We start from the raw sequence: 53,235 nt of genomic DNA, 5'->3' as shown, positions 1-53,235 counted from the left end.
TTTTCATATTGCTGTTGGCGTCTGTTGACACCTTGCATCGGTACTTCTTTCGCCAAAAAGCGTACACGCTCCATAATACGTTGAGCTTTTAATGGTTCATCTTCTCCACGTTGAGAAAATGTCAGATGTTCTTCCAATTGTTTCAAATCTAAGTTAGACGAAAAGAACGTTGGCAATTGTTCTTGCATACGATATTGTAAAATAACACCTAGCACGTCATCTCGAATCCAACTGGACATCGAGTCTGCTCCGATATCATCTAACATTAAAATAGGAGCACGCTTGACGGCTTCAATTTTTTCACCCGTAGTGTTTTCACTGATAGATTGCTTCATTTCAACTGCAAATGAAGGGAAATGCATCAGGGTAGAGGGGAATCCACTCTCTGCCAAGTCATGTGCTATCGCTCCCAGCAAATACGTTTTTCCCACACCAAACGAACCTTGCAAATACAATCCACGATGGAATTTTTTAGGAGCTGTCAAGTAGGCTTCAATAAAATCCAAAGCTTCCATTTTTGCTTGTAATCTTTCAGACGTATTCTGAAATTCATCTAACGTTGCTTCACGTATCCCTTTTGGCATATCCATTGAGTGAATCAGATTCTTGATACTTTTCTCGCGTTGTTTTGCCACCAACTCAGCAGTAGGTACGTACGTTACGTCAATGTAGTGATGGTTCATGATCAACTTTGGCTGGTACCCTGGAGCGAGCTGATTCTCATTATTCTCTTGATGCTTTTTCTTTTCATTAACAAATTCATATAGCTTAGCAGCACTTTTTTCTATCGCGCTGTTATCTAACATCTCTGAATGTTCTTGTATAAATCTGACTACATCCGGATCTTTCATGACTTCTTTCATCAAATGATTGAACTCTTCATTCCATTTTCGTTCTTTGATGATTTTTGTCAGACTTTTTCCCACATCATCCATTCTTACTCACCTTCTTTTTGCATATTCCGAATACGTGCTAATCTTTCCTGGAGTTGTTTTTCAACCTCTGGACTTATTGCAGTCTCTTCGGGTGCTTTATATCCTTCTTTAGCCCAATCAGGCAGTTTTTCTTTTCGAACAGTATTTTTATTTCGCGAATAATTGCTGTTTGAACGAGAGGCGTTTGTTTGTTTCCGCTCTTGATTTTTCTTATACTTATCTGCATTTTCTTGATACATTTCACGCACTTTTTTCAAAGCCGCTTCAGGTGTTGTAACTTTGTTTTGAGCCCAGTCATTTGAAATTTTATAAGCCAATCCCTTTTCAAAGACCACGTTTCCTTGGATGACCAAAATATAATGGATCAAAATATTGATTACAGCATTTGGCAAGCGTGATTTTTTTACGACATCTTCCAATGTCCATTCTTCAGGTTTAGAGATGTATCCATTTTTTTGCTCTTTGATACTTCTCATAAATTCAGCTGGGGAATATTGATGGCTGGATTCAATGATCGCGATATCATAATCAGAAAATCCCTGACCCTTCAAATTTTGTTTGTGTTGTACTTGCGTCGTTGACATTTCTTCCAACTCTTGTTGAACCACATCATTCAACTGTACTTTTTCATTCGTATGACGATGGAAGTCATCCACCACGTTTTTCTTTAACAAACGAGCATCGATCGTTCCTGTGTTTATATCGGATGCCTCTAATATATATTGCTGCATCGTCAACTCATCTACCCCATACATATGATGCAGCGTCAAGATCGTTTCTCGAATATCTGCGGTTACTGACGAACGATTGACATAATGTTGATTCAGACCATTAAAGAAAAAGTTCCAATCAAATGAATCTGAATCTAAAGAAATCGTTGATCTTGCCGAGTCGCCAATCAATGTGCCAGAAGACTTAAACAGTTCCTCATGCTGTTTCAATTGATTGGTATTTAAATGATAAACATCCAAAAATGATTTTGTGATTTCTACAAATTGATCTTGATCAACAGGTTCTACCGAAAATCGATTTCTGAGGTTTTTGAATTTTCGTTCGCCCACTCTCTCCAACAGCAGCAAGCTAAATAGATCTTCTTCAAAAAAAGCTTTACTGGATTGAGGTTTTTGAAGTTCATAGACATACAATTTTTCTGGATCAGTTTGTACGAATGTCTTCAATAAACCAATAGCTTCTAACCGGATTCTAGCCTGATACACTTCGGGCATTCCGATATTCAGCAACGCCAATAATTCTGCATGAAGTATCCCTTCACTCCAATAGGTGTCTTTTTCTGTTTCCGTCCATAATGTCATGTATAAACTATAAGCAGTCGAACCAATCAAAGGTTGATACAAAAAGGTGAGTATCTGTTGGTCGATATCCGAAAGCAGACTGCTTTGTCTTACCATAAAACCATCTTTTGGACTAAGATTTTTCCAAGGATATGACATTTTTGATTACTCCCTTCGTACCAATTATTTCTTCTCGGTTTTTTTTCGTTCTAACTCTTTCATTTCTTCCATAAATACATCAATGTCTTTGAATTGGCGATAAACACTAGCAAAACGGATATACGCTACATCATCAACTTCTGCTAGTTTTTCCATCACATGTTCTCCGATAACGGTAGAAGAGACTTCATTTTCTCCTAAGTTGCGCAGTTCATTTTCAATTTCATTGACCATCTTTTCCATTTGGTCCATAGGCACAGGTCTTTTTTCACAAGACCGGATAATACCCTTGAGGATCTTTTCGCGATTAAATTCTTCACGGTCTCCATTTTTCTTCACGATTAATAATGGAACACGTTCGATTCTTTCAAAAGTTGTAAACCGATATCGACACGATTCGCATTCTCTACGACGTCGTATAGCTCGTCCTTCGTCTGCAGGACGACTGTCAACGACTCTAGTTCCATTGTTTTGACAGCGAGGGCATTGCACTGTTCATCATCCTTTTTTTTAGCTGTATTTTTATTAAAAAAATCGCATTTCGCCTTATTATATGAATTATTATACCATACATTTAGTTGCTTAAAAACACTCTAAATGCTGAATATATGGGGATAGCCATTTCATTTTCTAGCGATTCAACCTGGATTCTATACAAAAAGACTAGCAGCAAGTTTATTGACCCTGCTGCTAGTCTGCTGTTTTACTGCAAAAATTGCTGTTTCTTTAACCAATTCATCACTTGGTTTCGAGTATTTTCTTTTGTTCCATTGTTGTCGATCACAAAGTCAGCTTTTAAAACTTTATCCATAATAGGTGCTTGTGCAGCTATTTTTTTCCGGGCTGTCTGCTCATCGATTTGATCGCGTTCCATTAACCGATTTAACTGGACTTCAGGAGTAGTTGCTACAACCATTACTTGGTCAACAACTTCCTGATAACCACTCTCGAATAATAATGGAATATCTAAAACGACTAATGGATGTTTCTCTTTGATGTACCGCTCTTTTTTATCGTGGATCCATTCTGCGATCAAATCTCCCAAAATTCGGTTCAATTTCTCTAATTCCTGTGGATTTTCGAAGACAATTTTGCCTAATACTTTTCGGTTTAAGTGTCCATTTTCAATAACTTGGTTTCCAAAGACCACTTCGATGCGTTTTAATCCTTCTGTTCCTGCTTTTACGACTTCTCGAGCTCCAACATCAGCGTCAACTACTGGAATTCCATTTTCTTTGAAGAATTTACTAACCGTTGATTTTCCAGTAGCAATTCCGCCGGTCAATCCTAAAATAAGAGACATTGCTGATCCTCCATCCTTACCGTTTACTAGCATCATAAGAGTTCATTGCAGGTAAAACATTTTCTTCTGTCAACTTTTGGCATTGGACACAGTAGTGCGTGCCACGCTGAGCGACTTTTATTTTTTGAACAGGATTCCCGCAACGAACACACGGCTCACCTGTTTGACCATAAACTTTCAAGTCTTGCTGGAAACTTCCTGATTCTCCTAATGCATTTAAATAAGTTCGTATAGTTGTTCCTCCAGCTTGAATCGCTTTCCCTAACACTTCGATGATAGATTGATGCAATACAGCTGCTTCTTTGGGTGTCAAAGAATTTCCAGGTCTTAAAGGGTGGATACCAGCTTGAAACAAAGCTTCATCTACATAAATATTTCCTAGACCCGTCACGAGGCTTTGATCCAATAAAGCAGGCTTGACAGCTTTTTTGATCCTACTCAATTTAGCTTGAAAAGGTTCTAACAAAAATACATCTGCAAAAGGCTCGGGCCCTAAACGCTTGATTCCTGCAACAGTTCCTTCTTGTCCCAACAACACCAATTCCATACGACCGAACTTTCGCACATCTAAATAACGGATATCTCTTCCGTCTTTCAAATGAAAGACGACGTGTGTGTGCAATTTGAGCGGTTCTTCAGTTGGCACCACTTCATACTTTCCTTCCATTCTTAAATGAGAAATGAGAGTATGCTGATCAAAATCCAACAGCAAAAACTTTCCTCTGCGTCTGATTTTCTGCAGCTGTTCACCCACTAATGCATTTTTAAACGATTCGCCGACTAGGGAGCCTGTTATGATTCTTTCCCAAAAAACATCTACTTTTTGAATGACTGCTTTTTCCACAAGATTTTCTAACCCTTTGCGGACCGTTTCTACTTCTGGTAATTCTGGCAACCTGTATTTCCTCCATTCGTGCAAACAAACTTATTTGGCATCATACCAACTTTGGCCGAAGTCGCTTTCTACTTTCAAAGGAACACTTAATTCGACCGCATGTTCCATCACATCTTCAACCAATTTCTGTAATGCTGGAATCTCTTCTTCTGGCGCTTCAAAAATCAACTCATCATGCACTTGCAACAGCATAGTAGCTTTTAGATCAGATTCTTTTAAAGACTGAGCAATTTTGATCATCGCTACTTTCAAAATATCAGCTGCACTCCCTTGAATCGGCGTATTGATCGCTGTTCTTTCCGCAAAAGAGCGTAAGTTGAAGTTGCGTGAATTGATTTCCGGCAAATAGCGGCGACGGTTGAACAACGTTTCTACAAAGCCTTTTTCTTTTGCTTCGCGAACTACTTCATGCATATACGTTTCGATACCTGGATATTTTTTGAAGTACGTATCAATGAACTGTTGCGCTTCTTTTCTTGTGATCCCAAGATTTTGAGATAAACCGTAATCACTGATTCCATACACGATCCCGAAGTTGACAGCTTTAGCTCGGCGACGAATATTAGAAGTCACGTCTTCCGGCTTCTCAATGCCAAATACACGCATTGCTGTACTGGTATGAATATCTTGTTCTTCAATAAACGCCTCTTTCATGTGCTCGTCATTAGAAATATGAGCCAACACTCGTAATTCGATTTGGGAGTAGTCGGAAGCAAAAATTTTCCATCCTTCTTCGCGAGGAACAAAGGCTTGTCTAATTTTCCGCCCTTCTTCTAAGCGAATAGGGATATTCTGCAAGTTGGGATCCACTGAACTTAAACGACCAGTACGTGCGATAGTTTGCATGTAGCGCGTATGGACTCTGCCTGTATCTTCACGAACCACTTTTAATAAACCTTCTACGTAAGTGGATTGAATTTTAGCAATTTGACGATAATCTAAAATGTATTCTACGATTGGAGCTTGATCTTGCAATTTCTCCAATACGTCGACTGCAGTAGAGTATCCCGTTTTCGTTTTTTTAATGACCGGGTAGCCCATTTTTTCAAATAAGATCACGCCTAATTGTTTAGGAGAATTGATGTTGAATTCTTCTCCTGCTTCAACATAGATTTTTTGTTCGATCTCTTTCAACCGAGCAGAAAACTCTTCTCTCATTTCTTTCAAACGATGACCATTCACTGTGATGCCTTGTATTTCCATATCTGCAAGAATTTTAGCCAGCGGCAATTCCATATCTGCAAAAAGTTCTTTTTGGTGATTATTCTCTAATTGTTCCATCAAATCAGGACCTAAAACAGCGATTGCTTTCACTTTACGTGCCAAATGTGTGTACATTTCAGTGATGTCCTCAGGAACTTTTATTTTTGCTCCTTTTCCATAAACAGTCTCATCATTTGCTACATCATGATAATTGTATTCTTCTGCAATCGCAGCTAAATCGTTAGAGTTGTCTTTAACGTCGAGCAAGTAAGCTTCTAGTAAGACATCATATTTTACTGCAGCTAATTTGATACCATAGCGATTCAACGCTACATACGTTTGTTTTGCATCAAATGTCCCTTTAGAAAGCGAATCATTTTCTGCCCATTCTTTAAACAAAGGAGACGTCAAAACATCTTCAGCAGCACCTACATAGATGTGGTCCTCATTTCCCCAGCTTACGCCAACTACTTCTGCCGTGTGATAGTTATCGCTCAACAACTGCAGGTAAACAGCCATATTATCTGTGAACATGTCGCTGGTAACTTCTGTCACCACTTCAAAATTGATTTCTGTTCGCTTAGCTTCTTTCTCTTCATCCAATTCTGAAGTGTCTAATTTGCTCAAATGAGATTTGAAGTCCATTTCTTTATAAAATTCGGCTAATTTTTTTAAATCAGCACCTTTATACTCTACATCTTCAATAGCGATTTCAAGCGGTGAATTCGTATCGATCGTTGCTAGACGTTTGCTCAAAAATGCTGTTTCTTTATCATTGATCAGATTTTCTTTTCGTTTACTTGGTTTCATGCTGTCGATATTTTCATAAACGCCTTCAACTGAACCAAATTCTTCTAATAATTTTAAAGCCGTTTTTTCTCCGATTTTTGTGACACCAGGAATATTATCCGAACTATCTCCTGCCAGACCTTTCATATCAATGATTTGTAAAGGAGTGATCCCCATCTCTTCTTTGATTGATTCCACTGTATAAGGTTTCAGATCGGAAACGCCTTTTTTCGTAATATCTACACGAACATTTTCTTTTGCTAATTGAGTTAGATCTCGGTCCCCAGATATGACAACGACATCAAATTTTTCTGGATCAGCCTGGACAGATAAAGTCCCAATGATATCATCGGCTTCATAGTTAGCCAATTCGTAATGTGCTATCCCGAACCCTTTCAACAAATCTCTTAAGTACGGCATTTGCTCCGTAAATTCGCGAGGTGTTTTAGACCTGCCAGCTTTGTATTCTGGGAAATATTCTGTCCGGAATGTTGTGTTTCCAGCATCAAATGCTACCAGAATATGAGTCGGTTTTTCTGTATTCAATACGCTTTGGATCATGTTATGGAAACCATAAAGTGCATTTGTATGCAGTCCATAATGATTTTTGAATTTCTCTAATTGACCATGCAACCCGAAAAATGCGCGGAAAGCCACACTGCTGCCGTCTATCAGTACTAATTTATTTTTTTTAGCCATTTTATATCTCCTCATAACTGTTATTTAGCTGCTTTTTACTGAGCCCATATAGTTTTTCTCTTTATTATTCTATCAAAAAAGACAATACATAGCGAGAATTGAACCATACACTCCTTCTACACGAGGACAAAAAACAAAGAGACCAGTTCCCTAGTCTCTCTTTCATTAATTCTTTTCCCAATTTAAATTTTTGTACTTTTTAAAATAATTGATTTGACGTAAAGTCATGAAAGCTTTACGCTTCCAACCTTTGTCATGTCTGTAAAATAAAGGGTTTTTGTATTTTCCTTCTTTGATCAATTTTCGAACTTCAGCCGCTACTTCCGGGTTCGAAACATGACGTTTCAAAACGCCTTTTGGGATCACAGCAAATAAATGGTCGCTTTGTACATATTGCAATTCTTTTTCTTGATGGTAGATCACATCATCGACGATCATTTTGGCAATGTTATGCCCGCTTTGAGTCAAATAGTAACTTGAACGCCCTTGGCGAATATTGACTTCAAATACTTTAAACGTATTGTCGCGCTCATCATATTTGATATCAAAATTAGCAAATCCAGTATAATTGATAGCTTGCATAAACTTGACCAACTTATCCATCATCTGTTTGTTTTCTCGTACGATCAAAGAGGTATAATTCCCTACACCTGATTTAGTCGGTTCTTGAAGGACCACTTGCGCAAATGAGATCAATTGTGGACTCGCTTTACGATCTGCATAATATACAGCATCCCACATGTAAGTATCATCTCCAGGAATGTAATCTTGGATGATCAACTCATCTGTATAACCACTATTTTTGATTTTATTTATTACACGATGCAACTCGTATTCATTATTTACTTTGAATACTTTTTGCATTCCTTCAAATGGATGTTTGTAGTACTCAATACCATTACTTGGCTTAACAATTAATGGGAAAGGCACTTTTTTATTAAAAGGGGTTTCGTCTTTACAAGAGTAAAAGAAAGTCAATGGAGCATCTAGACCATGCTCTGCACATAACTGGTAAAAATTCTTTTTCAAGAATAATTTAGGAACCCACTCTTTATCAATGTAGCTAAAAACGAAATCTTCAGATAAGGTCTCTTTATTATTAATGATAAAAGTGACATAAGTATCGTTTGTTCCAATCAATATCAGCTCTTCATAATATTGATGGTATTCTTTAGCCAAATTCTTCAAGTAGTCGATAAAAAAAGCTGTATCATTGATTTTATCTGTATAATAAAATTTTTCGATAATCGTACTGCCTGTTGTGTAAGGAATAGGTGCTTTCCCTACAACAATTGGTTTTATTCCATATTCTTCGTGAAAAGAAATCGACATGGTATAACAATTCAAGTCGGTACCTATAATAATAGGAAGGAATTTTTTTTTGCCAGTTTCTTTCATTCTGTCTTCTCCTCTTATTAGCATATTTAAACGGTGATTTGCGTAAGTTCTCCGTCAATGAAACTGTTGCTTATCTAAATTCAATTTATTCGTTAACCTTACTAATTATAAATTAGGCTAGTAAAACAGTCAAGATAAGCAACTTCTGACTACATAGGTAATGTTATCTTGATGATAGAAAAAAAGAGATAGATAATTCTATCCCTTTTTATTTGATTTTACTGATTGCTTAAAGAAGTTTGACTTAAAATGGTTTCATAAGCTGTTTCGAATTTTTGGACATCACCAGCCCCCATAAAAATAACGACTGCATCATGATGGACCAATAACGGAGACATATCGTCCTCTGTAAGAATCGGTGCTCCACTTTCGATTTTCGCAGCTAAGTCTTCGATCTTAACTTCGCCTTTTTCTTCTCTTGCAGAACCGAAAATATCACATAAATAAACGCTATCGGCTAAGCTTAAAGCTTCTCCAAATTCACTCATCAGTGCTACTGTACGTGTAAATGTATGAGGTTGGAAGACTGCAATGATTTCTTTATCGGGATACTTTTGACGAGCAGCATCAATTGTAGCACGAATTTCAGAAGGGTGATGAGCGTAATCATCAATAATCGTCATATCTTCCATCTTCTTCTCCGTAAAGCGGCGTTTCACACCTTTAAAGGTCATCAAATTCTCTTTTACCTGTTCCATATCAATGTTCTCGTAATGGCAAATCGCAATCACTGCTAAAGCATTCAAGACATTATGTTTTCCAAAAGTAGGAATCTCAAAATGACCAAAATATTCATTGTCATTATACACATCAAACTCAGAACCAGTTGTAGAACGAGTCAGATTTTTTGCTTGAAATTGATTATTGTCTTCGAATCCATAATAAACAACTGGAACACTTGCTTCTAGTTTTTGCAGCTGCTTATCATCCCCGCATGCAATAATGCTTTTTTTCACTTGATTAGCCATCGTTTGGAAAGCATCCACTACATCTTCTAAACTTGTGAAGTAATCCGGGTGATCATAGTCAATATTAGTAATGATTGCATAATCTGGTTTATAAGCTAAGAAATGGCGACGGTACTCACAAGCCTCAAGTACAAAGAAATCAGCATCAGGTACTCCATGACCTGTTCCATCTCCGATTAAGTAGCTGGTTTCTTCTATATTTCCCATAACATGGGACAATAGACCAGTTGTACTGGTTTTACCATGAGAACCCGTAATGGCAATACTTGTATAGTTGTTGATCAATTCAGCTAAAAATTTATGGTAACGCACAATCTCTAACCCAAGTTCTTCAGCAGCTACGATTTCTTCGTGAGTGTCTGGAAAAGCATTTCCTGCAATAATAATTTGTCCTTTTTGGATGTTTTGTTTGTCGAAAGGCATAATAGGAATGTGAGATTCTTCAAGATTCTTTTGAGTAAAGAAGTATTTTTCAATATCGGAACCTTGGACTTTAAAGCCTTTGTCATGCATTATCAAAGCTAAAGCACTCATTCCTGACCCCTTTATTCCTACAAAATGATACGTCATTTCTTCATTCATCTTTTCATATCCTCCATACTGTGAATCAACTAATAAAAACTGGTCAGATCCAACACTTTGATTTTGTTCATCTCATTTTTTTACATAGAAAATAAATCAACGTTTAAGAAAATTTACCTTGTATTGTTTCTCTATTCTTAAGATGATTTTTATAGGTTCATTTTTTATTAATAAGCCTTACTTATCTTTTGTATAGGCTCAGAACGGATACAGTATACCATGATTTAAATCAGACTGAAACTCAAAAATACCAAAAAACTTATTGTTGTAAAGTCTTAACAACATTAAACCGCCTTCATTGCAAATATGTATCGGAATTAAGACTATTCTATGAAAAATTAAGCCATTTAAAGCTTTTTCTCTGCTGACTAGTTGTTACAGGGGATTTTTTATTCCATAAGTCTAAACTAAGTTTACTTGATTTGTATCAGGTAAAATACTAGCGAAAACCATTACATTGGAGTAAAGTAGAGATGTTAACGAACATATTAAAAGGAGGATTTTACGCATGGCTCAAAAGAACACTTTTGTTTTTCACAATGATATAGAGATTCCACATATTGGTTTCGGAACTTGGCAGATCCCTAATGATGAGGTGTATGAACCAGTTACTGTTGCTTTAAAAACTGGATACCGCCACATTGATACAGCTGCTGCTTACCAAAATGAAGAGAACGTTGGAAAAGCGATCAAAGATTTTGGCTTAAAACGGGAAGAAGTATTCATTACTAGTAAATTGCGTGCAAGTATTAAAGGTTACGAGTCTACTTTGGAAGAATTCGAAAAAACAATTTCTAAATTAGGCGTAGATTACTTGGATCTATATCTGATTCATGCTCCTTGGCCTTGGGAAGAAAAAGGAAAAGACTGTACTGAAGGCAACGTACAATCTTGGAAAGCAATGGAAAAATTGTACAACGACGGCAAGATAAAAGCTATCGGGGTATCCAACTTCGAGATTTCAGATCTGCAACCGATTATTGATCAATGTGATATCGTGCCGATGGCTAATCAAATTCCTTTTTACATTGGTCGTTACCAAGCTCAAAAAGAATTAGTCGATTTCTGTCATGAGCACAATATTGTTGTAGAAGCTTACTCTCCTCTTGCTACAGGTGAATTATTAAATGGTAAAGAAATCACTGAATTGGCAGAAAAATATGACGTAACACCTGCTCAAATCTGTTTACGCTACTGTTTAGAAAAAAACACTTTGCCATTACCTAAATCAACACATGAAGAACGTATTGTTGAAAACATGCAGCTGGACTTTACGTTATCAAAAGAAGACGTAGCTCTGCTAGATGCTGTTAAAGACGTACGTCAATCATAGATAAAAACAAAATACATTACTTGCAGAAGTTGAAAGAACTCACTGGCTCTGTTCCAGTGAGTTCTTTTCTTATTTAAATGAGAAACATCACCTTTTTGAGTTCTTTCGTCAACTTGCGGTTGTCAGATCAAAAACAGAGTGCTAAAGTGTTAATGAAATGGTTTTCAAGCCATTTAGTGTGTATTTCGAAAGGAGTTTTTTGAAAGTGAATCAAGTGTGTACTATACCTGAAAAAGAATTGTCTCTATTAACAGACATCATTTCCGATCCGAATCGTATGTTGGTAGGAGAATTTATCCCGGAGGATTATTTATCTGACGAGTACGTTAAAGCAACAGGCAAAGTGTACGCTGTTGCTTTGCCTGTAAATAAAGAAGAAATCATTCAATTGGTCAAATTTGCACAATCAGTAGAATTACCGATCATCGTTCGCGGAGCTGGAACGGGATTATCCGGCGCTACCGCCCCGATGAAGGGTGAATTGGTCATTGACGTTCATTTGATGAATAACATCATCGGACTGGATGAAGAAACCTTGACTCTAACAGTTGAACCGGGAGTATTATTGGGCGAAATTCAAGAATTCATTGAAAAGAAAGGCTATTTTTATCCGCCTGACCCAGGATCTAAACACTCTTCTATTGGTGGAAATGTCGCTACCAATGCTGGTGGGATGAGAGCCGTTAAATATGGTGTTACACGAGATTACGTGAGAGAAATGGATGTTGTTTTAGCTAATGGCGAAGAAATGACATTGGGCTCTTTGAACATTAAAAGCAGTTCTGGATACGATTTGAAAGATTTGTTTATTGGTTCTGAAGGAACTCTTGGCATCACAACGCTGATTAAATTAAAAGTTATTCCTCTCCCAAAAGCAAGTCTTTCGGCTATAGCTGCTTTTTCTACATTGCAAGACGCAACTAACGCTGTATTGGATATTTTAAAACATGGCGTGGATCCAACTGCCTTGGAGTTCTTCGAAAAAGAGGGTATTGCCATCAGCGAAAGAGAAAACAACATGCTCTTTCCTGTTCAAAACGGACAAGCGTTTCTATTGATGACACTTGACGGCGACAGCAGTGAGTCTATTGCACGCCGTATGACTTTATTGGAAGAAACGGTCAAACAACACAACTTAGTTGAATTACTACCTTTAACTGACCCTGCCGATGAAAAAACAGCTTGGTTTTTACGCGATACATTATTGACAGCTGTTGTCAATTACACCGAGCAAGTAACGATGGATGAAGTAGTGCCTATTAATCAACTAGCTGCTTTATATCAATACACAAAAGAATTAGAAGCCGAAAGCGGATTAAGTATGATCAGTTTTGGACACGCAGGAGATGGCAACTTACATACGTGTGTAGCCCGAGGAAAAGTCACTGATCAAACAGAATGGGAAACGAAACGCGACGATGTTTTACACAAACTGTATGCTAAAATAAACGAGTTAGGCGGTCTGCCTTCAGCAGAACATGGTATTGGCGTGATCAAAAAACCTTACTTCAAAGAAATGACTGCTGATATCAACATTGAGATGATGCGCAAAATCAAGTCAGCATTTGATCCAGGCAACCGATTGAATCCTACCAAGTTATTTTAATCTAGATTACAAACAAAAAAAACGAAGGTGATTATAAATTTGGTCTCCTTCGTTTTTTTGTTTTATTTTTGCTGTTTCATTTTTTTATACAGTTGGTAGTTCTTATTGCCTCCAGAAAGATTGTAGACTTCTTTAAACCCTTTATTCAATAAAAGATTCTGAGCAGCATTTCCCGTAACACCTTTATTGCAATAAACGACTGTAGGAAGTTGAGGATCTAGTTCTTTTGAACGTTCTCTTAATTCAGCTAACGGGATATGGATTGCGCCTTCTACATGTAATGTCTCATAATCTTTTTTTCCGCGTGTATCAATAATCTGCATGGTCACATCGTGTTGTTTCTCCATCAATTCTTTAGGTGTGAGCAAGGGGTTGCGATGCAAAGCATTTTCTAGGGCCATTCCAGTGTACATTACAGGATCTTTTGTGGTAGCAAATGGTGGAGCGTAAGCCAAATCCAAATGGAATAAATCTTCTGCTTTAGCTCCAAAACAGATAGCCGTAGCTATTACATCGATTCGTTTGTCTACTCCATTCGCACCAATTGCTTGAGCACCTAACAGACGTCCAGTTTTTTTATCTGCAATAGCCTTTATTGTCAGTTCTTTTCCCCCCAAGTATTCTGCGTGGTCCGGTTTGATATTGACAAGCACTTCAGTCTCGTAACCTGCCTTGTTTGCTTCTTTTTCGGTCAATCCGGTTTGTCCCATTTGCATATCAAATAATCGGAATATTCCTGTTCCCAGCACTCCTCTATGTTCTAATTTCCCACCGGTTATCACATCACCGGCGATACGGCCCATTTTATTGGCTGTAGAACCCAGCGGACGATAAAGGGGTTTTCCAGTAATCACTGAAAAACTTTCTGCTGCATCACCTACTGCGTATATATCAGAAATATTGGTCTGCATTTTTTGATTCACGGCAATAGCCTTAGATTCTCCTAAAGCCACTCCGATTTCTTTGGCTAATTGAGTATTTGGTCTCACTCCAGCAGCTAAAATCACTAAGTCCGTGTCAATAGCTGCTCCATTTGCAGTGATGACTTTTTCTACCGCTCCCTCGCCTAAAACTTCTTTGACAGTATCGTTTAAGTAAAGAACAACTCCTTTATTGCGCAAATATTCTTCTGCTCTAAAAGTCATATCTGCGTCCATAGAGGGCATGATTTGGTCTTCTAATTGAACGATCGTCACATCAAGACCTTTACGAGTCAATTGTTCTGTCAGTTCCAGGCCAATAAAACCAGCACCTATAATCAGAGCTTTTTTTGGTTGTTGGCCGGACAAAAATTGTCCGATATTACGATTGTTCTCAATAGTACGTACTTGAAATACATTATCATAGCTCGCTTGATCAAATGGGGGCGGAGTGAACGGAGATGCTCCTGTAGCAAAAACCAACACATCATAATGATCTTGTTTTACTTCTCCCGTTTTTAAATTAGTGACCATAATGGTTTTTTCTTCTCGATTCACTTTTGTGACTTGGTGCTCTGTAAAAATGTCTACAGCGTATCTCTTTTTGAACCACTCTGCATTACGAGGAACCAAAGTATCGATTGATTCAACCTCTCCTCCGATTTGATACGGAATCCCGCAAACTGAATACGAAATATCTTTTCCTTGATCGTAGACAACGATTTCTGCTTCTTCTGTATTTCTTCTTGCTTTAGCCGCAACAGATGTACCTGCAGCTACCGATCCAACAATTACTATTTTCATTTTAGCACCTCGTTTTTCTATCCTTCTCATATCTTATATCCAAATATAAATTAGTCTCCATACGTTGTCAAAGGACTTCGATGCAAAAAGAAAACGAGAACTCCCATTTAAGTAGGGAATCCTCGTTTACTCATCTATAAAAACTTTTCTTCATAATCAGACCTTGTTAAAAATACATCTCTTGGTCTGGATCCTTTATTTTCTGAAATCAAATTTTTGCTTTCTAATGCATCGATCAAGTTTGAAGCCCGATTAAAACCGATTTTGAATTTTCTTTGCAGTGAAGAAGCCGATACTGTTCCTTCATCTATAATAAACGGCAATACTTCGTCCAATAACTCATCTTTTCCTTCCAGAGCCTCAGCTTTGGCTAAAAGGGATTCCGATTGGAAAAGATAATTCGGTTCTTGCTGCTCTTTTACAAAATCTACAATACCATCGATTTCTTCTTCAACATAGGTTCCTTGGATTCTGACAGGCTGACTCGCTCCATTGCCTTGGAACAACATATCTCCTCTTCCAAGCAGCTTTTCAGCTCCGCCTGTATCTAAAATAGTTCTTGAATCGACTTGGCTGGAGACCATGAAAGCTATTCGAGTCGGAATATTATTTTTTATCGTCCCAGTGACTACATCAACACTCGGACGTTGTGTCGCTACAATCAAATGTATTCCTGCTGCTCGAGCTTTTTGAGTAATCCGAGCAATCGATTCTTGAACTTCGTTACTGGCTACCATCATCAAGTCAGCCAATTCATCGATGATGATAACGATATAAGGCATTTTCAACGCATGGTCTCCTCTTGCTTCTGCCTTTTTATTGAAATGATCAATATTACGGACTCCGCCTGCAGCTAATTTTTGATACCGTTCTTCCATCTCATTCACAGCCCATTTCAGCGCCTCATTTGCTGCTTTGGGTTCCGAGATAACCGGAGACAATAAGTGAGGTAAATCATTGTACGGCGCTAATTCAACAGCTTTTGGATCGATCAGGATCAACTTCACTTCATTAGGTGTTGCCTTATACAACAAACTGACTAATAAAGAGTTGATGAATACACTTTTACCTGAACCGGTAGCTCCGGCGATCAAACCATGCGGCATTTTATCGATGGTAGATACAACAGCTTCTCCAGCCAGATTGACGCCCATTGCGATAGTCAATGGAGAGTCGCTATTTTCAAAGGCTTTACTTTCAATCACCTCAGAGATCATGACCGGGCGGGATTTCAAGTTGGGGATTTCTACCCCGACTGTACTCTTACCAGGTATTGGAGCTTCTATCCGAATGTCTTTGGCAGCTAAAGCTAATTTCAAATCATCTGAAAGGTTTGTGATTTTATTTACTTTCACACCTCTACCTAACTGCAATTCAAATTGCGTAATAGCAGGGCCTATCGTCCACCCGACAACTTGTGCTTCAATATTGAAAGCTTCTAAGGTTTCGTTCAGGCATTCAGCTTGTTCTAATACCCAATCATCTATAGCATTCGGTTCAAAAGTAATCGGCTCATTCAACAGATCCAACGAAGGAAATTTGTACTGCAGAGATTGATTCTCAGTAGTCAATCTGCCTTCAACGGGTTTCCACTCTTCCTTATCAAATTCTTTGTTCTCTTCACTATTTTCTTCCTGATTAGCGATATCGCTCAGTTGCTTATCTTCAGGCTCTGTATAAATCGCCCCTTGTTCATTGTCCAAAATGTGATCAGTTGAATATTGGGTTTCATCTTCTTCAGTTGTATCATCCGGAGTTACAATAGCTTCCTCTTGAAGAACACTGGCATCATTTACTGATTCTTCTAGTAAGACAGGTTCTTCGGTTTCAAGATCTTTCAATTCAACAACTTCAGCATCTACTACAATAGGAGCTTTTGAGGTACTAAGATCATCTTCAAAAACAACGTTAGTCGGTTCTTCAAGTAAGCTTTCCAATTCATCAGAGGAAGCTCCACCTTGATTCATCTGGGCTAAGAGTTCTGTGATTGTTGCAGGATAAGCAGAAGTCGTACTGCTGACGATTTCTTCTTGCTCTTCCTCTTCTATAGGTTCATTTCCCATTTCTTCAACGACCAGTGTTGAGTTCTCTAAAGGAGCTGGGCTCTCCACAAGAGAGGGCTCTTCTATGAGTGCCTCCAGCTCTTTTTTGTCTTCTTCTTCTTGGTTCTCTTTTTGAACCATTTCAGTAAGGGTAGCTGGGTAATCAGAAGTTTCTTCCTGATCTGAATATTCAGTTTCTTTTATTTCCGCTGGTTCTATACTCTGATCTGATTCAACGACAACCTCTTCCTCAACATCCCTTTCAGCTTTTACTGAAACGGGTTGATCTTCGACTGTCATCGGAGCATCTAAAATAGCTTCCAATTCTTTAGAGTTTTCTGACTGATTTGCTCTTGCCAGCAACTCTGTGATTGTTGCAGGCTGAGAGTTGGATTCTAAATTCGTTTCCTCGAAATAGCGGGCAATATTTTTCCCTTTATTCAATCGCTCATCTTGTTCCTCTTGGATCATTCCAGCTAGAGAACGAGATAACCCTCTTTTCTTGCTTTCTTTTAATGGACTATTTTCTGGGTCTTCTTCCGGAACAATCGGATCTTCTATTTGTTCAAAAAGATGATCGGCTGTCTCTTCAATACGTTCCACCAATTCATGTGGCACTTCTGCTTCAACCGCTGAAAAATCTTCTGTGCTCTCTTCGGTCAGGTCAGTTTCATCAACCTCTTCCAACAAAAGAAGATCTCTTTCTGGTTCCAGAGGTTTCAACTCTTCTTGTTCAGAGTTGCAGTCCGTCTGCTCAAATTGTTCTTTACCTAATTCAGACAGATAATCCTCAAGTAATAAAAAGTCTTCATTTTCTTTTGTTAAATTCTGATAAATGATGGCGTATTGTATCTCATCTTTTTTCTCTTCTCTTCTTTCTTGATAACCATAAAAAGGAGAAGGTACTTTTTTTACTTTGAATGGTGTCGAACTTCGATCTTCTTGATAAGGAGTTACTTTATGAGTCAATCCTTTTGAAGACAACGTTGATTCAGCAACCGGTTTAGTTTCATGGTGTTTAAAAAACGGAATATCATTTGTGTGGCTTTTCTCTTGTTGTTTTCTAACTTCACGAGGAGTCGTTTTCTGAACAGTTCTCTCTGGTTGAAGTTGTCTATGAAAGACTGGGCCTTGATATTTGGCCATAGTCGCTCTCCTCCTTCTGACTTGGTACTCAGCCATTTTATCATAATTCAAGCTTGGTTAGTAGGTTTGTTCTAAAGTTCTCCTATTCGATTTATTCAGCTATTCAGATTTTTTCCCATATAAAAAAGCTGTCAACTAACGTTACATTAGTTGACAGCTTCTGATGATTTTGGTCTTAGCCTTTGAATGCTTCTCCAGTAACAGCTGTTTCTGGTAAAACCAAGATACCTTTTTCATTTGGTGCATTTTCCAATTCCAATTCTCCCGCCGAACAAATCATTCCATAGCTTGGTTCTCCGCGCAATTCGCCATCCCAAATCACTAAGCCGTTTGGCATAACAGCACCGACCTTAGCGACAACTACTTTTTGACCTTCGGCAATGTTTGAAGCACCACAAACGATTTGTACCACTTCGCCATTGTCAATTTCAGTTTGAGTGATCGACAAATGATCTGAGTCAGGATGAGGCACACATTCTTTGACGTGCCCTACAACAAATTTAGGCGTATTATCGGCCTTTAATGTTTCTTCAAATCCTGCTGCAACTAACGCTTGGTTTAGCAATTCAATACTTTTTTCAGATAATACAACAGGACCGTTTGCTTCAATTGTCATGATGTCAGAAACATTAAAAAAATTGTATCCTACAGTTTCGTTAGATTCTGCATCAAATATACGAGCAATATTCTTTTTGCGTTCAAAACCTTGTGCTTCTTTTTCACTATTTTTCAGCATCAAGAGCAAAGTATCTCCCACGCCTTCTTTATTATAACTGCTTACAATCATTCTTATTCCTCATTTTCTATTTCATTTTTTACAATCAGCACATCACACGGAGCTGTACGTAAAATATACTCGCTGACACTTCCAATCATCCAACGTTCAATAGCATTCAATCCAGTCTGTCCGACGATGATCAAATCAACTTCAAAACGTTTAGGCAATTCTTCTGCTAATAAAGTTCTGGGATGTCCTTTTGCGATTTCAATAATTACTTTTGAGACTCCTTGTGTTTGCGCTTCTTGTTTGTATTTCTCTAGCTGCTCGGTCATTACTTCTGATTCTGATACAATGCCCTCTGTATATAAAGCGGGCATCCCCATGCTATAAGTTCGGGTATCAACGACATGTGCGATTACTAATTCACTATGATTTCGGACAGCTATTCTAACGGCTTTCTTAAAAGCTCTTTCTGCGGAATCACTTCCGTCTACTGCAACCATAACTCTTTTGTATCCTTGAATAACCTCTGTCATGATGATCCCTCCAATTTAGTTTTCAGTCTATAATGTTGAGATAAACGATTCTATTTCTTCTTTTGTCTTACGATCTTTATTGACAAAACGTCCAATTTCACTTCCATTTTCAAAAGCTACAAAACTCGGGATACCAAAAATAGAAAGATCCCCGCATAGATCAATAAACTTATCTCGATCTACTTCAACAAAAGTTATATCAGGATGATTTTCGACAATTTCAGGCATAACCGGTTTGATGAACGAACAATCTCCACACCAGTCAGCTGTGAAGAAAAAGATCGTCTTGCCTTTAGCTGTTAACGGTTCGAATTCTTCAATAGTCATTAATTTTTGCATAAAATCCGCTCTTTTCGTTTAATTATTTTTCATGATCGTTTCTAAAGTGCTGCGGTCTAGGGTGCGCACGATATGGGTAAGCATTTCCTTAGCAGCTGCATAATCATCGATATGGAAGACTGTTTGGTGAGTATGGATATAACGAGCACAAACTCCGATGACCGCACTAGGAACCCCATTATTCATTACCTGAGCCGCTCCGGCATCTGTACCGCCTTTAGAGACAAAATATTGGTAAGGGATGTTGTTTGTTTCAGCTGTATCTAATAAGAACTCACGCATCCCTTTAAGAGTGATCATTCCTGGATCTTGCAGACGCAGTAAGAACCCTTCTCCTAAATGTCCGAATTTAGATTTGTCACCAGTTAAGTCATCCGCTGCTGAACAATCCACTGCAAAAAACAAGTCAGGTTTCAGCATATTGACCGCGCCTTTAGCACCGCGCAAGCCGACTTCTTCTTGAACATTTGCTCCTGCGATCAAGGTATTCGGTAAAGCTTCACCAGCTAGTTCCTTTAATAATTCTACTACAACTGTTGTACCATAACGGTTGTCCCACGCTTTAGAAAGAATTTTTTTGCCGTTTGCCATTTTTACAGTTTCTACTGAAGGGACGATTGCATCTCCTGGACGTACACCGTAAGATTCTGCTTCTTCTTTCGAGTCAAAACCAGCATCGAATAAAATATCCGCTATATCTGGTGCCCCGCCTTTACCATCTGTTCCTCTTAATAAATGAGGCGGTACAGAAGACGACACACATGGATAGTCTCCTTTAGCTGTTTGGAGTGTGAATCGTTGTGCTGAAACCACGTAAGGGTTCCAACCACCTAAAGGGACAACTCTGAATAGACCTTCTTTGGTGATTTGAGAAATCATAAAACCAACTTCATCCATATGAGCAGCTACCATGATTCTTGGAGCATCTTCAGTTTTGCTTTTTCGAATCCCGAAAACCCCTCCTAAACCGTCTTGCTTGATCTCATCTACATAAGGTTCGATTTGTTTACGAAGTTCTTTACGAACACGGTGTTCAAAACCGCTTGTTCCTTGTAGTTCGGTCATTTTTTTGATTAAATCAAATGTTTGTTGTTCCATAAATTGCAGTCACATCATCTACGAATAGAATTGTGCCGCTCCCCCCTTTCAAGTCTATGATTCATCTTTCTCATCAATTATAACTGATATCCTCTTCAATTTTAAGGTAGAACTATCTAATTTCTTTTTTTCTATGAAATAAGCTATACTATATCTATAGATAAATTGAAACTGGAGGTAACTTTATGACACACAAAAAAGGTTTTTCCACGACACTAAGTGTCTGTGGTGGTGTCTTGTTCGGCGCCGGAATAGTTAGCGGGTATTTGCTAAATGGTTATGTGAAAAAAAACAAACCGTTGAACGGAGATAAAATCCTGAAACGAATCAAAAAAGCATTTTTAGAAGAAGGCCCTATTGAAGGTTCTTGGATCGAATTGACAAAAGTTCCAATGCAAAAATTTGCTTTAAAAACAAAAGTTTATTACGGAGGCATTTCTCGTATCGAAGAAAACCAGCTTGTTCAATACGAATTTCTAGCAGATGCGTATACTGGAACTGTACTGGATATTTATAGACTTTGATTTTTCAATTATCGACTCTTAAAAAATCCCCGCTTTGGAGATACTCTCCGAAGCGGGGATTTCCATGTATAAAAGTTTAATTTCCTGCAATAGTTTTATCTTTAAATTGAGCTTCCACTCGGTAGATACGGTTCCCTTTATTGGAGAACTTTTCTTCATACTCTGTCATCACATTTCCTTCGAAATCACTCTCATGTAGATGCAGCCATACTTGCTTCAAAATCATCCCATATTGAGAAAAACTAGCTAATGAATATTCAAATAGTCCTTGGTTATCTGTTTTGAAATGGATTTCTCCTTTTGGAACTAAAATCTCTTCGTAGACTGAAAGGAATGATTGATACGTCAATCGTCTTTTCTCATGTTTTTTCTTTGGCCAAGGATCTGAAAAATTCAGATAAACTTGACTGATCTCACCTTCAGCAAAATATTGTGTTAATTCTCCGCCGTTTACTTGCAGTAATTGAAGATTCGTCAATTCATTTTCAATCAGCTTGTCTAGAGCTGTGACAATAACACTCATTTGAATTTCGATTCCGATGTAATTGATCTCTGGATGCAATTTAGCCATTTCGTAAATAAAGCGACCTTTTCCAGTTCCAACTTCAATATGAATCGGGTTCTCGTTTTTAAAACGAGATTGCCACTTGCCTTTCCAATCCTCTGGAGTTTCTGGGATGTATTGAGGATAACTGGCAATTTTAGTTGGCGCCTCTGGTTTATTTCTTAAACGCATAGTATTTCTCCTGTCTCTTTTAGATTAATGGTTTTCAAGGAAAAAGGAGCTGGACATAACGTCTTGGCTCCTTAGTTCATATTGTCTATAAATGAATGGTAATAACTGTAAATAAGTTCTTGAAAACAATTTATTTTTTATGTTGCATCAATTCCTGCAACCGGATAATGTCTTGATTCATTTTATGGAATCGAGTTTTTTTATGGTGTTGCTTGATTTGAGTTAAGTAATTCATAGCCGCATACCAAGTCATTTTTTCTGTTAATTCTTCTGTTAACGTCATTCCATAATGAGATAGCCATTCTTCCCATGATGATCTGTCTATGTACTGACATAATAAAACACCTAAGTCCATAGCGGGATCACACAACATGGCAGAATCCCAATCTACTAAATATAACCGATTTTCATCAGATAATAACCAATTTTTGCGATACACATCTCCATGACAGACTCGTAACAATGAAGAATCTGTAAAAGGAATCGTGTGCATCAAGTGGTTAAATACTTCAGCTAATAATGAATGATTTTTTAAGTCTGATGGAAGATTTCTTTGATAATCTTGCATCAGGTCAGTAGGTCTGATTTCTTGACCTCCGACTCGAGTCAACATTCTTCTTAAGTTTTCAGAATTGTGAATACGGCTTAGCAATTGAGCCACAGCTAACGAAGACATTTCTTCTTTCTCCAAAGTACGACCATTCAGCCATTCTTGTGCTGTTAACACGTCACCATTTCCAATACGTTTCGTCCAAATCAATCTTGGTGTGATGCCTTCAACAGAAAGCGCAGCTAAAAAAGGTGATGAATTACGCTTCAAAAAAAGCTTCTCCTCAGCCTTGGTTCCCATATAAGCTTGTCCAGTGTCACCACCGATTGGATGCAACTTCCATCCAGAATTATATTCTAAGTCCATACCAAAATCATTCCTTGCTATAATTTAAAAAGCAACTATCTACTCTTTGGACAAAAAAAGACAGATATCAGCTCAGACATCCATCCTACTCTTCGTTATCTATTTTAGATACAAAACTACATTCAGTCAAGCAACAAATTGAAAATTACATAACTTCTCCTCATGCAACGGTTTCCACTAGACGATTTTTCGTTTTATTTGCTGATTTACTGTACAGTTGAGGATTATTTATGAAAAAAAATCCCTCACAAGAAGTTTTTTGCCTTGTGAGCCTTCTCATGAGGGTCCTATTCTCAGCGGATTACGTTAAGGAGTTTTCCATAATACTTCCACATTGTGCTTCAATTTCTTTTATATAATACTGTTGCAACGTTTCTACGATAGGTCCTCTTTTACCAATTCCTACTGCTGTACCATCGATTTCAATGATCGGCATAGCTTCAATAGTCGTACTTGAAGAAAAAGCTTCATCTGCTCTTCTTAATTGTTCTAGAGTAAACTCTTTTTCAACCACTGGAATACCTGCTGCCGCAGCGGCTCTCAATAGTACGATCTTTGTAATTCCCGGAAGAATCAAGTTTCCATCTGGATGTGTATAGATTGTTCCGTCTTTAACCATCCACATATTAGAGGAAGAACATTCTGTCACTATTCCGTCTCGATGTAAAATCGCTTCATCGAAACCTTTCTTATGAGCAGTGTGTTTAGCCATAATATTCCCTAATAAACTGATGGATTTGATATCACAGTGCAACCAGCGAGTATCCGGAACGATTCCTGCAGTTATACCTTTAGTCATCTTTTCTTCATTTCTAGGTACAACCGTTGTCGATGCGGTAAACACTGGCGGAACGATAGTCGGCTCAGGAAAAACATGATCTCTAGGAGAAGCAATCCCTCTAGTGATCTGGAAATAAACATTTCCTGTCTCTACTTTATTTGCTTTAAGTAATTGTGCCAAACGTTCTTTCAATTCTGCTTTAGTAAAAGGGGCTTCTAAGTCGATTTTACTCATTCCGGAAAAGAAACGGTCTATGTGCTCATCTAATGTAAAAAATTTACCGTTGTACGCTCGAACCACATCATAAATCCCATCCGCAAATTGGTACCCTCTATCTTCTAAATCGATTTTCACTTCAGTTCTATCGACAATTTGATCATTCCAAATGACTTTCACTTGATTTCCTTCTCCCTGAAAATTTATTTCCTTTTTATCCTATCAAACTTTATTTACGAATGCATTACTTTTTTGAAGGATCACACTAGATTTCTTTACTTATTCGATAATTTTTTTATTCGAGTCGGGAAATAAACTTGACTAAACAAAATACTGAATAAACTATTCAGTCCGAATACACTTAAGCTAGTGAAAAACGGGAGTGTCATACTAGTTGCAATAAAAAACAAACCGCTTTGAACAAATAACAATGTAAGAAGAATTTTTTGCATGGCTTTCAGTTTCTGTTTATTTTCAATAGGATATAACACCGACAACAAATGGTCATCATAATGGTAATAGAGTGGAATCAATTGAAACCCCGTCAAATAAAGGAATAACAAACTCATGATACTTGCTAATACAGGGTACGTTACTAAAGCAACTACTCCTAAACCGATGATACTTAACCGAATGACCAAACCGCTGTATTCTGTACCTCTAAGCAGAGCTTTAGAGAAAAGGTATAAGTATGTGTTCTCCTGCTTCAAAGTCATTCTGTTCATAATAATGTCCAGATAAGCTCTGCGCTTGATCGTCCCTCTCAATGCAGGGATATCTGTAAATAAATTGATGAATTGATAAATATTTTTTAAACGAGTGGATTCTTTTTGGACCAAAAACTCCCATTGGTATCTGGAAACATGAATTGATCGACTGATTCTTTTATGCCAGAGTATACTGCTGACAACAGCACTGGCTAAACCAGCGAACGGGTGGACAAATAAGGCTAATAAGCTGCTGACAGCTGAAAAAGCCGCTACGATCCACGTCGTCACAGTCCTATTTCTTTTTTCGACTTGTTTGATTTTCACTATTTGTGCATCTAATTCGATTTCTTTTATAAGAGAGAGAAAAGCGAAAAATACGATCCAATCTGAAAAAGCAAAAGAACTAGTTGCTACCAATAAGGGCATGACTGCTGCTGAAATAAAGCCGATAACGATCAACGGAAGAATCAAACTATAGCTTTTAGCCTTTTTAAAGTATCCATCCATTTCAGTCTCTTTTTGGAGCAAAAACACACTATCTGGCGGTTGGATAAGGGTAGCTAGTTTTCCGATAAAGACTACGCTCGAAAACACGATCCATGCCAATACTTTTCCATAAGTAAAATCAGTCGAAATACTTTTCAGTGTTTCGGAATAAGCATACCCAAGAGCTCCTAATAAAAACAGACAAACGATCACAAAATGATCATTCAATACATACTTTAAATACTTCATCATCTTTTTTTGATGATCTGCTACTCGTTGTTTCCATATATCGATGACACTCATATCAAATGACCTTCTTCTTTAGTCAATTCAATATAGATTTCATCTAAGTTCGCTTCCGGCATTCCAAATGTCTGCCGCAAATCTTCTAAAGATCCTGATGCTCGCACTTTCCCTTCATGAAGAATGATGAAACCGTCACAATAGCGTTCAGCAGTAGCTAAGATATGAGTAGACATCAAAATAGATGCTCCCTCCTTTTTCTTATCTTGCATCAATTCCAATAAAGCGTGGATCGCTAGCGGATCAAGACCTAAAAAAGGCTCATCAATAATGTACAAGCTTGGCTCTACTAAAAAAGCACACACAATCATCACTTTTTGTTTCATTCCTTTAGAAAAGTTTGCTGGAAACCAGTCCAATTTCTTTTCTAAACGAAATATTTTTAATAAGTATTCTGCCCGATTCAATGCTTCTTCCATTGGAAGATCATAAGCCATAGCCGTCACTTCGATATGTTCTTTCAAAGTCAATTCTTCATATAAGGCAGGTGTTTCTGGAACATATCCAAACTTTTTCCGATAATCAGAAGCACTCTCTTTAATCGTCAGCTGATCGATCTTGATATCTCCTTTGAAAGGATCCATCAACCCGATAATGTGTTTTAAAGTTGTACTTTTACCAGCGCCGTTCAATCCGATCAATCCGATCAATTGACCATTTCCGATTTCAAATGATACATCTTTTAAAACCGGAAACTGGTTATATCCTCCAGTTACATTTGTTACTTCTAAACTCATGCAGGTGCCTCCTATACTTTATTATTTTGTTTATTGTACCATAAGACACCCCTCTTATTTCACATTAAATCGCTTTTATGATACATTTGACTTATACTAAATTGACATTTCATATGTTATGAATACTGATGTTGGAAAGAAGGATTTAGATGGAAGATTGTATTTTTTGCAAAATCATCAAGAATGAAATACCTAGCAGAAAAGTATACGAAGATGATGAAGTGGTTGCTTTCTTAGACCTCACTCAAGTGACTAAAGGACATACTTTAGTCGTACCAAAAAAACACGTAGCAGATATTTATGGATATGACGATGAATTAGCTGCAAGAATTTTTTCTCGTATCCCTAAAATCGCTAAAGGTCTTAGAGATTCTGATCCAGCGATCAAAGGTCTGAATATCGTGAATAATAATGGCGAGTTAGCGTATCAATCTGTGTTTCACAGTCATGTCCATTTAATACCTCGATACAGCGAAAAAGATACTTTTCATATTGATTTTGGAGACAATTCGCAAAAATATTCTCCAGAGGAACTAGATAGTATTGCAAATTCAATTCAAAGCAGAATGGAGGAACAAAAATGAAATTAGGTTTAAAAAGCGGTATATTGTTCGGAGCAATCATAGGTGGAGTTTATGGACTAATGAAAACACCTCGTAAAGGTACAGAAAACCGAGAAGCAGTAAAAAATTACTTAGATGACACTACTGTTCTCGTACAAGATGTCACGGATAAAGTAAAAGATCTAAAAGGTGCCATCTCACAATTAACGAATGAGGGGAAATCTCTGGCAACAGAATTTACCAAAGATATGAACGAGACAGTACAGGAATTTTCTAACGAGGCGGAACCAAGAATACGCAGAATCCAAGAACAAGCCAACAAATTGAATGAAGATGTTCAAGAGGTCTCTGAACAATTTTCTTCTTCAACAGATCAACAAAACTCTGCAAGTTAAAAAATGAATTGAAAGGATGAGATCGATTTTATGATCTCATCCTTTTTTTTGCATAAAAAGTGACTGGTCCTTCTATGCCATCAATACAAGAATCTTTTATCGTTAATACTTCTTCAAATAAGATGAGTAATCATTGTATCTTGAATTGTTACAAGTTATCCTTTAGAAAAAAGGCTTTTCAGTGAAAGAGTGTGAGTTTTTTATGATTTTTCATTGATTTTAAAAGAAAACTTGCGGGTTGAGATTTTTTTATCAAATCTATTGTGTTATATTAGTAAGCGAGGTTGTTAGTTTGATTAACGACGAAAATAATGAAACGGATGTGTTTAAATGAAAAAAATGTTATTAACAGCAACAGCTATTTTAACAGGTATTGCATTAGCTGGTTGTGCTGATGATACAGTAGCTTCCTCTACAGCAGGAAAAATTTCAAAAGATGAGCTATATGAGGAAATGAAAGAAACCCAAGGAGCAGCTACGCTTCAACAAATGATCATAAATGACGTATTAACAGAGTCTTACGGAGAAACAGTTGATGATAAAGCTGTAGATGCTGCTTTTGAAGAAGAAGCTGAAGCTTACGGCGGCGCTGAATCGTTTGAATATGTATTGAGTTCTTCTGGTTACACAGCAGATTCTTACAAAGACTTGATTCGCTATAGCTTATTAGTTGAAGAGGCTGTTAAAGACAATACTAAAATTGAAGACGAAGAATTAGAAGCGGCATACGAATCTTACGTTCCACCAGTTACTGCTTCCCATATTTTAGTTGCTGAAGAAGATGCAGCTAAATCGTTGATCGAAGAATTAAATGATGGCGCTGATTTTGCTACTTTAGCTAAAGAAAATTCAATTGATCCAGGTTCAGCTGAAAACGGCGGTCAAATGACTTTTACTACTGGACAAATGGTTGCTGAATTCGAAGAAGCAGCTTTCGCTTTAGAAGAAGGCGAAATCACTCAAGAACCTGTCCAAACAGAAAATGGTTTCCATGTAATTAAAATGGATAAAAAACCTGAAAAAGGAACATTAGAAGAAGAAACTGATGTACTAAAAGAAAACATCATCAATGAGAAATTAGCTGATGATGAATATGTATTCTCTATTCTTTCTACTATTCTTCAAGATGCAAATATTCAAATTACTGATGAAGACTTGAAAGGAACAATGGATACTTTCTTATTGCCTGAAGAAGCTCAAGGCGAATCTGGTGAATCTGGTGAGTCAACAGATTCAACTGAAGCACCTGCAGAAGAATCCAGCGAACCTGCTGAGTCTAGCGAAGAGTAAAATAGTTCATTATAATAAAACAAAAGGTGAGGCCCTTAACTGAGGTCTCACCTTTTTTCGTTTATTCGCTTATTGTTGGTTCTGTTTGAGAAGGGTTATAAAATGAACGGTTGTCTAAACCAAAGATACGCTCTGTAAAGCTTCCCGGTTCGGTGCGGCTCAATGCATTATCCAGCATGTTGATTGTAGCATCTAAATGATCCAAATGGTAAAGGATCTCAGCTTCTCTCAATTTTGGCTGGACTGGTGACCCGAATTCCAATTTTCCATGATGCGCTAAAACCATATGTTTCAGTAACAACACGTCTTCTATACGTTCGTCAATTTTCAACGTTGCACAAGCCTTAGAGATTTCTTCATCAACCAGCACAATGTGTCCGATCAAGTTTCCTTCAAGGGTATATTCTGTAGAAACAGGTCCTGTCAACTCCAACACTTTTCCTAAATCGTGGATAATGACTCCGGCATATAATAGAGATTTATTGATATTCTCGTATTGATTGGCTACTGTTTTTGCCAATCTCAGCATAGACAATGTATGAAAAGCCAGTCCGCCATGGAATGCATGATGGAATCTTTTAGCCGCTGGAGCTTCGAAATACTCTTTTTGGTACTTCGTCAGCAAGTGGCGAACGATCCGATTCCAGTGCGCATTAGTAATCTCGAATAATGTTTGGTTCAATTCCTCTATCATATCTTCTTTCTTGATAGGAGCTTTTTCAATAAACTGCTCTGCTTTATCGGGCTCTCCGACTGAAGCTAAACGCAACTTGAAAATTCTTATCTGTGGATTCCCTTGATAGAGTTCTCTTTTCCCTGACACTTTAACAATAGCACCAGCAACATATTTCTCAATGTCTTCCGCAGAAGCATCCCAAAACTTACCATCCATTTGACCACTTTTGTCCTGGAACGTGAACGCTATAAATCTTTTCCCATTTTTAGCTACTCGTACTTCAGCTGATTTGATCAATAAAAATATCTCGAATGTATCATCAACGTTGTATTCATATAAATTCTTTTCTGACATCATGTCCCTCCTCTAAATACTATTACACTCTTATCTCATTCGCTTTGTTTAAGTTCAATGTCAAATAATGCTTTCAACACTTTCATTATAGCATTTCTATCGTTTCTTGTGGATAACTTTGATCTATGGACTCATCGAAGGTAAAATAAAGGACTTGAGTTGTTTGACTCATTTGATCCATCAATTCAAACATTTCATTTTTTCTTTGAGAATCAAAATTGACAAAACCATCATCAATCAGTAAAGGAAGCTTCACTAAATCACTCGTATTTTTCACAAAAGCAAAACGCAAGGCTACGTATAGTTGCTCCGCAGTTCCTTTGGACAACTCTGCTGCATCGAATAATGCTCCATCTTGGCGCTGTACAAGAAGTTGTTCTTCTTCTACATAAACTTTTTGGTAATTTCCTCTTGTTAATAAGGTAAAAAATGTTGAAGTATCTATTATAGTTTGAGGGAAACGATCTTTTTTAGCCAAATTCAATGTCCTCTCGATCATTGTAGACGCTATTTTATAACTTGCCCACTCATCTACGATAACTTGCAACTCATTTTCTAAATTGCTCATCTCTTGTAAAAGAACTGAATACTCTCCGCCTTCTTCAAGGCGCTGCATAGACAATTCGCAGTTGATTTTTTCATTCAGCATCTCTTCCTCTGTCTGCTTCATTTTCCCTATATCAGCAGACTTTTCCTGAATACTTTCTTTTAATTCTGTTTGATCTTTAAATTGATTATATAAATTCAAATCGTCGATCAATTGCGTTTCCAGCACACTCAACCGTTCTTTTTTATCTGTCAGATTTTGGAACAAAATATATTTTTTTCGGAATTCATCTTCATCTTTAACATGAATTGAACGAAACAGTTCCATTCGTTGTGTTTCCAATTCCTTTTGTTGCTTGTCCCAGTGCTGTAGTCGATTATGGACTTCTTTTTCAGATTGAAGCAACTGATTGCGCTGGATTCTTTCATTAGCTACTTCTTCTTTATAATTCACCAACCCATTTATAATGCTGGGCAAGGAATTCCAGTCGAGGAAAACGACGGACTCCAAAATACTCGCTTTTTCACTCCAATAACCAATAGAATGTTCCAGTTCCGCTATTCTTTTTTCTTTTGTCCGAACGTCCTCATTCAATCCACGAACAAACTGGAACGGGTCTGAATCCGTTTCTTCGTCTGGGATAGAAAATGATGCTGGAAAACCGTATTGGTATCTCAATCCATTTTCTTCTTTTTGCAAATCGTTCCATTCACTGTCTAATCGAACAACCAGTTCTCTGATTTGATTGAGGTCAAAAGTTACTTGGTCGTTTTCAACTAATTTTTCCCGCCACTGTTTTTTAAGTTCTTTTTGCTGAATAAAAGCTTCATAAGAAATATCCGAAAACACTTCTTCTGATGCAGGCTGATTGTCAGACAGTTCAACAGACGCATCTGACTTCCCTTTCAAACCCCATATAGCAGATAATATCCCGATACCAATCAAACCATATCCCAAGACATCATTGATCACGAGACCACTTACTACAGCTATGGCTCCTAGAATCAAGAAGAGGAGACTTTTCCTTTTACTTCCAAGTGTCTGTTTGGTTGTCGTTCTGCTAGTAGTATATGCTGTTTCTTTACTATTTCTTTTTTTATACTCTTTTTCGGCATCTTGGAATTTTTCTTGGCTCCATAATTGCTGCTCAATAATATCCAATTGCTGGAACAAGCTTTGATTTTGGTAATTCAAATATTGTTCTTTCTCTTTGGTCTCTTCTAATTCCTGTTCAACATTTTTCGTCAACTGTTTCAATTCATAGAATCGTTGTTTGACATCATTAGGCAATGGTTCCGGAATCAAACTATCCGGAGACAAGCCTAAATCAAATTTCTTTTGAATAAGTTGTTGTTCCAGTTGGTGAACTTCTACTTGCAGCTGTTCTTGCTCAGCAGCTTGTTGTTGGATGTCATTTAATTCCGACAACAACTCTTCGACAGTTCTTTCATTGTTAAAGTAAAACTCCAACTTCCTGGACGGTTCTTGTTTCTTTTGGATCGTCAACAATTCCTCATGGATCTCGGTGATTTTCCTCTTGATTTCTCCAATGCGCTCTTGAAGGTTGTTGAGCTGATACAGCCCCTCTTCAGGAAGCTCTCTCAATTTTTCCTTAGTCATTTGTTGTTGGATCGACTGCATTTCTGCATACTGACTCCAGTTTGCATTTAACCTTTGATAGTCTTGGATTTTTTCTTCCAGCTCATTCCGTTTGTCTTTACTGTGTTGGATTTTTTCTTCTAACTCGGTCTTGAACTGGTAAAATTCCATATATTGCTGATTTTTTTCTTTGGCTGCTTGCACTTGTTTTCTTTTAGCTTCTACTTGCCTTATCTTTTGATTGATTTCTGGTTTGCGTCCGGTTGGTTTATACAACTCATTCGCTTTCTTTTCAAATTTATCGGCTACGCGCAGCAACTGTTCATTACCCAGTGTACCAATACTTAAGAAATAGCGATTTAATTTTTTTTGATTCATCTTTTGCATGTCCTGCAATCCGTCAAGATCAAAAGAAAACAACGTTTGATAAGTTTTTTTATCTATTCCATATAAAATAGTTTCTAACAATTCATCCGAGCCTGCTACCCCGCTGCTCAACGTAACGGTCACATCTCCATTGGCTTTCCCTTTTACTCGTTCTATCACTGCATCTCCATATGGTGTATCTGTTACGGTCAGACGTCCCCCGTAGCGTGTGCTCTCCTTTGGCTCATAGCGTAATTCAGAGCTTTGTTTCGTCGGAAATCCAAACAAAACACTATGGATAAAAGACATCAATGTCGTTTTTCCAGCTTCATTTTTTCCATAGTAGATTTTCAAAGAACCGATATCTGTAAAATGTTTGTCCACCCATTTTCCGTAACCGTAGATTTCTATGTCTTTAATCTTCATTTATATCACTTCCTTCAGGATCCCCCAATTGCTGACGAATCTCTTGTTCAGCCATTTGCACGATCTTCTTTCGGTACATTTCATTTCTTGGTTGTAAGACATCATCAACTCTTTGAGTCTGAAAGAAACTTTGCGTTACTTCATCAAACAATTCGTTTTCTTGCAGCTCTTTGATCGTTTGATTCCATTCTTCTGGGAACAATTGAATCAAAGAAGGAAGATTCGCTTCTTTTTTCACTTGAACAGATAGCTGATTTACAAAAACAAAAGGAATCTTATGAGATATCTCTTGCAGCCCTTCTAGCAAATCCCCTTGATGAAGCTTACGTATAACACCATCCATCAATCCTTCTGTATGAGTTAGTTCTATAGTCAACAGTGTACTGTGCGTAGTTTCTTGGTACTGAGAAACCACTTCATTAAGTACGTGATAGACTTCTTGCAGTGTCTGTTTATTTTTTAAAGAAACTTCAATAGTTTCCCATTCAATAGGTGCTAAAGAATGAAACTGTATATCCTCAGTGTGTTTTTCCAGTGTAACCATATAACAACCTTTAGAACCACTTTCTGTTCTGTTTCTTCCTTGAGTGTTTCCTGAATAAACGATTAAAGGGCGCTCAGACAAGACCTGTCTTTTATGAATGTGCCCCAATGCCCAATAGTCATATTGTTTACTCTTTAATTCAATCAAATTAAACGGCGCATAGCGGTCATGTTCAGATGAATTTCCTTCTTGATAACCATGCAACAGGCCGATATGGTAATCTACATCGGAGCGTCGTGCTGGATAATCAGCGATTCTTTTTTCTGTTATCCATCGTTTGTTGTAACTGAATCCAGTCAATGCAATCCGTTCTTGCTGTGTCGTTTCGTGATACAGTGTTTCTACTGTGTCTTTAAAAATCATCACATTACTCGGCATGTCCAAGTGCAATCCCTGCTGCTCCATATAATCATGATTTCCGTGTATCAAATATACAGATATGTTAGCTTCTTTTAAACGTGTCATTTCTTTTTTTAAATAAGCTTGAGCTTTCACACTACGATCTTCACCATCATAGATATCTCCAGCTAAACAAATAAAATCCACTTGTTCTTTGATAGCCAGATCCACTAACCGCGTCAACGCTTGAAAAGTAGATTGATAGACAGCTTCCCATACGAAAGCAGGCAAGCTTTTAATTCCTTTAAAAGGACTGTCTAAATGCAAATCGGCTGCATGAATAAATCGCACCATTTACTTTACCTCTTTCTTTTTTTATATACATCTATTATACAGAAAAGAGGCGTACGTATGTTCTTTTTTACAAAAATAATGCAAAAAAAGCTGCCTCATAAGAGACAGCTTTTTACTGATTTAATAATTTGAAGTCCAAATCGGTCTTATTCAGCTTGACCTTGGTATAGATCTTGGATTGGTTGCATAATAATGCGGTTAAGATCGTCTATCATAGAGCTGATTTGTTGTTCAGCTTGCATCAAGTTTTGAACTTTTTCGTTTTCGCCAGCTTTTTCTGAAATCGTTTGAGCTTCTTGAATATCTTCTTCAGTGATCTCTAAGCCGCTTTGTTGTTTTTGTTGCAATTTCATTTGGATGCCTTGTACTTCTTGAAAAACATTACTTGCTTCAGTATCTGTTTTAATAGCTGATAATGCATTTTGCAATTGCACATAGTTTTCAGATTCTCTTAATTCTCTCTCTAATTGGTTGGCTGTATCATAAACATTTGTACTCATAATAGTCAATCACTCTCCTGATAAATTATTGTGAACCGTTACATCTCACTAACTATAACATTTCACGAGTCATTGCACTAGAAATAGAGGTTATTTCACATAAAAAGTTAATACTTCATAAAAAATTTAATTACCGAAAACACCGTTCAACCAACCTGATGTTTTTTCTTTTAGAGTTGAAACGCCATCATTGATTTTTTCTTTCAAGTTATCAACTGATTCTTTGATGTCTTTTTTCCAATCCTCCTGCGGATTTTCTTCTGCTACAAGTGTTTCAGCACTTTTCGTTTCAAACGCTGTTAAAGGCGTATGAGGCAGCAGTTGTTCCATTTGTGCTTTGAACAACGGACCTACGCCTAAAGCGGCACTGCTGGTCGTCATGTGGTGTTCTTCATCAGTATGATCGAAGCCCATCCATGTCGTCAATACGATGTCAGGAGTATAGCCTACTGTCCACTGATCTTTAGTTCCATTGTATTCATTCTCAAACGTCAACTGAGTACTTCCCGTTTTACCAGCTATCGTATAGCCAGCTGGTTTATTGCGTTCCCCAGTACCATTTGTAAATACCCCGATCAATAAACTGGTCATTTTTTCAGCAACTTCTGGAGAGGTTGCTCTATTTTGTTTCGGTTTCTCGTTGTCCACCACTACAGCTCCTGTTGAATCAACGATTTTTGTGATGAAGTATCCTTTACTGCGGATTCCTCCATTAGCTAACCCGGTATAGGCACTGGCAATGTCTAATGGGGAAACACCTTTATCCATTCCGCCCAACGCAATAGCGGATAAGTTTTTGTCTTCTTTATTGGTCACTTTGATCCCAAATTTAGACAAGCTCTTGATTCCTGCGTTCAAACCAATCTCATTCAACAACCATACTGCTGGAACATTTAAACTATCGGCTACAGCTTTATAAAGAGGAACTTCTCCTAAATACTGATTGGTTGCATTCGAGACCGAATAATTGTCTTCTCCAAATTTCAGCCCTTCTTCATCTGGAAGAATTGAATCCAAGTCATAATTTTTCTCTAACGCCGGTGTGTAAATAGACAAGGGTTTCAATACCGATCCAGGCTGCAATGTAGATTGAGTAGCACGATTATACCCTCTAAACGAATGCTCTCCTCTTCCGCCTATAACCGCCAAGACTCCTCCTGTTTTAGAATCCAGCATAATCGAAGCACTCTGCAATAACGTTCCGTCATTTGCATCTTCGAAATACGCATCATTTTTATAAATTTGATCCATTTCTTGCTGATACGTTTGATCTAATGACGTATAAATTTTATATCCGCCGCCTAATATTTCTTCTTCCGTAAATCCATGTTTTATTGCTTCACTGATCACGGCATCAAAATAATACGGATATTTGTACCCATTTGATTCTTGGTAATTGTCAACCAAAGCTAAGCTTTCCTGCTGGACTGCAATTGCAGTATCTCGAGTGATTGTTTCATTATTTACCATCAAATCTAAAACGATGTTTCTTCGTCCTATTGCTTTCTCCATGTCATCTATCGGGTTGTAATTCGAAGGTCCTTTCAGCATCCCTACCAATGTAGCCGATTCTGCCAAATTCAATTCAGCAGCAGACTTGCCGAAGTATTTATGCGAAGCATCTTCAACACCCCAAACTCCATTACCGAAATAAGATTTATTGAAGTACATTTCCAAAATCTCATCTTTCGTGTATTCTTTTTCAATCTCAATAGATAAAAACAATTCTTTCAACTTCCGTATCAATGTCTGATCTAACGTCAAAAAACTATTTTTCGCCAATTGCTGAGTGATTGTACTTCCTCCACCGCTGATCTGGCCGCCTTTCAATACATACTGAACGGCAGCTCGACCGATTCCAATGATGTCAAATCCTTTATGCTTATAAAAACGGGTATCTTCTGTTGCTATTACAGCATCGATCAGCTCTGGAGACATGTCTTTGATAGAGACATAAGTCCCTCTTTGAGAATACAAAGTTCCCGCTTCTTCTTCATTACGATCGTATACGGTCGTAACTTGTTCGATCCCTGCTTTTAAATCTTCCACGTCTTCCACTTTTGCATAGATATATAACGAAATCGTTGCAAATAAAGAAATAATCAATCCCAATAAAATCAATATTTTCCCAACATGAAATTTTCTCCATATGCGAATAAAATGATTCTTAAGTTGAATCAAATAGGGGGATATCCATTTCCAAAATTTGTTTAAGTAAATTTTTATTTTTTCTTCCATCTCATTCATTCCTTATTATTCATTTCCTATTCGCTTTTTGCTTGCTGATTTCCTATGAGTCAAAAATAGTTTACCAAAAACAAGTTTAAAAAACATCCTCCTCAAGTAGGAGGTGCATGCTTAATAATAAGATTATCTATTTAAATAAATCGATAAATCCAACAATAAAGGGGTTTACATGTTGCTATTCTCTCATTTAGCACCCCCTTGACCAATTTATGACAAAATAATTAAGAAAGTCAACATCTTTCGAATACAAAGAAAAAAGAGGCAGATATTCATCTCCTCTTCTTACTTCATACGTTTTTTTCTATTGTGCCCAATCTTTCGCTAAGTCCTCAAACTCTGAAATGATTTGCTCTACTTCTTTCAAGTCTTTGGCATTTGCTCCGCTGGCTAAAGGATGGCCGCCACCATTGTGACGTTTAGCAATTTCATTGATAATAGGACCTTTTGAACGTAGTCGGCATCTGAAATAACCTTCTGATTGTTCTACAAAAATCCCCCACAGCAACACTTCATCTATCGTTCCCGGCAAAGAAACTATTTGAGCAGTTTCTGTATCTGTTACATCAAATTCATTCATTAATTCAGTTGTTAAAACAACTTTACCTACTCCAGTAGAACTGATTTCCAAATTCTGCAATACGTATCCGGATAATTGAGCTACTTTTCTCGGCATAGTGTTCAACAGGTTGCTGATTTCATTTGGAACAAAATCATATTCCATCAAGGACGCCGCTATACGCATTGTTTTAGGTGTTGTTGAAGGATATAAAAATCTTCCAGTATCCCCAATAATTCCTGCATAAAGCAGTCGTGCAGCCTCATTTGACAGTGTCAATTGGCTTTCATAGCTCAGGTAAAAGTCTGCAATGATCTCACTGCAGCTGCTTGCTTCGGTATTGACACATACTATATCACCGTATGAGTCATCGTTAGGATGATGGTCTATTTTAATCAGCGCATCTCCTAATGAATATCTTTTATCGCTAATACGAGGAGTGTTTGCAGTATCCGTTACAATGACTAGCGCTCCAGAATAATCTGCATCTGCTACTTCATCCATTTCAGCTAAAAACCCTAAATCTCCGACAGTTTCTCCAGCTGTTAAGATTCTTTTTTCCGGAAAAGAAGTTTTTAACAATTCTGCTAACCCTGCTTGAGATCCAATCGCATCTGGATCTGGTCTCATGTGTCGGTGAATGATAATCGTTTGGTATCGTTTGATTGTTTCAAGAATTTGAGCATAAGTTGATTTAGACATTTTTTCTCTCCTTTATCTGCTGAACAATTCAACAGACAGTATTTTCTCGCTTAAGTGCGTTGCATGATTTGGCAAACGACCATGGCTTTAGCCACGAGAATGTTCTCATGATAAACTTCCACATCTAATTTTGATGATCGTCTACCGACTTCGAACAGCTTAGGTTTGATGATCAGTTCGCTGCCTATTTGAATCATTTTAATAGAGAACAAATTGAATTGTTCAATAACGGCATTTCTTTTTTTAACACTTTCTAAACTTAATGTAGCCACATGCGAAATCATTTCACTCAATACCCCAATAGAAACATTTCCTACCGGATCTGTCATTTGAGGAGTGACTCTGAAAGAATATTTGGGCAAAGCTGTATCATAAGAATCTTCTTCCACTTCTGGTTCTGCAACTTTCTCTACTTGTTCAACGATTTGATCTGAGATCGTCACACCCATTTGGGGTTGTCGTTGTGTAGTTTGCATTGCTTTCATCACATCTTGCCTTGAAATGATTCCAATCAACGTCAAATCATCTTGCACAACAGGCATTACTTCTAATTCATCCCAAATCATTAAATGAGCTACACTGGCTACACTCATATGCGTTTTGACTGACGCCGGGTTTTTGGTCATCACTCGCTCGATTTTAACAGTGTCGGGTTTACCAATCACATCTTTAGCCGTAACGATTCCAATGACCCGCATATTCTTATTTACAACAGGAAAACGCGAATGTTGGCTTTGTTTATTTAAATCACGATATTCCTTTATCGTGTCTTCCACCGTTAAATAAATGGTTTGGGACAAGGGAATAAAGATGTCCTCAATCAACATCACTTCTTTTTTGATGAGTTGGTCCGCCATAGCACGGTTGATCATAGTTGCCACTGTAAATGAATCATAACTAGTTCCAATAACTGGCAGGTTCATTCTGTTAGCCAGCCTGATCACTTCCGGGGAGGCATTGAACCCTCCTGTTATCAAGACAGCCGCTCCATGCTTTAGTGCCAGCTGCTGCGCATTCTCCCGGTTCCCCACGATCATCAAAGAACCTGGAGTAATGTACCGAATCATAGCTTCTTCTTCCATGGCTCCAATAATGAACTTTCTCAACGGATTATCTAACCCGTCTTCTCCGCCAAGTACAGATCCTTCAATAATATTGACGGTTTCACCGTACGTCAAGATCTCGATGCTGTCTGCTGTTTTCCGCTCGATACGAATAGTCCCTACGCGTTGAATAGTCGAAACCATTCCTTCATTTTCTGCATCTTTGATTGCTCTATAAGCAGTTCCTTCACTTACACCTAAGTGTTTAGCTATGGAACGTACCGATATTTTCGCCCCTACAGGCAAGTTTTCAATATGATTTAAAATTTGATTGTGCTTCGTCGCCATTTGATAACCCCTATTTATGTCTAATCTATTCTATGTGAGTTTCCATTGTTCTCCTACTTCCAAATACAACCCTTGTTCTTCTGGAAGACTGTCGCAAAACGCTTTTCCATCTTGTTCAATCAAAGGGAAAGTATTGTAGTGGATTGGAACAACTTTTTCTGCCCTTACCAATTGTGCTGCTATCGCAGCGTCTTCAGGTCCCATTGTGAAGTTGTCTCCAATAGGCAAAAATGCTACATTGATTTTTTTGTATGCGCCGATCAATTTCATGTCGCTGAACAATGCTGTGTCTCCGGCATGGTAAATGGTCTGTCCATCTGCAGTAAACAATACTCCAGCTGCCAAACCTAAAGTAAAGGGTTTTCCATCGATTTCATAAGATGAACCATGAATAGCCTGCGTGAGTTTGATTTCTCCAAATTTAAACAAGTGCTTTCCACCCATTTGCATCCCATGAGTCTTAAAACCTTTTGACTTGAAAAACGAGGCGATTTCTACAGTAGATACGATCAACGCTCCTGTTCTTTGAGCAATCGGTTCAGTATCTCCAATGTGATCTTCGTGTGCATGAGTAAGAATGATAACGTCTGCTTCGACTGTATTTGCATCTAAGTCGCTTTTGCCGTTTCCTGTTATAAATGGATCAATAAGAATATGATGCTCAGAGTCAGTTACTATCTTTACACAAGATTGTCCATGCCAAGATAACTTCATCATTTATCTCTCCTTAGTAGTACAGATTTCGACTAACTGTATCATTATTTTTTATTATACCATTCAATGTTGGTAAAAACTAGAAAGGTCTTTAGAAGAATACAAAACAAAAACCTTGATAAAAAATCAACTCTTCCAAAGAAAATACCATTCTCTGTTGTGCCAACTTTGTATCAAGGTTTTTTGTGCTCCTTATTTTGTTCCCATAACGGCAATACGATATTTTCAAAAGTAATAGGATCTAAATTGGTTATGGTTACTCCAAGTAAACGAACTTCATTTTCTATTTTTCCAATCTCATACCACATACTTTCTGCATGAAAAAAAATATCTTTTTCATTCGTTAAATAATTTGGCAGTGTTACTCGTTTTGTGACCGTCTCAAAGTCTGCATAACGGATCTTCAAAACAACCGTTTTCCCATGCTTTTGGTGACTGACAAGAGACTCATAAACTTTCGAAGACAATCTCCTTAATTCGGCAATGACTTCATCATCCGTTTGGAGTACTTGGTTGTACGTATACTCTCTACCGATCGACTTTCTTTCTCGACTAACTCGCACAGGTGCATCATCGATTCCACGTACCTTTCGATACAATGAGTATCCCATTCTTCCAAAATAATGGATCAGTGCCATTTGGTCTAACTGATACAAGTCTTCACCTGTAAAGATGTTCAGTTCATGCATTCGCTCGACGGTTTTTTTTCCTACGCCGTAAAACTTTTCTATGGGAAGATTTCTTAAAAAATTTGATGCCTCATCTGGTGGAATGACTGTAATACCAGAAGGTTTTTGATAATCTGAAGCTAACTTGGCAATGAACTTATTGTAAGAAACGCCTGCAGAACAAGTAAGATGGACTTCATTCCAAACTTCGTATTGGATTCTTTTCGCTAATAAAGTAGCGCTTTTCATGTCTATTTTATTTTGCGTTACATCTAAGTAGGCTTCATCCAGAGACAAAGGTTCAATGATATCAGTATACCGCTTAAATACCTCGCGTACTTGGGCAGATATTTCTCGGTAGAGATCGAAATTCCCAGGTATGAAGATTCCTTGAGGGCAAAGTTCATAAGCTTTTTGTGAACTCATCGCAGAATGGATTCCGTATTTGCGAGCTTCATAATTAGCGGTAGCTACTACACCTTTACCGCCAGTTTCTTTTGGATGCCGTGCAATGATGACTGGTTTCCCTTTTAAACTAGGATTTTCTCGCTCTTCCACAGAAGCATAGAAGGCGTCCATATCTACATGAATAATTTTTCTTGACGTATCTCTCTTGGGTTCATCAAAATGCAAGATTCCTATGTCCATCCTTCAATACTCCTTTCTGCTATTTCTTCACTTGAAGTAATTAGATAACAAAAAGTCCGACCATTTTTGATCGGACCCGTTTATATTTTAAAAGAAAGCATTTAAATCCATTTCTTCTAAAGAAGACACTTTCACTTGTGCTTCCAGAGATGCAAAATCTAAATAATGATTAGGCTGAATAGCCATGATTTGCTGTACACAGGCATGATAGTGCTCTGGCTGCTTTCTTTTCCAGCAAAATTTTACTAAGTAGCTCCACAAATCTTCTACCTTGATTTCTGGATAACCTAAGTAGTCCAATTCTTTTGCTTTTAATTTTAACCACGGTTCATACTGAGAAAACTGACTGTCAGTATCCATCATTATCATTCTACACCTCATTTCTACACTTATACGGACTGTTTTTTTGTGATTCTTCTATATTTATTTTACTTTTTTTCAGCATAAAATCAATCTATATCAGAAACGGAAACGTAGATACGAAAAAAGAAAAGGAAAGGCTTTATACCTTTCCTGATTCATCGTATATCAAATTATTCTGTAATAAACTAGTATTACATTTCGTTTGAATCTGTATTTGTAGGAGTATTGTCTCCTAAAACATCGACGGCATCTGTCGTTGCAGAAGTCACTACACGAGCAATCGCACGTCTTTCAAAAGTCAAGAAGATGCCTTCACAATCAATAACAACTGTTTTATCAGCTTCTCTTACTTCATCGATCATTCCATGCAAACCACCGATAGTCACAACTGTATCTCCTTTTTTCAAAGAATTCAACATACTTTGTGTTTTTTCTTGTGCCTTTTTTTGTGGGCGGATCATCATGAAGTACATTAATAACATGATTAACGCAAAAGGAAGCAAACTAAAAATAAATTCCATTCGTTTCACTCCTAAACATTGATAAAATAGATTTTACCTTATTTTTCACTACTAACTGTACCATAAAATAAGCAAGTAATACTATACCTTTTAAAAGTTTTTTGCATTTGGTTTGTTATAACCATACTCTTCCATAAAGGCTTCTCTATATTCCAATAAGTTATCATCAAGGATCGCTTGACGGATATTGCGCATTACTTCCAACAAGAAGTATAAGTTATGGTAGCTTGTTAAACGCAATCCGAATGTTTCATCTGATTTGAATAAATGACGAATGTAAGCTCTCGAGTAATTGCGGCAAGTATAACAGTTGCATTGATCATCTATTGGTCCAAAGTCGCGTTCATATTTAGCGTTCTTAACGACCAAGCGCCCTTTATGAGTCATACAAGTACCGTTACGTGCAATACGAGTTGGTAACACACAGTCAAACATATCCACTCCATTGATTACTCCATCGAAAAATGAATCCGGTGTTCCTACTCCCATCAGATAACGAGGTTTGTTTTCTGGGATCAACGGTGTTGTGAACTCTAGAACACGATTCATTTCTGCTTTAGGTTCCCCAACTGAAAGGCCGCCAATAGAATATCCTGGGAAATCCATTGCAACTAAGTCGCGGGCACTTTGCTCTCTTAGATCTTTGAATCCTGCACCTTGAATGATACCGAACAATCCTTGTCTGTCTGGATTAGCATGTGCTTTTAATCCGCGTTCTGCCCATCTCGAAGTACGAGCTACAGATTTTTTCACGTAGTCATAACTTTCGTCAAATGGTGGACATTCATCAAAACTCATCATAATATCCGGACCTAATTTGTTTTGAATATTAATAGCTTTTTCTGGAGATAAAAACATTTTTGAGCCGTTTAAATGATTTCTGAAATGAACGCCTTCTTCTTCAATGCGTCTCATATCGGACAAAGAAAACACTTGGAATCCGCCTGAATCCGTTAAGATCCCTTTATCCCAATTCATGAATTTGTGTAATCCGCCTGCTTCTTCAACAATGTCTTCTCCTGGACGCAACCATAAATGATATGTGTTGCTTAAAATAATGGACGCACCCATTTCTTCTAATTCTTCAGGAGCAATACTTTTTACTGTTGCTAATGTTCCTACCGGCATAAACATAGGTGTTGGGAACGTTCCATGTGGAGTAATGATTTCTCCTAGACGAGCTCCTGTACGTTTATCTTTTTTGATCAATCGATATTTGATAGCTGGTTCTGACATTTCTTATTTCCTACTTTCTCTCACATCTAGATTTATTACAAAAGCATTTTTAGCATCATTTCAATAATATCATCTAAACCTACATTACTTTCGTTTGTGTGTTCCATATATTCTTTTCTTACATTATCCATCAGCAAACTTAAGGTCGCCGCATTGAAAATATAAACAATGGTCTCGTATTCCTGTTCACTGATATTATGCTCCAAAGAAAAAGATTTTAATTTCTTGCACAATGAATTCTTGACGTAGTCTTCTTTATAATTCGAAATAGATTTCATATTTTCATTACCGACTTCTTTGACCGTTCCGATAACGATTGTACGATGACGATTGTACATTTCCACAATAAAACGTCCCGCTTTTCTCATTAAATCTTCTGTGTTATCAAAATCGAGACTGAAAAATTCATCTACTTCATTTGTAATTTGAGTGGTATGTTGTTTATACGCTGTATCAATCAATAGCTGCTTTGAGGTGAAGTTTTTAAAAATGGTCGTCTCATTTACTCCAGCCTGATCTGCGATTTTTTTTGTGGTAGTACTTTTATAGCCAACATGCGATATTAAATCCAATGCTGCATCAACGATTTTCTGCTGAGTTTTAGTTAATTTGTTAATATCGATGGGATGTTGTTCTTTCACTTCAAAAGCCTCCATATCTTATCAGCTTATCTTTATGTAAAAATGCTGACTCAATGCTATATATTATCATACTTTGTTTTTTAACTAAAGCACATTTGGTATTTTTCATTTTCAACCCGCTAAAAAAGTGTCAAAATTTGTTAATAAGCGGAGTCATTAAACTAGCAAACGCTTTCACCATATGTTATTCTATAAATGGGAAGAGGAATGCAACATGGAAGATAGAGATAAATGTTTAGTTTAACAGCTATTGGAACATTCTTTTTGAACAACTGATTTTCAGATTTACGCAAAGTCAATTCGAATACCAGTTTTGGAACACAGATTGATGAAGGTGTTAAAAAAAACTCCACAATATGCAAAGTGCATGAACCGAAAAACTTTTAGATTAACCGAACCAATGTTTAACATGAGTATTTAAAAACTTGATTCAATACCTTCTATCTTCCTAATTCCTCTACAAACCAATAGAAGTTGGCCGCATCATCAGCCAACTTCTATTTTTGTTTTATTTGACGAACATAGCATCTCCAAAGCTGAAAAATCGGTACTTCTCATTTACAGCATGTTCATAAGCAGAAAGTACATGATCTCTTCCGGCAAAAGCACTGACTAACATGACTAATGTCGATTTAGGTAAATGGAAGTTCGTTGAGAAAGCTTCTACTACTTTAAATTGGTAGCCGGGAGCAATAAAAATATCTGTCCAACCGCTATCTGCTTTGATCTCTCCATCAAATTTAGTGCCGATCGTTTCAAGTGTACGAATAGAAGTTGTCCCAACAGCTACGATTCTTCCTCCATTATCTCGTACTTGATTCAATTGATCTGCCGCTTCTTGAGTTAAACGATAAAACTCTGCATGCATTTTATGTTCTTCTATGTTGTCTACACTGACTGGTCTAAAAGTTCCTAAACCAACGTGCAACGTCAAGAAGACCAATTCTACACCTTTAGCTTTAATTTGTTCTAATAACTCAGGAGTGAAATGCAACCCAGCTGTAGGTGCAGCTGCAGAACCATTTTCTTTTGCATAAACCGTTTGGTAGCGTTCTTTGTCTTCCAATTTTTCTTTAATGTATGGCGGCAAAGGCATTTCACCTAATGATTCCAATACTTCCAGAAAAATCCCTTCATAAGAAAACTCTACGATGCGGCCCCCGTGCTCCAGTTCTTCTTTTACTACGGCTTTCAATCGACCGTCTCCAAAGTGGATCTCAGTTCCTTTTTTAGCTTTTTTAGCAGATTTGATCAACGTTTCCCATTGATCTCCTTCAATATTTTTCAATAACAACACTTCTAAATGTCCACCAGTATCCGGCTTGACCCCATATAAACGAGCAGGCAGCACTCTTGTATCATTCATGACAAGTGCATCGCCCGGGTTCAATTCATCTAAGATAGAGGTAAAATGAGTATCTTTCATCTTTCCTTTTTCTTTGTCCAGTACCAATAATTTCGAGCTTGAACGATCAGCTAATGGCGTTTGTGCAATCAATTCTTCTGGTAAATCAAAATCAAAATCTTCTGTTGTCAACATCTTCATTTCTCCTAATCTAGTTTTCTGTGGTAGGTAAAGGATAGCCTAAGTGCTCATATCCTATAGCAGTGACTATTCTACCGCGTGGAGTTCTCTGAATCAACCCATTCTGCAATAAGAAAGGTTCAACCATATCCTCGATCGTTTCGATCTCTTCGCTGATATTTGCAGCTATCGTTGACAATCCTACAGGCCCTCCATTATAACTCTCAATCATCATTCTTAATAATTTTTGGTCAACGATGTCTAAACCTTTATCATCGACTTGCAGCATGCTGAGAGCAGAATGTGCGGTATCTTTTGTGACAACTCCATCTGCTTGTACTTGAGCATAATCACGCACGCGCTTCAACAAACGGTTAGCTACACGAGGTGTCCCTCTCGAACGTCGGGCAATTTCTACAGCGCCGCTCTCTTCAATGTGGGTTTCAAAAATATCTGCTGACCGCAAAACGATATCGGTCAAATCATTCACGGAATAATACTCCATATGAGAGACGATTCCAAAACGATCGCGCAAAGGCGCTGATAATTGTCCTGCTCGGGTCGTAGCTCCTACCAAAGTAAATGGAGGTAACGGAAAATGCACGGGATGTGCAGTTGGACCTTCGCCTACAATAATGTCTATAAAGTAATCTTCCATCGCAGAATACAAAACTTCCTCTACTACTTTCGGCAAACGATGGATTTCATCAATAAATAACACATCTCCCGCTTCTAAATCATTCAACAGTGCTACCAGATCACCGGATTTCTCGATTGCAGGTCCGCTGGTCGTTCTGATGTTGACGCCCAGTTCATTTGCTATGACCATAGCCATTGTTGTTTTACCAAGCCCTGGTGGTCCATATAACAATACATGGTCTAATGCTTCTTTTCTCAATTTTGCTGCTGCAATATAAATAGACAGTTCTTTTTTAACCAGATGCTGTCCAATATATTGATTTAAGTATTGGGGACGCAACGATTTCTCAACCACTTCTTCTTGTAGACTTTCCACATCACCAGAAATAATCCGCTCCTCATAAGTCATATGTACTCACCTCTTTCTTTAGACTTATTTTTTCATCATTAATTTTAATGCTTCACGTAAGTAAGCATCTGTAGTATCTCGCTGGATTTTTTCTAATTCTCCGGCTATTTTTTTGATTTCTCGAGCAGAATAACCCAGGACTTTTAACGCTTCCAGTGCCTCTGCTACATGAATATTTCCTTCTTCGGTTTCAAAATTCAATGCAGTTCCTTGAGTCCATTCAACATCCAAATCGCCTAACTTCCCTTTCAAATCCAATACGATTTGAGAAGCAGTCTTCTTACCTACTCCTGGAAATTTAGTTAAATAGTTGGCATCATTATTTTCGATAGCTTGAACAAGGCCTGAATGATCTTCGTTGGCCAAAATAGCTAATGCACTCTTAGGACCAATTCCCGATACGTTCAATAATTTTAAGTACAGCTTTTTTTCATTTAAATCTTTAAAGCCATACAACGTAATATCATCCTCACGAACAGCTTGATACACGTATATCAGCACTTCTTCGTTCAATTTAGTTGAAAAGCGATAAGGATTAGCTGAATGGATTTGGTAACCCATTCCTTGGTTTTCTACTACTACATATGCGGGACTGACATACGTCAATATTCCTTTTATGTATTCATACATAAGTTAAATTCTCCTATCCATTCTATCAATAAAAACAGCACACTTGTTCCCTTTATTCTAGCACAATCTGATTTAAATCACCAATACACCTTTATTATCATTCTGCAAAAAATCTATCTGATTCAAATAAAACTTTTTGGGCGTTCCCATACCAACTCAATTTGACAGAAAACTAAAAAAGCTGCCTCACATGAGACAGCTTTTTTTAGCATTTCTAATGAAATTAAGCAAACAGTTTACGGTATTCTGCATAGCCTTCTTCTTCTAATTTTTCAACCGGTACGAAACGCATAGCTGCTGAATTGATGCAGTAGCGTAATCCACCCGCTTCTGTTGGACCATCTGGAAACACATGTCCTAAGTGAGAGTCCGCGTCTTTACTGCGCACTTCAATTCTGCGCATGCCGTAACGTGTATCCATTTTTTCAATAACGTCTTTTGTTTCGATTGGTTTAGTAAATGAAGGCCATCCGCAACCAGCGTCATATTTATCGTTGGATGAGAATAAAGGTTCCCCGCTTACTACATCTACATAAATTCCTTCTTCATAAAAATCATCATATTCGCCTGTAAAAGGACGTTCTGTTGCTTCATTTTGAGTGACTTCAAATTGTTCTGGAGTCAAGCGTTGTTTCAATTCTTCTTTTGAATAATTTGCCATACTATTTCACTCCATCCTTACTTTCTTATAACACTTTTTCACTTACTATTAGTATATATTGTTTATCGACTTTTTTCAATTATTTGGATCATCCCTGTTACCCAATAGAAGTAAACACAAAATACAATATCAGCCCCACGAAAATAGTACCTGCACCTGACAACATCAAGATCATCGGTATAAGACTTTTTGGTCTGCGATGAACATAATTTTCTTTTGGATTCAACTCATTATAGTAAATATCTAATGAAGAACCAATAGGGAAAAGAGATTCTAAAGGATTTCGAGACATCATGCTGTTTCGTTTTACGTGCAGCGTTTGATCAAATTTATCCCCAGTTACTTCAGTTTTCGTATAAAGATTACTCGATTTGACAGCAATTGATCGATAAATCAAGCGTGCTTTATAAGGGGTGCCTTTATGTTCAAATCGTACAATGGGGAAATACAGCCCATTGCCTCTTGCATCAAATCCTGTTACTTCACCTTCTGTTTTTTTTGTACAACGATCCAACTTGCTTTCAGTTCTTTTTTTGATCGCATAGCCTATAATGATCGTTATCAATCCTACAGTACCTAATACTCCTAGCATTAACAATCCTACTGCTGCATCTTCCATCATCTTTCTCCTGACTTTTTATTGTATCGGTGTTATGTTTTCTTCACGAATTGAGTCCTGCATGAAGGGCACGTGATTTTGATTTTATTTTTGCCTTTGGGAACACGTACTTTTTGTTTGCATGACGGACAACGATAAAAACGATACTGTTTTCTTTGTTTTAATTCATTTGGTATTTTTTTGATTCGATTCAAAACTTTTCTTTTTTGTTGCAAATAAAGCTGGTTCTCTCTCCAGCGCTTCGCAGGTTTGTTAGACAGCACTCTTACATAAGCATAGATCAACGTCCCTAAACCTAAAAAAGTAAATACTGAAAATGAAGTGATGTTCGCTAACAAAACCAATACCAAACTTACAATCACTAAGAATTTTGAATAATTGTCTATCCCATATCTGCTTTGCATGAAGCGATTGATTTTTTCTTTCATTTATTAGACGGTGCGCAGTGCACCTGAAATCCCCTTTCGTCATTCATCCTTTTAGTGAGGATCTTGTATACGTTTGAACATTTTTTCCATATCTTTATTGCCAAAGTGAATAATAACAGGTCTCCCATGCGGACAATTGTATGGATTCTCCGTATGTCCTAGATCTCTCAGCAATTGCCGAGCTTCTTGATCATTCAAGTAATGGTTTGCTTTGATCGATTGTTTGCAGCTCATCATGATAGCCGTAGCTTCTCTAAACTTCGCTACTGAGACCGATCCATTATCCAGAAGAAGATCGATCATCTCTCGGACGATTTTTTCTTCCTCTCCTGAAGTAAACCAAGTTGGATGTCTCCTCAGCAAAAAACTATTTTGACCAAAAGGCTCTAAATAGATTCCAACTTTTTCCAGAGCTTCTTTATTTTCTTGTATTTTTAATGTGTCACTATTTGGATAATCCAGCATAATGGGCACTAGCAATTCTTGCAGATCAGAACTGACTTCGCCGATTTTTTTACGGAAATACTCATATTTTATGCGTTCTTGTGCTGCATGCTGATCTAAAATGTATAAGCCGTTCTCATTTTGAGCAAATAAATAAGTCCCGTGCATTTGACCAATATATTCTAATGAAGGTAACTGTTTTACTTCCTCTTCTTCAGCCAACATTTTTTCAGCTGCTTTCATGTGCGGCTCTTGATGCAACTCGATCTGTTCACTAGAATCATCGTTTTCAGCAGTCGAAGCAGAATTCGTATTAGCAACTTCTCTAGATAGAGAAGCTTCAGTCAGTTCCGTGTCCTCACTCACATAAAAATCCGTTTTTTCAGCCTCTTCTATTACTTCTTTAGTAAGGTGAACAGAACCGGGTGTTTTCTCATCATTTCGACTTTCTTTTTCTGGTCTATCCCAAGAAGAAGTCTTTTTCATTTCATATGATCGATCTTCAGTCATATTTAATCGGATTTGTTCTGTTTTATCATTTGATTTGTTGAGTTTATTTTTAAATCTCAGATTTTCTAAAGCGTCTGGAATCAGTTGTTCTTTGCCTAAAGCTTTTTGAATAGCTTGGGACAACAGTTCCATCAATTCTTTTTCATTGCTGATCCGGACTTCTTGTTTTGTAGGATGGACATTTACATCGACTAACAAAGGGTCCATATCGATTGTAATAGCAGCAATCGGAAAACGTCCTACCATTAATTTCGATCCATAACCCTCAATAATAGCTTTGTTTAACAGGTAATTTTTAATGTAACGGCCGTTCACCATAATAGACAAATAGTTTCGGCTGGCTCTGGTTACTTCCGGCAAAGAAATGTAGCCGCCTATTTTGAAATCTAAGTTTTCGTTTTCGATCGGACGCATTTTCTTAGCCGTTTGTACACCATATACTCCAGCCAAAGTCTGACGTAAATCGCCGTTGCCAACTGTACGCAGCATTTGATTGTCATCGTGGACCAAGCGAAAAGCAATATCAGGATGACTCATAGCTAAACGATTGATCATATCCCCTATATTTGCCAACTCTGTTTGCAGCGACTTCACATACTTCAAACGGGCAGGTGTATTAAAAAATAAATTCTCAACGGTGATTTTCGATCCTTTACGAGCATCACTTGATCGCTGTTCAATTATTTTCCCACCTTTTAAATGCAAGTAAGTCCCTTTCCCCTCACCTGTAGAAGTTTCTAAAGTTACTTCTGAGACAGAAGCAATACTGGGTAGAGCTTCTCCTCTAAAACCTAACGTTCGAATACGGAATAAATCATCTCTTGAATGGATTTTACTTGTGGCGTGCCGTTTAAATGCTTTCTCTGCTTCGGAAGAAGGGATTCCATCTCCATTATCGATCACTTGGATTTTTCTTAATCCCGCTTCCTCGATGCGGACATCAATTTGAGTACTATACGCATCGATTGCATTTTCTACCAGTTCTTTGACAACCGAAGCAGGTCTTTCAATGACCTCACCGGCTGCGATCTGATTGGCCAGCATTTCTGAAAGTTCTTCAATTTTAGCCACTTATCCCATCCCCTTTACCGTTATTCTTTATTCTGTAACTTTTGTTGCAGACGATTCAATTCATTGATGGCTTCTAATGGAGTAAGGGTCAATAAATTGATGTTTTTTAGCAACTGGATAACTTCTTTCTCTTGCGGTTCTTCTAAACTGAACAGCGAAATTTGCTGCTCTGCTGACATACTGAACGGTGTCTCTTCTCTTTTGACAACTTGTTCCTGAACTTTTTGTGTGTTTTGTGTTTCGGATTCTGCCATCTGTTGCACCACTGGTTTTTGTTGTTCCAATTTTTTTAGTATCTTCGCTGCTTTCTCCAACAACTCTTCAGGTAAACCTGCCAACTTAGCTACTTGGATTCCATAGCTTTTATCTGATGGACCTGGAAGCATCTTGTGTAAGAAGACCAATTCTCCTTCTTCTTCGATAGCTCCTACATGACAATTTTTCAAATGATCCAGCTCTTGTTCTAAAACAGTCAATTCATGATAATGAGTTGAAAATAATGTCTTGGCATGAACATGCTGATGAATGTATTCAATAATCGCTTCTGCTAGAGCCATACCATCATATGTTGCAGTTCCTCGACCGATCTCATCAAATAAAATCAAACTATCTTTTGTAGCATGCGACAAAGCTTGGTTAGCTTCCATCATTTCGACCATAAATGTACTCTGCCCAGAGATCAGGTCATCTGCAGCACCAATGCGTGTAAAGATCTTATCAAATATCGGCAGCTTAGCTTTATTTGCCGGCACAAAACATCCTATTTGTGCCATGATCACTGTTAAAGCTAATTGGCGCATATACGTACTTTTACCAGACATATTGGGTCCTGTGATTAACATAATCTGCGTATCTTTATCCATTTCGACATCATTCGGAACGTATATTTGCTGTCCTAGAACTTTTTCAACCACTGGGTGTCTGCCATCAATCAATTCAATTTCTTGGCTGCCTTTTTCCATCAAGGGACGGATATAATGATACTTCTCACTCACTGCAGCAAAACTTTGCAATACATCTACTGTGGCTACAGCCTTAGCCAAGTTTTGCAAACGCACAATTGAATTCTTGACGATTTCTCTGATTTCTGCGAACAATTCATATTCCAAAGCTGTAGACTTGTCTTCTGCTTCTAAGATGATCGATTCTTTTTCTTTCAGCTCAGGAGTAATGAACCGCTCTGCATTAGAAAGAGTTTGTTTTCTCTCATATCTTCCTTCAGGCAAATGAACTAAATTTGCTCGAGTGATTTCGATGTAATAACCGAATACTTTATTGTAGCCGATTTTAAGGGTCTTGATTCCGGTTTTTACTCTTTCCTCTGCTTCCATACTAGCGATCCACTGTTTGCTGTTTTTCATGGCGTCGCGGTACTCATCCAATTTGGCATTGTATCCATCTTTAATGATGCCGCCATCTTTGATAGCAATAGGCGGCTCATCGTGGATTGCCGTTTCAATCAAGTCGCTGACTTCTGCTACAGGATCTAATTGTTTCAACAAGCTGGTCCATTCTTCGTTCTCATTCATCCCTTGGATCAAATTGTTTAAAAGAGGAATTTGATTCAAAGAAGTCTTAAGTTGGACCAAGTCGCGTCCATTCACATTTCCAAAAGCAATTCTTCCAGCGAGTCTCTCTAAATCATAGACTTTCGTCAATACTGCATTCAGATCACTGCGTTCGAAAAAGTGATTGAGTAAATTTTCTACTATTCGCTGTCTAGCTTCGATTTTCTCTTTATGAACTAGAGGACGGTTGATCCATTGTTTTAACAATCGCCCCCCCATAGCTGTTTTTGTTTCATCCAACAACCACAGCAAAGTTCCTTTTTTCTGTCCATCTCGGATAGAACTCGTCAGCTCTAAATTTTGCTTAGAATAATGATCCATCTTTAAATAATGAGATGGTGTGTATTCTTCAGCTATTTGTAAATGATCTAAACTTCTTTTTTGGGTCTGCGATAAATAAGAAAGCAGCAGATTCAACACAAAGCGTTTATTTTTTGATTCAACAATTCCTAATAAATGAGATAATGATTCCGCTGTTTCAATCGTTTTCTGGGTAGAAATCAATACTCCTAATTTGGTGTTTAATTCTGTTTGTTCTTCAATGGATTCACCTTCTATAAAGACGGTTTCTTTCGTTTTAAGACTGATCAGCTCGCTGATTAATTCTTCTTTTGTGTCTATTTGAGTAACCTTCAATTCTCCTGTACTCAAATCTGCATACGCTAAATTGTAAGCTTTAGATTCATCGATATACAAAGCCGTCAAGTAATTATTGCTTTTTCCATCTTGGCTTTTCAGATCCATAACTGTCCCTGGAGTAACAACTTGAACAACTTCGCGTTTGACCATCCCTTTAGTTGTCTTTGGGTCTTCTACTTGTTCACAAATAGCCACTTTATACCCTTTTTCAATCAACGTATCGATATATCCTTGTGCTGCATGGTAAGGCACTCCGCACATCGGTATAGGGTCTT

46 protein-coding genes (1 of these 46 running past the window's edge) are annotated in these 53,235 nt (G+C 37.6%); 6 read left to right on the top strand and 40 right to left on the bottom strand.

Annotated features, from left to right (window positions below; genetic code table 11):
- The 8 genes from dnaI to murC all read right to left on the bottom strand — a co-directional run.
- A partial coding sequence (gene dnaI / locus ACE025_RS02640; protein ID WP_485937185.1) for a primosomal protein DnaI occupies window positions 1–935 on the bottom strand: 935 nt, incomplete at its 3' end.
- A gap of 2 nt (window positions 936–937) precedes the next feature.
- Complete coding sequence (locus ACE025_RS02635) at window positions 938–2,386, bottom strand: replication initiation and membrane attachment family protein (protein ID WP_485937183.1); 1,449 nt, start codon at window positions 2,384–2,386, stop codon at window positions 938–940.
- Window positions 2,387–2,410: 24 nt separating this feature from the next.
- A complete protein-coding gene (gene nrdR / locus ACE025_RS02630) occupies window positions 2,411–2,878 on the bottom strand; it encodes a transcriptional regulator NrdR (RefSeq protein ID WP_092479739.1) in 468 nt (155 codons plus the stop codon).
- A gap of 211 nt (window positions 2,879–3,089) precedes the next feature.
- The gene (coaE, locus tag ACE025_RS02625) at window positions 3,090–3,689 is read right to left on the bottom strand and encodes a dephospho-CoA kinase (RefSeq protein ID WP_485937180.1); all 600 of its coding nucleotides are present in this window, start codon (window positions 3,687–3,689) and stop codon (window positions 3,090–3,092) included.
- Window positions 3,690–3,705: 16 nt separating this feature from the next.
- A complete protein-coding gene (gene mutM, locus ACE025_RS02620; protein ID WP_485937178.1) occupies window positions 3,706–4,584 on the bottom strand; it encodes a DNA-formamidopyrimidine glycosylase in 879 nt (292 codons plus the stop codon).
- 30 nt (window positions 4,585–4,614) lie between these two features.
- On the bottom strand, window positions 4,615–7,275 hold the full coding sequence (polA, locus tag ACE025_RS02615) for a DNA polymerase I (protein WP_485937176.1): 2,661 nt from the start codon (window positions 7,273–7,275) through the stop codon (window positions 4,615–4,617).
- A 165-nt stretch (window positions 7,276–7,440) separates the two neighbouring features.
- On the bottom strand, window positions 7,441–8,673 hold the full coding sequence (locus ACE025_RS02610) for a carboxylate--amine ligase (protein ID WP_485937173.1): 1,233 nt from the start codon (window positions 8,671–8,673) through the stop codon (window positions 7,441–7,443).
- 218 nt (window positions 8,674–8,891) lie between these two features.
- Window positions 8,892–10,223 carry a UDP-N-acetylmuramate--L-alanine ligase gene (gene murC, locus ACE025_RS02605; RefSeq protein WP_485937171.1) on the bottom strand — a complete coding sequence of 444 codons (1,332 nt, stop codon included), beginning with the start codon at window positions 10,221–10,223 and terminating at the stop codon, window positions 8,892–8,894.
- A gap of 508 nt (window positions 10,224–10,731) precedes the next feature.
- Between murC and ACE025_RS02600 the strand changes: the two genes are divergently transcribed.
- Both ACE025_RS02600 and ACE025_RS02595 read left to right on the top strand, forming a co-directional pair.
- The gene (locus ACE025_RS02600; RefSeq protein WP_485937169.1) at window positions 10,732–11,556 is read left to right on the top strand and encodes an aldo/keto reductase; all 825 of its coding nucleotides are present in this window, start codon (window positions 10,732–10,734) and stop codon (window positions 11,554–11,556) included.
- 205 nt (window positions 11,557–11,761) lie between these two features.
- The gene (locus ACE025_RS02595; protein WP_485937167.1) at window positions 11,762–13,162 is read left to right on the top strand and encodes an FAD-binding oxidoreductase; all 1,401 of its coding nucleotides are present in this window, start codon (window positions 11,762–11,764) and stop codon (window positions 13,160–13,162) included.
- Between the two features lie 62 nt (window positions 13,163–13,224).
- On the opposite strand, the gene ACE025_RS02590 is transcribed toward ACE025_RS02595, so the two are convergent.
- The 6 genes from ACE025_RS02590 to pepA all read right to left on the bottom strand — a co-directional run bounded on the left by ACE025_RS02590 (window position 13,225) and on the right by pepA (window position 20,768).
- Window positions 13,225–14,886, bottom strand: a complete 1,662-nt coding sequence (locus tag ACE025_RS02590) for an FAD-dependent oxidoreductase (RefSeq protein ID WP_485937165.1) — start codon at window positions 14,884–14,886, stop codon at window positions 13,225–13,227.
- Between the two features lie 134 nt (window positions 14,887–15,020).
- Window positions 15,021–18,074, bottom strand: a complete 3,054-nt coding sequence (locus tag ACE025_RS02585; RefSeq protein WP_485937163.1) for a DNA translocase FtsK — start codon at window positions 18,072–18,074, stop codon at window positions 15,021–15,023.
- A gap of 175 nt (window positions 18,075–18,249) precedes the next feature.
- Window positions 18,250–18,858: a YtpR family tRNA-binding protein gene (ytpR, locus tag ACE025_RS02580; protein WP_485937197.1), complete on the bottom strand. Its 609-nt coding sequence runs from the start codon at window positions 18,856–18,858 to the stop codon at window positions 18,250–18,252.
- Between the two features lie 5 nt (window positions 18,859–18,863).
- Window positions 18,864–19,331, bottom strand: a complete 468-nt coding sequence (locus ACE025_RS02575) for a universal stress protein (RefSeq protein ID WP_485937161.1) — start codon at window positions 19,329–19,331, stop codon at window positions 18,864–18,866.
- A gap of 27 nt (window positions 19,332–19,358) precedes the next feature.
- Window positions 19,359–19,670, bottom strand: a complete 312-nt coding sequence (locus tag ACE025_RS02570; RefSeq protein WP_284028915.1) for a thioredoxin family protein — start codon at window positions 19,668–19,670, stop codon at window positions 19,359–19,361.
- Between the two features lie 18 nt (window positions 19,671–19,688).
- A complete protein-coding gene (gene pepA, locus ACE025_RS02565; protein ID WP_485937159.1) occupies window positions 19,689–20,768 on the bottom strand; it encodes a glutamyl aminopeptidase in 1,080 nt (359 codons plus the stop codon).
- A 185-nt stretch (window positions 20,769–20,953) separates the two neighbouring features.
- On the opposite strand from pepA, the gene ACE025_RS02560 reads away from it, so the two are divergent.
- A complete protein-coding gene (locus tag ACE025_RS02560) occupies window positions 20,954–21,292 on the top strand; it encodes a PepSY domain-containing protein (protein WP_485937157.1) in 339 nt (112 codons plus the stop codon).
- A 76-nt stretch (window positions 21,293–21,368) separates the two neighbouring features.
- Here ACE025_RS02560 and trmB read toward each other — a convergent pair whose 3' ends face one another.
- The 5 genes from trmB to ACE025_RS02535 form a co-directional block, all read right to left on the bottom strand.
- Window positions 21,369–22,028 (bottom strand): tRNA (guanosine(46)-N7)-methyltransferase TrmB, encoded by a 660-nt coding sequence (gene trmB / locus ACE025_RS02555; RefSeq protein WP_485937155.1) that lies wholly within the window; start codon window positions 22,026–22,028, stop codon window positions 21,369–21,371.
- Between the two features lie 130 nt (window positions 22,029–22,158).
- Complete coding sequence (locus tag ACE025_RS02550) at window positions 22,159–22,944, bottom strand: phosphotransferase family protein (protein WP_485937153.1); 786 nt, start codon at window positions 22,942–22,944, stop codon at window positions 22,159–22,161.
- 301 nt (window positions 22,945–23,245) lie between these two features.
- Window positions 23,246–24,121 (bottom strand): D-amino-acid transaminase, encoded by an 876-nt coding sequence (gene dat / locus ACE025_RS02545; RefSeq protein WP_485937151.1) that lies wholly within the window; start codon window positions 24,119–24,121, stop codon window positions 23,246–23,248.
- 95 nt (window positions 24,122–24,216) lie between these two features.
- Window positions 24,217–25,440 (bottom strand): ABC transporter permease, encoded by a 1,224-nt coding sequence (locus tag ACE025_RS02540; RefSeq protein WP_485937150.1) that lies wholly within the window; start codon window positions 25,438–25,440, stop codon window positions 24,217–24,219.
- The gene (locus tag ACE025_RS02535; RefSeq protein ID WP_485937148.1) at window positions 25,437–26,177 is read right to left on the bottom strand and encodes an ABC transporter ATP-binding protein; all 741 of its coding nucleotides are present in this window, start codon (window positions 26,175–26,177) and stop codon (window positions 25,437–25,439) included. The genes ACE025_RS02540 and ACE025_RS02535 overlap by 4 nt, the downstream gene beginning before the upstream one ends.
- 149 nt (window positions 26,178–26,326) lie before the next feature.
- Between ACE025_RS02535 and ACE025_RS02530 the strand changes: the two genes are divergently transcribed.
- From ACE025_RS02530 to ACE025_RS02520, 3 genes are all read left to right on the top strand, one after another.
- A complete protein-coding gene (locus tag ACE025_RS02530; protein ID WP_485937146.1) occupies window positions 26,327–26,761 on the top strand; it encodes an HIT family protein in 435 nt (144 codons plus the stop codon).
- Window positions 26,758–27,135, top strand: coding sequence for a YtxH domain-containing protein (locus tag ACE025_RS02525; protein ID WP_485937144.1), 378 nt, complete (start codon window positions 26,758–26,760; stop codon window positions 27,133–27,135). Before ACE025_RS02530 ends, ACE025_RS02525 begins: the two co-directional genes overlap by 4 nt.
- A gap of 330 nt (window positions 27,136–27,465) precedes the next feature.
- Window positions 27,466–28,425 carry a peptidylprolyl isomerase gene (locus ACE025_RS02520; RefSeq protein WP_485937142.1) on the top strand — a complete coding sequence of 320 codons (960 nt, stop codon included), beginning with the start codon at window positions 27,466–27,468 and terminating at the stop codon, window positions 28,423–28,425.
- A gap of 61 nt (window positions 28,426–28,486) precedes the next feature.
- On the opposite strand, the gene ACE025_RS02515 is transcribed toward ACE025_RS02520, so the two are convergent.
- The 21 genes from ACE025_RS02515 to mutS all read right to left on the bottom strand — a co-directional run.
- Entirely contained in the window at window positions 28,487–29,455 is a 969-nt protein-coding gene (locus tag ACE025_RS02515) for a 3'-5' exoribonuclease YhaM family protein (RefSeq protein ID WP_485937140.1), read from the bottom strand.
- Window positions 29,456–29,540: 85 nt separating this feature from the next.
- Window positions 29,541–32,393 (bottom strand): ATP-binding protein, encoded by a 2,853-nt coding sequence (locus ACE025_RS02510; protein WP_485937138.1) that lies wholly within the window; start codon window positions 32,391–32,393, stop codon window positions 29,541–29,543.
- Window positions 32,383–33,630, bottom strand: coding sequence for a metallophosphoesterase family protein (locus tag ACE025_RS02505; RefSeq protein ID WP_485937136.1), 1,248 nt, complete (start codon window positions 33,628–33,630; stop codon window positions 32,383–32,385). The genes ACE025_RS02510 and ACE025_RS02505 overlap by 11 nt, the downstream gene beginning before the upstream one ends.
- Before the next feature lie 146 nt (window positions 33,631–33,776).
- Window positions 33,777–34,130: a YlbF/YmcA family competence regulator gene (locus ACE025_RS02500; protein ID WP_485937134.1), complete on the bottom strand. Its 354-nt coding sequence runs from the start codon at window positions 34,128–34,130 to the stop codon at window positions 33,777–33,779.
- A gap of 126 nt (window positions 34,131–34,256) precedes the next feature.
- Complete coding sequence (locus tag ACE025_RS02495) at window positions 34,257–36,368, bottom strand: transglycosylase domain-containing protein (protein WP_485937132.1); 2,112 nt, start codon at window positions 36,366–36,368, stop codon at window positions 34,257–34,259.
- Window positions 36,369–36,678: 310 nt separating this feature from the next.
- A complete protein-coding gene (locus tag ACE025_RS02490) occupies window positions 36,679–37,635 on the bottom strand; it encodes a DHH family phosphoesterase (protein WP_485937130.1) in 957 nt (318 codons plus the stop codon).
- Between the two features lie 50 nt (window positions 37,636–37,685).
- Window positions 37,686–39,026: a DRTGG domain-containing protein gene (locus ACE025_RS02485; protein ID WP_485937128.1), complete on the bottom strand. Its 1,341-nt coding sequence runs from the start codon at window positions 39,024–39,026 to the stop codon at window positions 37,686–37,688.
- A 30-nt stretch (window positions 39,027–39,056) separates the two neighbouring features.
- Window positions 39,057–39,740, bottom strand: coding sequence for a metal-dependent hydrolase (locus tag ACE025_RS02480; protein WP_485937126.1), 684 nt, complete (start codon window positions 39,738–39,740; stop codon window positions 39,057–39,059).
- A gap of 173 nt (window positions 39,741–39,913) precedes the next feature.
- Window positions 39,914–41,056, bottom strand: a complete 1,143-nt coding sequence (gene dinB, locus ACE025_RS02475) for a DNA polymerase IV (RefSeq protein WP_485937124.1) — start codon at window positions 41,054–41,056, stop codon at window positions 39,914–39,916.
- Window positions 41,057–41,143: 87 nt separating this feature from the next.
- Complete coding sequence (locus ACE025_RS02470; RefSeq protein WP_485937122.1) at window positions 41,144–41,425, bottom strand: post-transcriptional regulator; 282 nt, start codon at window positions 41,423–41,425, stop codon at window positions 41,144–41,146.
- 185 nt (window positions 41,426–41,610) lie between these two features.
- Window positions 41,611–41,940, bottom strand: a complete 330-nt coding sequence (gene yajC / locus ACE025_RS02465) for a preprotein translocase subunit YajC (protein WP_485937120.1) — start codon at window positions 41,938–41,940, stop codon at window positions 41,611–41,613.
- A gap of 90 nt (window positions 41,941–42,030) precedes the next feature.
- Window positions 42,031–43,176: a tRNA guanosine(34) transglycosylase Tgt gene (gene tgt, locus ACE025_RS02460; protein WP_485937118.1), complete on the bottom strand. Its 1,146-nt coding sequence runs from the start codon at window positions 43,174–43,176 to the stop codon at window positions 42,031–42,033.
- Between the two features lie 35 nt (window positions 43,177–43,211).
- Window positions 43,212–43,817 carry a TetR/AcrR family transcriptional regulator gene (locus ACE025_RS02455; RefSeq protein WP_485937116.1) on the bottom strand — a complete coding sequence of 202 codons (606 nt, stop codon included), beginning with the start codon at window positions 43,815–43,817 and terminating at the stop codon, window positions 43,212–43,214.
- Between the two features lie 508 nt (window positions 43,818–44,325).
- Window positions 44,326–45,357 carry a tRNA preQ1(34) S-adenosylmethionine ribosyltransferase-isomerase QueA gene (gene queA, locus ACE025_RS02450; protein ID WP_485937114.1) on the bottom strand — a complete coding sequence of 344 codons (1,032 nt, stop codon included), beginning with the start codon at window positions 45,355–45,357 and terminating at the stop codon, window positions 44,326–44,328.
- Window positions 45,358–45,373: 16 nt separating this feature from the next.
- Window positions 45,374–46,390 (bottom strand): Holliday junction branch migration DNA helicase RuvB, encoded by a 1,017-nt coding sequence (ruvB, locus tag ACE025_RS02445; RefSeq protein WP_485937112.1) that lies wholly within the window; start codon window positions 46,388–46,390, stop codon window positions 45,374–45,376.
- Window positions 46,391–46,414: 24 nt separating this feature from the next.
- Window positions 46,415–47,020: a Holliday junction branch migration protein RuvA gene (gene ruvA, locus ACE025_RS02440; RefSeq protein ID WP_485937110.1), complete on the bottom strand. Its 606-nt coding sequence runs from the start codon at window positions 47,018–47,020 to the stop codon at window positions 46,415–46,417.
- A gap of 223 nt (window positions 47,021–47,243) precedes the next feature.
- Window positions 47,244–47,681, bottom strand: a complete 438-nt coding sequence (gene msrB / locus ACE025_RS02435; protein ID WP_485937108.1) for a peptide-methionine (R)-S-oxide reductase MsrB — start codon at window positions 47,679–47,681, stop codon at window positions 47,244–47,246.
- Between the two features lie 97 nt (window positions 47,682–47,778).
- Window positions 47,779–48,300: a hypothetical protein gene (locus tag ACE025_RS02430; RefSeq protein ID WP_485937106.1), complete on the bottom strand. Its 522-nt coding sequence runs from the start codon at window positions 48,298–48,300 to the stop codon at window positions 47,779–47,781.
- 32 nt (window positions 48,301–48,332) lie between these two features.
- Entirely contained in the window at window positions 48,333–48,728 is a 396-nt protein-coding gene (locus tag ACE025_RS02425; RefSeq protein ID WP_485937104.1) for a hypothetical protein, read from the bottom strand.
- 51 nt (window positions 48,729–48,779) lie between these two features.
- Window positions 48,780–50,753, bottom strand: coding sequence for a DNA mismatch repair endonuclease MutL (mutL, locus tag ACE025_RS02420; RefSeq protein ID WP_485937102.1), 1,974 nt, complete (start codon window positions 50,751–50,753; stop codon window positions 48,780–48,782).
- A 20-nt stretch (window positions 50,754–50,773) separates the two neighbouring features.
- A protein-coding gene (gene mutS / locus ACE025_RS02415) for a DNA mismatch repair protein MutS (RefSeq protein ID WP_485937100.1) crosses the window boundary here: on the bottom strand, window positions 50,774–53,235 show its 3' portion. The gene runs 178 nt beyond the window's last position; only the last 2,462 of its 2,640 coding nucleotides appear in the window; the start codon falls outside the window, past its right edge; it ends in the stop codon at window positions 50,774–50,776.

It is taken from the genome of Desemzia sp. AGC72 (assembly GCF_057334175.1).
The sequence above is the reverse complement of the archived record's forward strand: the minus strand, read 5'-3'. Positions and strand labels throughout refer to the sequence as shown.

Coding starts and splice junctions, on each gene's coding strand:
- ACE025_RS02635 (WP_485937183.1), bottom strand. CDS start 2,386: ATGTCATATCCTTGGAAAAATCTTAGTCCAAAAGATGGTTTTATGGTA.
- coaE (WP_485937180.1), bottom strand. CDS start 3,689: ATGTCTCTTATTTTAGGATTGACCGGCGGAATTGCTACTGGAAAATCA.
- polA (WP_485937176.1), bottom strand. CDS start 7,275: ATGGCTAAAAAAAATAAATTAGTACTGATAGACGGCAGCAGTGTGGCT.
- ACE025_RS02610 (WP_485937173.1), bottom strand. CDS start 8,673: ATGAAAGAAACTGGCAAAAAAAAATTCCTTCCTATTATTATAGGTACC.
- murC (WP_485937171.1), bottom strand. CDS start 10,223: ATGAATGAAGAAATGACGTATCATTTTGTAGGAATAAAGGGGTCAGGA.
- ACE025_RS02600 (WP_485937169.1), top strand. CDS start 10,732: ATGGCTCAAAAGAACACTTTTGTTTTTCACAATGATATAGAGATTCCA.
- ACE025_RS02590 (WP_485937165.1), bottom strand. CDS start 14,886: ATGAAAATAGTAATTGTTGGATCGGTAGCTGCAGGTACATCTGTTGCG.
- ACE025_RS02585 (WP_485937163.1), bottom strand. CDS start 18,074: ATGGCCAAATATCAAGGCCCAGTCTTTCATAGACAACTTCAACCAGAG.
- ACE025_RS02575 (WP_485937161.1), bottom strand. CDS start 19,331: ATGACAGAGGTTATTCAAGGATACAAAAGAGTTATGGTTGCAGTAGAC.
- ACE025_RS02570 (WP_284028915.1), bottom strand. CDS start 19,670: ATGCAAAAATTAATGACTATTGAAGAATTCGAACCGTTAACAGCTAAA.
- pepA (WP_485937159.1), bottom strand. CDS start 20,768: ATGGAACAACAAACATTTGATTTAATCAAAAAAATGACCGAACTACAA.
- ACE025_RS02560 (WP_485937157.1), top strand. CDS start 20,954: ATGACACACAAAAAAGGTTTTTCCACGACACTAAGTGTCTGTGGTGGT.
- trmB (WP_485937155.1), bottom strand. CDS start 22,028: ATGCGTTTAAGAAATAAACCAGAGGCGCCAACTAAAATTGCCAGTTAT.
- ACE025_RS02550 (WP_485937153.1), bottom strand. CDS start 22,944: ATGGACTTAGAATATAATTCTGGATGGAAGTTGCATCCAATCGGTGGT.
- ACE025_RS02540 (WP_485937150.1), bottom strand. CDS start 25,440: ATGAGTGTCATCGATATATGGAAACAACGAGTAGCAGATCATCAAAAA.
- ACE025_RS02535 (WP_485937148.1), bottom strand. CDS start 26,177: ATGAGTTTAGAAGTAACAAATGTAACTGGAGGATATAACCAGTTTCCG.
- ACE025_RS02530 (WP_485937146.1), top strand. CDS start 26,327: ATGGAAGATTGTATTTTTTGCAAAATCATCAAGAATGAAATACCTAGC.
- ACE025_RS02525 (WP_485937144.1), top strand. CDS start 26,758: ATGAAATTAGGTTTAAAAAGCGGTATATTGTTCGGAGCAATCATAGGT.
- ACE025_RS02520 (WP_485937142.1), top strand. CDS start 27,466: ATGAAAAAAATGTTATTAACAGCAACAGCTATTTTAACAGGTATTGCA.
- ACE025_RS02515 (WP_485937140.1), bottom strand. CDS start 29,455: ATGTCAGAAAAGAATTTATATGAATACAACGTTGATGATACATTCGAG.
- ACE025_RS02510 (WP_485937138.1), bottom strand. CDS start 32,393: ATGAAGATTAAAGACATAGAAATCTACGGTTACGGAAAATGGGTGGAC.
- ACE025_RS02505 (WP_485937136.1), bottom strand. CDS start 33,630: ATGGTGCGATTTATTCATGCAGCCGATTTGCATTTAGACAGTCCTTTT.
- ACE025_RS02500 (WP_485937134.1), bottom strand. CDS start 34,130: ATGAGTACAAATGTTTATGATACAGCCAACCAATTAGAGAGAGAATTA.
- ACE025_RS02495 (WP_485937132.1), bottom strand. CDS start 36,368: ATGGAAGAAAAAATAAAAATTTACTTAAACAAATTTTGGAAATGGATA.
- ACE025_RS02490 (WP_485937130.1), bottom strand. CDS start 37,635: ATGTCTAAATCAACTTATGCTCAAATTCTTGAAACAATCAAACGATAC.
- ACE025_RS02485 (WP_485937128.1), bottom strand. CDS start 39,026: ATGGCGACGAAGCACAATCAAATTTTAAATCATATTGAAAACTTGCCT.
- ACE025_RS02480 (WP_485937126.1), bottom strand. CDS start 39,740: ATGAAGTTATCTTGGCATGGACAATCTTGTGTAAAGATAGTAACTGAC.
- dinB (WP_485937124.1), bottom strand. CDS start 41,056: ATGGACATAGGAATCTTGCATTTTGATGAACCCAAGAGAGATACGTCA.
- ACE025_RS02470 (WP_485937122.1), bottom strand. CDS start 41,425: ATGATAATGATGGATACTGACAGTCAGTTTTCTCAGTATGAACCGTGG.
- yajC (WP_485937120.1), bottom strand. CDS start 41,940: ATGGAATTTATTTTTAGTTTGCTTCCTTTTGCGTTAATCATGTTATTA.
- tgt (WP_485937118.1), bottom strand. CDS start 43,176: ATGTCAGAACCAGCTATCAAATATCGATTGATCAAAAAAGATAAACGT.
- queA (WP_485937114.1), bottom strand. CDS start 45,357: ATGTTGACAACAGAAGATTTTGATTTTGATTTACCAGAAGAATTGATT.
- ruvB (WP_485937112.1), bottom strand. CDS start 46,390: ATGACTTATGAGGAGCGGATTATTTCTGGTGATGTGGAAAGTCTACAA.
- ruvA (WP_485937110.1), bottom strand. CDS start 47,020: ATGTATGAATACATAAAAGGAATATTGACGTATGTCAGTCCCGCATAT.
- msrB (WP_485937108.1), bottom strand. CDS start 47,681: ATGGCAAATTATTCAAAAGAAGAATTGAAACAACGCTTGACTCCAGAA.
- ACE025_RS02430 (WP_485937106.1), bottom strand. CDS start 48,300: ATGGAAGATGCAGCAGTAGGATTGTTAATGCTAGGAGTATTAGGTACT.
- ACE025_RS02425 (WP_485937104.1), bottom strand. CDS start 48,728: ATGAAAGAAAAAATCAATCGCTTCATGCAAAGCAGATATGGGATAGAC.